58 protein-coding genes (1 of these 58 running past the window's edge) are annotated in these 57,671 nt (G+C 41.7%); 8 read left to right on the top strand and 50 right to left on the bottom strand.

What is annotated here, in order from left to right; all coding sequences use genetic code 11:
- Positions 1 to 390, bottom strand: partial view of a cytochrome c biogenesis heme-transporting ATPase CcmA gene (ccmA, locus tag CWC17_RS05865; protein WP_138540831.1) — the 5' portion only. 231 nt of this gene lie to the left of the window's left edge; 390 of the gene's 621 nt are visible here — the first part of the coding sequence; it begins with the start codon at positions 388 to 390; its stop codon lies off the left edge, out of view.
- Between the two features lie 113 nt (positions 391 to 503).
- On the opposite strand from ccmA, the gene fliK reads away from it, so the two are divergent.
- A complete protein-coding gene (gene fliK / locus CWC17_RS05860; RefSeq protein ID WP_138612333.1) occupies positions 504 to 2,816 on the top strand; it encodes a flagellar hook-length control protein FliK in 2,313 nt (770 codons plus the stop codon).
- Between the two features lies 1 nt (position 2,817).
- A complete protein-coding gene (locus CWC17_RS05855; RefSeq protein WP_138540829.1) occupies positions 2,818 to 3,138 on the top strand; it encodes an EscU/YscU/HrcU family type III secretion system export apparatus switch protein in 321 nt (106 codons plus the stop codon).
- A gap of 80 nt (positions 3,139 to 3,218) precedes the next feature.
- Here CWC17_RS05855 and CWC17_RS05850 read toward each other — a convergent pair whose 3' ends face one another.
- From CWC17_RS05850 to CWC17_RS05700, 31 genes are all read right to left on the bottom strand, one after another.
- Complete coding sequence (locus CWC17_RS05850) at positions 3,219 to 3,620, bottom strand: DUF2802 domain-containing protein (RefSeq protein WP_055018073.1); 402 nt, start codon at positions 3,618 to 3,620, stop codon at positions 3,219 to 3,221.
- A 17-nt stretch (positions 3,621 to 3,637) separates the two neighbouring features.
- Entirely contained in the window at positions 3,638 to 4,135 is a 498-nt protein-coding gene (locus CWC17_RS05845) for a chemotaxis protein CheW (RefSeq protein WP_055018072.1), read from the bottom strand.
- A 24-nt stretch (positions 4,136 to 4,159) separates the two neighbouring features.
- Positions 4,160 to 4,942: a chemotaxis protein CheW gene (locus CWC17_RS05840; protein WP_138540828.1), complete on the bottom strand. Its 783-nt coding sequence runs from the start codon at positions 4,940 to 4,942 to the stop codon at positions 4,160 to 4,162.
- A gap of 3 nt (positions 4,943 to 4,945) precedes the next feature.
- Positions 4,946 to 5,716 (bottom strand): ParA family protein, encoded by a 771-nt coding sequence (locus CWC17_RS05835; protein ID WP_004588314.1) that lies wholly within the window; start codon positions 5,714 to 5,716, stop codon positions 4,946 to 4,948.
- Between the two features lie 15 nt (positions 5,717 to 5,731).
- A complete protein-coding gene (locus tag CWC17_RS05830; protein ID WP_138540827.1) occupies positions 5,732 to 6,694 on the bottom strand; it encodes a flagellar motor protein MotB in 963 nt (320 codons plus the stop codon).
- Positions 6,695 to 6,699: 5 nt separating this feature from the next.
- Positions 6,700 to 7,464 carry a flagellar motor protein gene (locus CWC17_RS05825; protein WP_138612332.1) on the bottom strand — a complete coding sequence of 255 codons (765 nt, stop codon included), beginning with the start codon at positions 7,462 to 7,464 and terminating at the stop codon, positions 6,700 to 6,702.
- Positions 7,457 to 8,602, bottom strand: a complete 1,146-nt coding sequence (locus tag CWC17_RS05820; RefSeq protein WP_138612331.1) for a protein-glutamate methylesterase/protein-glutamine glutaminase — start codon at positions 8,600 to 8,602, stop codon at positions 7,457 to 7,459. Before CWC17_RS05820 ends, CWC17_RS05825 begins: the two co-directional genes overlap by 8 nt.
- Positions 8,603 to 8,652: 50 nt before the next feature.
- The gene (locus tag CWC17_RS05815; RefSeq protein WP_138612330.1) at positions 8,653 to 10,866 is read right to left on the bottom strand and encodes a chemotaxis protein CheA; all 2,214 of its coding nucleotides are present in this window, start codon (positions 10,864 to 10,866) and stop codon (positions 8,653 to 8,655) included.
- A gap of 15 nt (positions 10,867 to 10,881) precedes the next feature.
- Positions 10,882 to 11,649, bottom strand: coding sequence for a protein phosphatase CheZ (locus tag CWC17_RS05810; RefSeq protein WP_138612329.1), 768 nt, complete (start codon positions 11,647 to 11,649; stop codon positions 10,882 to 10,884).
- A 15-nt stretch (positions 11,650 to 11,664) separates the two neighbouring features.
- Positions 11,665 to 12,048 carry a chemotaxis response regulator CheY gene (cheY, locus tag CWC17_RS05805; RefSeq protein ID WP_008132609.1) on the bottom strand — a complete coding sequence of 128 codons (384 nt, stop codon included), beginning with the start codon at positions 12,046 to 12,048 and terminating at the stop codon, positions 11,665 to 11,667.
- Positions 12,049 to 12,089: 41 nt separating this feature from the next.
- The gene (locus CWC17_RS05800; protein WP_055018085.1) at positions 12,090 to 12,800 is read right to left on the bottom strand and encodes an RNA polymerase sigma factor FliA; all 711 of its coding nucleotides are present in this window, start codon (positions 12,798 to 12,800) and stop codon (positions 12,090 to 12,092) included.
- Between the two features lie 26 nt (positions 12,801 to 12,826).
- On the bottom strand, positions 12,827 to 13,687 hold the full coding sequence (locus tag CWC17_RS05795) for a MinD/ParA family ATP-binding protein (protein WP_054983003.1): 861 nt from the start codon (positions 13,685 to 13,687) through the stop codon (positions 12,827 to 12,829).
- On the bottom strand, positions 13,680 to 15,155 hold the full coding sequence (gene flhF, locus CWC17_RS05790; RefSeq protein WP_138612328.1) for a flagellar biosynthesis GTPase FlhF: 1,476 nt from the start codon (positions 15,153 to 15,155) through the stop codon (positions 13,680 to 13,682). Before flhF ends, CWC17_RS05795 begins: the two co-directional genes overlap by 8 nt.
- A gap of 22 nt (positions 15,156 to 15,177) precedes the next feature.
- Positions 15,178 to 17,289 (bottom strand): flagellar biosynthesis protein FlhA, encoded by a 2,112-nt coding sequence (flhA, locus tag CWC17_RS05785; protein WP_055015932.1) that lies wholly within the window; start codon positions 17,287 to 17,289, stop codon positions 15,178 to 15,180.
- 204 nt (positions 17,290 to 17,493) lie between these two features.
- Positions 17,494 to 18,627 carry a flagellar biosynthesis protein FlhB gene (flhB, locus tag CWC17_RS05780; RefSeq protein ID WP_138540822.1) on the bottom strand — a complete coding sequence of 378 codons (1,134 nt, stop codon included), beginning with the start codon at positions 18,625 to 18,627 and terminating at the stop codon, positions 17,494 to 17,496.
- Positions 18,628 to 18,635: 8 nt separating this feature from the next.
- Complete coding sequence (gene fliR, locus CWC17_RS05775; protein WP_138612327.1) at positions 18,636 to 19,415, bottom strand: flagellar biosynthetic protein FliR; 780 nt, start codon at positions 19,413 to 19,415, stop codon at positions 18,636 to 18,638.
- Between the two features lie 2 nt (positions 19,416 to 19,417).
- On the bottom strand, positions 19,418 to 19,687 hold the full coding sequence (gene fliQ, locus CWC17_RS05770) for a flagellar biosynthesis protein FliQ (protein WP_055015929.1): 270 nt from the start codon (positions 19,685 to 19,687) through the stop codon (positions 19,418 to 19,420).
- Between the two features lie 42 nt (positions 19,688 to 19,729).
- Positions 19,730 to 20,473, bottom strand: coding sequence for a flagellar type III secretion system pore protein FliP (gene fliP, locus CWC17_RS05765; protein WP_055015928.1), 744 nt, complete (start codon positions 20,471 to 20,473; stop codon positions 19,730 to 19,732).
- 4 nt (positions 20,474 to 20,477) lie between these two features.
- Positions 20,478 to 20,861 carry a flagellar biosynthetic protein FliO gene (fliO, locus tag CWC17_RS05760; RefSeq protein WP_138540821.1) on the bottom strand — a complete coding sequence of 128 codons (384 nt, stop codon included), beginning with the start codon at positions 20,859 to 20,861 and terminating at the stop codon, positions 20,478 to 20,480.
- A complete protein-coding gene (fliN, locus tag CWC17_RS05755; RefSeq protein WP_055015926.1) occupies positions 20,858 to 21,256 on the bottom strand; it encodes a flagellar motor switch protein FliN in 399 nt (132 codons plus the stop codon). Before fliN ends, fliO begins: the two co-directional genes overlap by 4 nt.
- Before the next feature lie 20 nt (positions 21,257 to 21,276).
- The gene (gene fliM, locus CWC17_RS05750) at positions 21,277 to 22,368 is read right to left on the bottom strand and encodes a flagellar motor switch protein FliM (protein WP_055015925.1); all 1,092 of its coding nucleotides are present in this window, start codon (positions 22,366 to 22,368) and stop codon (positions 21,277 to 21,279) included.
- 9 nt (positions 22,369 to 22,377) lie between these two features.
- The gene (gene fliL, locus CWC17_RS05745; RefSeq protein ID WP_055015924.1) at positions 22,378 to 22,911 is read right to left on the bottom strand and encodes a flagellar basal body-associated protein FliL; all 534 of its coding nucleotides are present in this window, start codon (positions 22,909 to 22,911) and stop codon (positions 22,378 to 22,380) included.
- 57 nt (positions 22,912 to 22,968) lie between these two features.
- The gene (locus CWC17_RS05740; protein ID WP_138612326.1) at positions 22,969 to 24,954 is read right to left on the bottom strand and encodes a flagellar hook-length control protein FliK; all 1,986 of its coding nucleotides are present in this window, start codon (positions 24,952 to 24,954) and stop codon (positions 22,969 to 22,971) included.
- A gap of 89 nt (positions 24,955 to 25,043) precedes the next feature.
- The gene (gene fliJ, locus CWC17_RS05735; RefSeq protein WP_029773801.1) at positions 25,044 to 25,490 is read right to left on the bottom strand and encodes a flagellar export protein FliJ; all 447 of its coding nucleotides are present in this window, start codon (positions 25,488 to 25,490) and stop codon (positions 25,044 to 25,046) included.
- Positions 25,490 to 26,824: a flagellar protein export ATPase FliI gene (gene fliI, locus CWC17_RS05730; RefSeq protein WP_096041360.1), complete on the bottom strand. Its 1,335-nt coding sequence runs from the start codon at positions 26,822 to 26,824 to the stop codon at positions 25,490 to 25,492. Before fliI ends, fliJ begins: the two co-directional genes overlap by 1 nt.
- 18 nt (positions 26,825 to 26,842) lie before the next feature.
- Complete coding sequence (fliH, locus tag CWC17_RS05725; protein WP_138612325.1) at positions 26,843 to 27,652, bottom strand: flagellar assembly protein FliH; 810 nt, start codon at positions 27,650 to 27,652, stop codon at positions 26,843 to 26,845.
- Positions 27,653 to 27,655: 3 nt separating this feature from the next.
- The gene (gene fliG / locus CWC17_RS05720) at positions 27,656 to 28,696 is read right to left on the bottom strand and encodes a flagellar motor switch protein FliG (RefSeq protein ID WP_004588291.1); all 1,041 of its coding nucleotides are present in this window, start codon (positions 28,694 to 28,696) and stop codon (positions 27,656 to 27,658) included.
- Positions 28,689 to 30,404, bottom strand: a complete 1,716-nt coding sequence (fliF, locus tag CWC17_RS05715; protein WP_138612324.1) for a flagellar basal-body MS-ring/collar protein FliF — start codon at positions 30,402 to 30,404, stop codon at positions 28,689 to 28,691. The genes fliG and fliF overlap by 8 nt, the downstream gene beginning before the upstream one ends.
- A gap of 20 nt (positions 30,405 to 30,424) precedes the next feature.
- Positions 30,425 to 30,757 (bottom strand): flagellar hook-basal body complex protein FliE, encoded by a 333-nt coding sequence (gene fliE, locus CWC17_RS05710; RefSeq protein WP_004588289.1) that lies wholly within the window; start codon positions 30,755 to 30,757, stop codon positions 30,425 to 30,427.
- 173 nt (positions 30,758 to 30,930) lie between these two features.
- The gene (locus tag CWC17_RS05705; protein ID WP_138612323.1) at positions 30,931 to 32,355 is read right to left on the bottom strand and encodes a sigma-54-dependent transcriptional regulator; all 1,425 of its coding nucleotides are present in this window, start codon (positions 32,353 to 32,355) and stop codon (positions 30,931 to 30,933) included.
- A complete protein-coding gene (locus tag CWC17_RS05700; protein ID WP_029773881.1) occupies positions 32,352 to 33,464 on the bottom strand; it encodes a sensor histidine kinase in 1,113 nt (370 codons plus the stop codon). The genes CWC17_RS05705 and CWC17_RS05700 overlap by 4 nt, the downstream gene beginning before the upstream one ends.
- A gap of 132 nt (positions 33,465 to 33,596) precedes the next feature.
- On the opposite strand from CWC17_RS05700, the gene CWC17_RS05695 reads away from it, so the two are divergent.
- Complete coding sequence (locus tag CWC17_RS05695; RefSeq protein WP_138612322.1) at positions 33,597 to 34,190, top strand: DNA-3-methyladenine glycosylase I; 594 nt, start codon at positions 33,597 to 33,599, stop codon at positions 34,188 to 34,190.
- A 296-nt stretch (positions 34,191 to 34,486) separates the two neighbouring features.
- On the opposite strand, the gene CWC17_RS05690 is transcribed toward CWC17_RS05695, so the two are convergent.
- Entirely contained in the window at positions 34,487 to 35,923 is a 1,437-nt protein-coding gene (locus CWC17_RS05690) for a sigma-54 dependent transcriptional regulator (RefSeq protein WP_138612321.1), read from the bottom strand.
- 356 nt (positions 35,924 to 36,279) lie between these two features.
- On the opposite strand from CWC17_RS05690, the gene fliS reads away from it, so the two are divergent.
- Together fliS and CWC17_RS05680 are read left to right on the top strand one after the other, a co-directional pair.
- A complete protein-coding gene (fliS, locus tag CWC17_RS05685) occupies positions 36,280 to 36,681 on the top strand; it encodes a flagellar export chaperone FliS (protein ID WP_055015914.1) in 402 nt (133 codons plus the stop codon).
- Between the two features lie 4 nt (positions 36,682 to 36,685).
- A complete protein-coding gene (locus tag CWC17_RS05680) occupies positions 36,686 to 36,982 on the top strand; it encodes a hypothetical protein (protein WP_138540813.1) in 297 nt (98 codons plus the stop codon).
- A gap of 106 nt (positions 36,983 to 37,088) precedes the next feature.
- Here the strand turns inward: CWC17_RS05680 and fliD are convergent, their stop codons facing one another.
- From fliD to CWC17_RS05595, 17 genes are all read right to left on the bottom strand, one after another.
- Complete coding sequence (fliD, locus tag CWC17_RS05675) at positions 37,089 to 38,495, bottom strand: flagellar filament capping protein FliD (RefSeq protein ID WP_138612320.1); 1,407 nt, start codon at positions 38,493 to 38,495, stop codon at positions 37,089 to 37,091.
- A 56-nt stretch (positions 38,496 to 38,551) separates the two neighbouring features.
- Complete coding sequence (locus tag CWC17_RS05670) at positions 38,552 to 38,986, bottom strand: flagellar protein FlaG (protein ID WP_138612319.1); 435 nt, start codon at positions 38,984 to 38,986, stop codon at positions 38,552 to 38,554.
- Between the two features lie 167 nt (positions 38,987 to 39,153).
- Positions 39,154 to 40,677, bottom strand: coding sequence for a flagellin (locus CWC17_RS05665; RefSeq protein ID WP_138540810.1), 1,524 nt, complete (start codon positions 40,675 to 40,677; stop codon positions 39,154 to 39,156).
- A gap of 307 nt (positions 40,678 to 40,984) precedes the next feature.
- Entirely contained in the window at positions 40,985 to 42,490 is a 1,506-nt protein-coding gene (locus tag CWC17_RS05660) for a flagellin (RefSeq protein WP_138540809.1), read from the bottom strand.
- A 275-nt stretch (positions 42,491 to 42,765) separates the two neighbouring features.
- Positions 42,766 to 44,034 (bottom strand): flagellar hook-associated protein FlgL, encoded by a 1,269-nt coding sequence (gene flgL / locus CWC17_RS05655; protein ID WP_138540808.1) that lies wholly within the window; start codon positions 44,032 to 44,034, stop codon positions 42,766 to 42,768.
- A 2-nt stretch (positions 44,035 to 44,036) separates the two neighbouring features.
- Positions 44,037 to 46,043, bottom strand: a complete 2,007-nt coding sequence (gene flgK, locus CWC17_RS05650; protein ID WP_138540807.1) for a flagellar hook-associated protein FlgK — start codon at positions 46,041 to 46,043, stop codon at positions 44,037 to 44,039.
- 1 nt (position 46,044) lies between these two features.
- Entirely contained in the window at positions 46,045 to 47,061 is a 1,017-nt protein-coding gene (gene flgJ / locus CWC17_RS05645; protein WP_138612318.1) for a flagellar assembly peptidoglycan hydrolase FlgJ, read from the bottom strand.
- A gap of 124 nt (positions 47,062 to 47,185) precedes the next feature.
- Positions 47,186 to 48,280 carry a flagellar basal body P-ring protein FlgI gene (locus CWC17_RS05640; RefSeq protein WP_055016790.1) on the bottom strand — a complete coding sequence of 365 codons (1,095 nt, stop codon included), beginning with the start codon at positions 48,278 to 48,280 and terminating at the stop codon, positions 47,186 to 47,188.
- 11 nt (positions 48,281 to 48,291) lie between these two features.
- Positions 48,292 to 48,975, bottom strand: a complete 684-nt coding sequence (gene flgH / locus CWC17_RS05635) for a flagellar basal body L-ring protein FlgH (RefSeq protein ID WP_055016789.1) — start codon at positions 48,973 to 48,975, stop codon at positions 48,292 to 48,294.
- 20 nt (positions 48,976 to 48,995) lie between these two features.
- Entirely contained in the window at positions 48,996 to 49,784 is a 789-nt protein-coding gene (gene flgG / locus CWC17_RS05630; RefSeq protein WP_004588020.1) for a flagellar basal-body rod protein FlgG, read from the bottom strand.
- A gap of 21 nt (positions 49,785 to 49,805) precedes the next feature.
- A complete protein-coding gene (locus CWC17_RS05625; RefSeq protein WP_055018049.1) occupies positions 49,806 to 50,549 on the bottom strand; it encodes a flagellar basal body rod protein FlgF in 744 nt (247 codons plus the stop codon).
- A gap of 176 nt (positions 50,550 to 50,725) precedes the next feature.
- Positions 50,726 to 52,096 (bottom strand): flagellar hook protein FlgE, encoded by a 1,371-nt coding sequence (flgE, locus tag CWC17_RS05620; RefSeq protein ID WP_138540805.1) that lies wholly within the window; start codon positions 52,094 to 52,096, stop codon positions 50,726 to 50,728.
- Between the two features lie 58 nt (positions 52,097 to 52,154).
- A complete protein-coding gene (locus tag CWC17_RS05615) occupies positions 52,155 to 52,835 on the bottom strand; it encodes a flagellar hook assembly protein FlgD (protein ID WP_055016786.1) in 681 nt (226 codons plus the stop codon).
- A gap of 13 nt (positions 52,836 to 52,848) precedes the next feature.
- Positions 52,849 to 53,280, bottom strand: coding sequence for a flagellar basal body rod protein FlgC (gene flgC, locus CWC17_RS05610; protein ID WP_004588016.1), 432 nt, complete (start codon positions 53,278 to 53,280; stop codon positions 52,849 to 52,851).
- A gap of 5 nt (positions 53,281 to 53,285) precedes the next feature.
- Positions 53,286 to 53,693 carry a flagellar basal body rod protein FlgB gene (gene flgB / locus CWC17_RS05605; protein ID WP_029773927.1) on the bottom strand — a complete coding sequence of 136 codons (408 nt, stop codon included), beginning with the start codon at positions 53,691 to 53,693 and terminating at the stop codon, positions 53,286 to 53,288.
- A 144-nt stretch (positions 53,694 to 53,837) separates the two neighbouring features.
- A complete protein-coding gene (locus CWC17_RS05600) occupies positions 53,838 to 54,668 on the bottom strand; it encodes a CheR family methyltransferase (protein WP_055016785.1) in 831 nt (276 codons plus the stop codon).
- 21 nt (positions 54,669 to 54,689) lie between these two features.
- Positions 54,690 to 55,622 (bottom strand): chemotaxis protein CheV, encoded by a 933-nt coding sequence (locus CWC17_RS05595; protein WP_004588013.1) that lies wholly within the window; start codon positions 55,620 to 55,622, stop codon positions 54,690 to 54,692.
- Between the two features lie 140 nt (positions 55,623 to 55,762).
- Between CWC17_RS05595 and flgA the strand changes: the two genes are divergently transcribed.
- The 3 genes from flgA (at position 55,763) to flgN (ending at position 57,294) form a co-directional block, all read left to right on the top strand.
- Complete coding sequence (gene flgA / locus CWC17_RS05590) at positions 55,763 to 56,470, top strand: flagellar basal body P-ring formation chaperone FlgA (RefSeq protein ID WP_138612317.1); 708 nt, start codon at positions 55,763 to 55,765, stop codon at positions 56,468 to 56,470.
- A 76-nt stretch (positions 56,471 to 56,546) separates the two neighbouring features.
- Complete coding sequence (gene flgM, locus CWC17_RS05585) at positions 56,547 to 56,870, top strand: flagellar biosynthesis anti-sigma factor FlgM (protein ID WP_055016783.1); 324 nt, start codon at positions 56,547 to 56,549, stop codon at positions 56,868 to 56,870.
- Positions 56,863 to 57,294: a flagellar protein FlgN gene (gene flgN / locus CWC17_RS05580; protein ID WP_055016782.1), complete on the top strand. Its 432-nt coding sequence runs from the start codon at positions 56,863 to 56,865 to the stop codon at positions 57,292 to 57,294. Before flgM ends, flgN begins: the two co-directional genes overlap by 8 nt.
- Positions 57,295 to 57,671 lie beyond the last annotated feature (377 nt).

Raw genomic sequence — 57,671 nt, 5'->3', positions numbered from 1 at the left:
GAGCATTCTTACTGGCACATCTTCAAGGCCCACTAAGCCAAGCTTAGCTAACATTGGATATAAGTCGGGCTCATTTGTATAGCCATTAATGTGTAACCAATGGCTTACGTTTTCCAGTGCGCTGAGCTGTGCATTAACACCGGTTTTGTGGCCTATAAATAGTAAGTCTCTGGCGTACTCTTCATAATGTTTGGTAATAGCTTGCTGTTTATAAAAAATAGCGCCTTCATCAGGCACACTAAAGCCTGCGACAATACGCAATAATGATGTTTTGCCAGCCCCGTTAGGACCCGCTAATTGCATGATTTGACCGCTATTTAGGCTAAAATTAAGATCCGCAAACAAACAACGTTCTTGCTTGATGCAGGTGACGGACTTAATGTGTAACAAGATGACGTTTCTCTATGCCAAAAATTAGGCGTTAGTCTACCATAATGATAGGGTAATACGAATATTGCTTTAAAATCGATTCACGAAAATTAGCGAAAACTTGATTTAAAATAATGAATAATCCAACGCAAATCACATTATCTAATTCATTGGTTAATAACCAAAGCGCCCCGAGCACTTCAGACGAATTAGTACAATTACCCGAGCAGGTACTTGCGGCTAAAAATATTCAGTTTTCAAAAGGTTCAATTACACTCGATGTATTAATTGATAAACACTGGCAAACACTACGTTTAGGCATTACCCATGCCTCTCAAAACACAGACAAAATAGCAAGTGCTAACATACAGCTCAGCGCTGATGGAAAGCAGCTAAATATAACTCCCAACAATACCAATATTACACTTAGCAACGCATCTCAACTGCAGCGTTTTTTAAATTATGTAAGTACCGGTAGTGAAATACAAAGCAAACCCTTGCCTGTTAATATTAAGCTTTCGCCGTCACCACAGCTTATAATACCTAGCCTTAATGCCAGTATTGCAATTAACAAAGAAACCGCACAACTATTAAATACCGAGCAGCCATTACAGGTACTTATTAATACCACTAATAAAGGCGCACAAATAAATGTTATTAACCGTTTTGCTGATTCCGTTCATACTCAAACTCTCAGCCAACATAAAATTACGCAGCTATTAACTAACTTACTGCCTAGCGCGAAACTACAAGCAACGCCTAAATTAGCTATTATTTCTCACCCTCAGCATAGCGGCTCGTTCACCACTCCAATCACTAATAAACAACTTAGTGAATTGCCCAGTAAACCCGTGGCAGTAAATATTACTCATCAAGCAGATAAGCTGCTCATTAAAACTAACTTACCCAATATGCAGGTCGCACTTAACAACTCATTTAGTAAACCCTTTACCGACTTGGTTTTATCACAGCAGCAAAATGCAACCAGCCCCCCCGCTGATAAAACAAGCCCGCAGTTAAGTGCACAGAGCCCTATAAAATCATGGTTACAAAGCAGCTTTAGTGATTTAAAAACGCGAATTAACGATGCCGTTAAATACTTTGAAAGCAAACCCTTTGCGAGTAAAACGTCACCTTTGCAGGCTCAACAAGCTAATCTTGATGTAAACAAAACGCCTACACAAATAAACCCGTTAGCAAACCCTAATTTAAGCAAGCTAAATATAACCGCTGAAGTTGCTAATCATTCTTATACTCCTAACAGCCCTTTAGCTAAACACTTTGCGCAGCTTCCTCCTTTAGTGCAAATAACCCAGCAACTAAAGGCCAGTGTGTCGTTATGGCAATCAGCAAACAACATGGCTCAGCCACAAGCAGTGAGCGCTCAACCAACATATATAAGTACGCAAGGCATTCCTTCTGGGCCGCTGAGTTTAAAAACATTAAATGCCACAACATCACAGGTAAATACTTCGAATCAACCCGGTTTACCTCACTCGCTTTTTAAAACCGCACCAAGTCAGCAATTACAACCGATTGAAGCCAAGCTTTTAACTTCGCTTTTAAATTTACCAACAGAGAGTGAGCGCCCAAATAGCGCTTCTAACCCTACAACATTGTTGAGTAGCCAAATTACTGACATAGCAAGTAAAGCGACTCAAAATACACCTGATCTAACACGTTTGGTAAATCAAGCTTTTAATAGAATGGTCTCTAGTAATAATGTTCACCCAGCAACCATACAGCGAGAGCTTTTAAGTACCTTACAGCCGCTTACTACGCCAAACGACACACTACAAAGTAGCTTTACAAAAGGACTTGAGCAGCTTGCGGTGACTATTTTAGCGGCGCCAATAATAAGCCAATCGAGTACTTCACTAACGTTTAACAACCACACCGGAGTGGATGCCCTACTTAACGTGCTTTTACCTACTTTTAAAGTAGGTAATGGCGCGGATAAACTATTAGAACAACTTCAACAAACACACATACAAGAACTTGCCCCAGAGCTACTACAGGTTAAAAATACCCTTAGCCAAGTGCAAGTAACTACACCAAACCAGCAAAACGACACAAACCCGCTAGCACAGTTTTTATTTCCAATGAAACTTCCGCCTGAAGCGGGACAAACAGAAATAACCTTAGGGCAATATAAAAAGGCCAGTGTAGATAAAACCGAAAAAAACGTGTGGTTTGTTAGATTAAATTTTGATTATGCACAGCAAGGGCAATTACAAATAGTGGCTGAGCTTATGGACAAAGCGCTCGATTGCCAGCTGCTAGCCTCTAGCCAAGAAGTAAGTGCAATTGCACATCCTCATTTAGATAGCCTCAGGGCTAAATTAGCTCAACATGGCTTGCAAGTAGGCGAGCTAAACTTAAAACGTGGAGATGCGAGTCATCAAGCGTTTTATCAATCGCATGCCATTATAAATATTAAGGTATAACATGACTGACTCCTCTAATTTTGCAGCAAATAATAAATCAGCTATTGGCCTCTTGTATGAAGCGGGAAGTACCCCAGCAGTAAGTGTAAAAGGGTTTGGCGAGTTGGCTGATGAAATAATCGCTGCTGCAAAACAAAAAGGCATTATGATCCACCAAGATGAAGCACTTGCTAAAACACTCTCACACTTAGAATTGGGAGAGGAAATACCCAAAGAGCTTTATTATGTTATTGCTGAATTGATTGCTTTTTCGTACGTGCTTCGTGGGCAGTTCCCACCTGGCTGGCAAGACTTTCAAGGTAAGCTAAATGTAAAGGCATAAACAGATGGGTGAATTTTATCTCCCTCTTATTAAGTATTACTGCACATTGATATTGTGTTTAGTTAAAAGCAAAAAAGACGCTAGGCGTCTTTTTGTTTATGTAACGAAAATAATAGTTCAGCCTCAGCCCTAGGAAGCTCGCACTCGCGTATCACCTCATCTAAATCTGCACCAAGCTCAACCATTTTAACAGCTCGAGAATATATTTTTGCGTCTGGGTCGTCATATTTTTGAGCAGCTTGTTGTTGCATCAACTCTTGATTTTGTTGCTCAACTTCAAGTACACGCTTACCAATACTTAAAAGCCCTGTTCTGAGCTCAGACACTTCACTACGTAATATATGTGTTTGCTCTGAGGTATCTTTTAATTGCTGTGATACTGCATTAAGCTCTGCCGACTGTTTATTTTTTAATGCAACAATTAGCGCCAGCGATATTAAACCAGCCCCTAGCGCTATTATTGCGATACTAAGTAACAACATAATTTTAGTGGTAAAGCTTAAATATCGCTTAACTCATCCCATTCGTCATCGCTAAGTAATTTATTTAAATCGACTAAAATAAGTAATTCGTTATCGCGGTTACACACGCCTTGAATAAATTTAGCGCTTTCTTCGGTACCAACATTTGGGGCGCTGTCGATTTCAGAGCTGCGTAAGTACACAACCTCAGATACACTATCAGCTAAAATACCAATTACTTGCTCTTCTGCTTCAATAATTAAAATGCGAGAGTTATCAGTCGCATCTGCAGCTGGTAAGCCAAAGCGAGCTCGAGTATCAATAACAGTAACTACGTTACCACGTAAGTTTATAATACCAATAACGTAAGAAGGCGCACCAGGTACTGGGGCTATTTCGGTATAACGTAAAATTTCTTGTACCTGCATTACGTTTACGCCGTAGGTTTCTTCTTCAAGCTTAAACGTTACCCACTGTAAAATTTCATCGTTGTTATCTGCGTTTTTATTCGCTGATAATAGTTTATCTTCGCTCATGCTGTTACCCCGTAATGGTCATTACTACTGACGGCTATCTAAGCCTTTTTCTAATAGTGCATTTAAATTATCTACATCTATTAAAGCACACATTTTTTCTTTAATAACACCAGCAAGCCAAGGACGTTTGCCGCTGTTTTTTCGCCATTTTACATCTTCTTTACTCAATGTAATGTTATTTATTAACTTTTCGGCCAATAACCCCCAGTTACTATCCCCCAGGGTGATTAAATACTGATAATTAAGAGAAGCCTCTAACTTTTCATCGTACTTTTCTGGCATTACCCAACGGGCGGTATCAACTACGTTTAGTTTTTCATCCCTATTAAGCATAACGCCTTTAAACCACTTTGGCTTACCAAATAAATGATTTACCTCACCTAATTGATGAATACCCCCAAGCGCTTTTAAAGGAACAGCCAATGTTAAGCCAGCCACTTCAAAAAATAGAGCCTGAAATTCTCCTTCAAAGTAATCTTCTTGGCTATGTAGTAAAGGCGCAGGCTCTGTACTTTGCAAGGTTTGCACCTCAGGTGTATTTACTGGCTCAGGCTCAATAGGCGCTGTTTGAGAGGGAACGGGCTCAACGTCACTAATAGCCTCTTTTACTTGCTCAGAATAAAGCTGCTCGGTCACGCTTAATTGCGCTTTGGGTTTTAAAAGTACCTCGTCGTTTTGTATGGCACTAGGTACTTGTTCAAGGAGTTTAGCTACAGGCTCAAGGTTTTCCTCAGGTTCGTCTTCGCATAAGAGCGCCCCTAAGTATTGAGTCATTACTTTTTCATTAGCAAATAATTGCTTACTCATTCATTAACCTTGTCCAATTAAATAATCTAATAACGCTTTATAAGCGTATACCCCACGCGAACGTGGGCAAAACTCTATGGGTACCTTTTGTGCAAGGCTTGCATCTCTAAACTTTGTATCAACGGGGATCACCCCTGGCCATACTTTATCTTTATATGTATTTTGCAACGTTTTGTAGGCTTCAAGCGACGCTTTTGTGCGCTTATCATACATAGTAGGGATTATAGTATATTGGTACTGTTTCGCTTGAGAGCTTTGCATTAATTCCATAGTGCGCATCATTCTATCAAGCCCTTTGAGCGCCAAAAACTCAGTTTGCACAGGCACTAAAATACGTTCGCTGGCAGCTAACGCATTCACCATTAGAACACCTAAAACAGGAGGGCAATCAAGCAACGCATAATCGTAATGTTCACTAATTTTTGCAAGTGTTTTTTTTAAAATTAAGCCCATCCCCGTTTTATTGCCCATACTTCTATCGAGAGTTGCTATAGCCATCGTTGCGGGCAATATATCTAGGTTTTCCATTGTAGAGGGGCACAAAGCTTGCAATATTTCTTCACTTTGCATTGAGGTGCCGCGAGCAAAAATATCGTACACACTGACTTCTAAATCTTCAGAATCAATACCAAAATAATACGTAAGTGAAGCGTGAGGGTCGGTATCAATAAGTAATACGCGTTTACCTTGCAATGCTAAAATACCCGCAAGACTAACAGCCGTTGTGGTTTTACCTACACCGCCCTTTTGATTTGCTACTGTCCAAATCTTCACATTAAGTCCTAATTACTATTCATTGCGCGTGGTGATCCTGATGCCACCATGAGGTAAACGAATTATTTTAATTGCGTTATCATCAGAAGGAAGTTCGACCTCTGGCTCAGGCGCTTCTTTTTGCGCTTGCTCATCAGGCTCAGCTTCATTTTCGGTGGTTTGCTGTACTAAGCCATACTTAGAAAGGGCAATAACAACTTTTCGATTCTCTGCACGACCCGCTGCGGTGTCGTTATCGGCAAAAGGTGAATATTGGCCATACCCTTCTATTGCCATTCTCGCTGGGTTAATTCCTAACGTTTCTAATTCAACTAAAATAGAGGTCGCACGTGCAACTGACAACTCCCAGTTAGAGCGAAACATTTCATTACGAATACTTTCGTTATCTGTGTAGCCTCTTACTCTTATGTAGTTATCTACTGGGGCAATAATATCTTTTACAATTTTTACGACTTGTTTAGCGCGCGCGTGGGCCACGGAACTGCCACTTGAGAACAACATTCCTGAGCTTAGCTCAATAATAAGCCAATCTTGGTTGAGCTCTAAACTTGCTTCTCCATCACGAATCTCATCTATAAGTGCTGAATGTAATTTAGTTAATAAGCTATCTAGCGGCTTACCTAAATGTTTTTGTTTTATATTACTGGTATCACTTTGTCCATCTAGCAACTCTGGGCCAGACTCCTGTTTTTGAATGCTCTCGCCATATAATAATTCGTGCTCCGGGGTCACACGGTCTGTAAGTAACCCTTCACCCGTAACACCCTCGCCTTGTTGCGATTGCTGCCTTGCTGATTTGTCAAAAACCTGTTCTAAAGAGTCGGAGAGGATTTGAAAACTTTCTTCTTTGTTTATGGCAATGGCATACATAACCACAAAAAAAGCAAACATAATGGTCATGTAATCGGCATAAGAGACCAACCAACGTTCTGTATGTTGATTTTTTTCTGCTGATTGACGTAGGCGCCGGCGTAACATAAAAGTTACTCTACCACGACATTAGGGCGCTCTGTGCGATAAGCTTCAAGCTTTAATTCTATGTTAATAGGACTTTCGCCAAGGCTTATCGCTATTACCCCTTCGGCCATCATTTCATGGTAAAGCATTTTTTGCTCTACGCGCTGTTTAAGTTTATTGGCCATAGGTAAAAATAATAAGTTAGCTAACCCCACCCCATATATTGTTGCAATAAAAGCGGTCGCAACCCCTGCACCTAGCTTTTGAGGGTCGGTAATAAATGACATAGCTTGAATAAGACCTAGTACGGCCCCTAAAATACCTATTGTTGGGCTATAACCCCCCATAGCTTCATACACTCTACTTGCTTCAAGTAAACGGTCACGTTCAAGCATTAAGTCTATTTCTAAAGTGTCGCGAAGCTTTTGCTCCGAACACCCATCGACAAGTAAACTAAGCCCTTTAGCTGCATAAGGGTCTGGATGACTAAGTGCCTCTTTTTCTAGTGCTAAGTAGCCTTCTTGGCGAGCTTTGTGCGACCACGTTTTAATTTGTTCTATGGCTTGTTCAATATTGTCTTGTGGTGCAAAAAACACCCAATGGCTTATACTTAGCGTTTTTTTAAAGGTACTTGTAGCCGTTTGTAACATAACGGCGCCTAAGGTGCCGCCAAGCACAATAATAAGTGCAGGGCCGTTAAATAACGCAGTGACAACGCCGCCCTCTAAAGCATAACCAATCGCTATGGCGCCCAGGGCGATGACTAATCCTAAAACAGAAAGCTTATCCACAGCCTGTCTCTCTTTTGATTCTTGCTGCTACATCGTTAAGGGCTAAATGTTCTGAGGCAAGCCCTGCGTTTGCAATAGCTTGCGGCATACCGTATACAACACAGCTTTTTTCATCTTGCGCCCAAATTGTTGCGCCAGCTTGCTTAAGCATTCGAGCGCCATCGCGCCCATCGGCTCCCATGCCTGTTAAAACAATTGCAAGTGCATCTCCTTGATAGCTTTTAGCAACACTTGCAAACGTCACATCAACACTAGGTTTGTAGCTTATACGCTCACTGTTATCTTCAAACACACGCAGTGTTTTATTACCACTTCGCCCCTCAACCATCATTTGCTGCCCGCCTGGTGCTAAATAAGCTGTGCCAGCTTCTAGTCTGTCACCTTGTTGTGCTTCTTTTACACGTATTTTGCAAAGGCTATTTAATCGTGCCGCAAACGCAGGCGTAAAGGCTGCAGGCATGTGTTGAATTAACAAAATAGGGTGGGCAAAATTAGCAGGTAGCTGGGTTAATATAGTTTGTAAAGCAACAGGCCCCCCGGTTGAGGTGCCAATAGCTACTATTTGATAATGTTTACCACTAGCACGCGTGGGCATACTGGATGTAGCTGTTGCTTGCACTGGGGCGGCACGTTGAAAGCTTCTATCGGGTTGTTTTACTGATGAACTTGTTGTCGCTAGTTTGCTCGTTGGTGAACCAGCTGGCTTACTTGATGTTAACGGCCTTATTGGACGAGGTGCACGCCTACGACCAATTTCCTTCACTTTAGTTTGCAATAGCTTGATTGCATCTTCGTTATTTCTGGCAATGTCCTCAAACTTTTTCGGTAAAAAATCCATTGCGCCGGCATCAAGTGCATCTAACGTTGCTGTAGCACCATCGCGAGTTAAGGAAGAAAACATAAGTATTGGCGTGGGGTTGCTTGCCATAATTTCTTTCACAGCGCTAATACCGTCAAGCACAGGCATCTCTACATCCATGGTGATCATATCCGGACGTAACTGTTCTGTTTTGTCTACGGCTTCTCTACCATTAACAGCAAAACCTATCACTTCAATACCGCTATCTTGTTCAAGAATTTCGCTTACACGGCGGCGAAAAAAACTGGAATCGTCAACAACTAAAACTTTTACGGCCATTGCGCTCTCTTATTAATTTATGTGTAGGCATAAACATGTATGCCTACATTTTATCCTGCGTAATGCTTAAGCATGTTAGGTACATCTAAAATCAGTGCAATACCACCGTCAGATGTAATTGTTGCACCAGCCATTCCTGGCGTACCTTGTAATAACGCATCAAGAGGCTTAATAACAACTTCTTCTTGGCCAATTAATGAATCAACCACAAAGCCAACCTGCTGTGTACCTATTTGTACAATCACCACATGACCTTGTGCTTTTCGCTGAGAGCAATCAGCATCTTTAACTAGCCAATGCTCTAAATAGAAAAGGGGTATCGCTTTTTTACGAACAATAATTGTAAGCTGACCGTCTACCACATTGGTTTTTGTTAGATCTAAGTGGAATATTTCACTCACACCAGCAAGCGGTAACGCAAATGTTTGCTCACCAACAATCACCATAAGTGTAGGCAAAATAGCTAACGTTAAGGGGACTTTTATCTCTAAAATTGTACCTACGCCCAATTCAGACTGGATATTAACAGAGCCATTAAGCTGGGTGATTTTAGTTTTTACTACATCCATGCCTACACCACGACCAGAAATATCAGATATTTCTTCTTTGGTCGAAAAACCAGGCGCAAAAATTAGGTTATATGCTTCAGTGTCTGATAAACGACTTGCCTGATCATGGTCAATAACGCCTTTACTAATCGCTATTTTTTTCAGCTTTTCAGCGTCCATCCCTGCACCATCATCTTTAATGGTTAACAAAATATGGTCGCCTTCTTGTGAAGCCGATAAAGTAACATTACCTGTTCTAGGTTTACCCGCAGCCTCACGCGCTGCGGGCATTTCAATACCATGATCTACCGAGTTGCGCACTAAATGCACTAACGGATCGGCTAATGCCTCAACTAAGTTTTTGTCTAAGTCGGTTTCTTCACCTACAAGCTGTAAGTTAATTTCTTTATTTAAGCTGCGTGCTAAATCACGCACAACGCGAGGAAAACGACCAAATACCTTTTTGATGGGCTGCATTCGCGTTTGCATTACTGCACCTTGAATATCAGCGGTGACTACATCAAGATTTGATATCGCCTTGCCCATCGCTTCACTGTCTGTATTGGTCGCTAAACTGACTAGCCTATTTCGTACTAATACCAGCTCGCCAACCATATTCATTATTTGATCTAAACGCTTAGTATCAACACGTACCGTGGTTTCAGCAGGCGGAGGCGTCGCTTTTTTAGGAGTTGCGCTGCTTGCTGGCTTATCAACCATTTTAGGGGCCGGTGCTGCTTTTGCCGCAGGTGCTTGCTTAGCAACTGGTGCTGGCTCTGGTTTTGCTGGCGTTTGTGCGACAGGTGCTGCCTTAGGTGGCTGCGGTGCAGGTGTCTCAGCTTCTTTTGATTCTGGTGCTCCGCCTTTGCCATGCAGTTCATCAAGCAATGCTTCAAATTCATCATCACTGATTTCATCATCGCCAGTATCATTTGTAACAGACACTGGAGGTGGTGTAGTATCTTTAACTTCCGGCTCTTTGCTTGAGGTATTGCCAGCAACAGGGCCAAAACTACCCACACCGTGTAATTCATCCAACAAACTGTCAAACTCATCATCAGTAATGTCTGAACTTGGGTCTGGCTCTGCACTTGCACTTGGTTGCGATACCGGGCTTTGGCCTTTACCATGAAGCTCATCTAATAAGCTTTCAAATTCATCTTCTGTAATTTCATCAATCTGCGTGCTATCTGCTGAAGGGCTTGAACCTGCTACATCAAATAATTCATCAAATGCAAATGGGTCTTCTTCATCAGGTGCATTAACAGGTGCTGCGGGTTCTTGTTCAACAACTTCAGGCACTGTTTCTGTAAGCTCGTCATCCGAAGGCGGTTGACCAAGTTTATGAAGGGTTTCTAGTAATTGAGGATCTGCTGGGTCTGGCTGTTCGCGGTTTTGAATAGTAGCAAACATTTCGTTAATGGTATCTAGTGCTTGTAAAATCACATCCATCAATTCTGAATTAACGGTTCTAACCCCTTGGCGCAAGAGGTCAAATACATTTTCAGCACCATGACAAGCGTCTACAAGCTCAGTCATAGCTAAAAAGCCAGCTCCCCCTTTTACGGTATGAAAGCCCCTAAAAATAGCATTTAGTAACTCAGTATCTTCTGGGTTATTTTCTAGCTCAACTAACTGTTCAGATAAAAGCTCAAGGATTTCTCCAGCCTCTACAAGAAAGTCTTGTAAAATATCTTCATCGACTTCAAAGCTCATGCAGTTACTCTCCTCTTAGAAGCCCAAACTTGATAATAGGTCGTCGACCTCGTCTTGATCAGATACAACATCACTTCGCGACTCTTTATCAATAATAGGGCCTTCAGGACCTGCTAATGTTTGTGCGGCAACCAGTTCTTCTGTTTCTTGTTGTTCTTTACTTTCAACAGTACTGTCATCTTGTGCGGCAAATGCTGTTAAAAGGTGGATTAAACTTTCTTCTACTTCTCTAACTAATTCAATTACACGGCGGATAACCTGGCCGGTTAAATCTTGAAAATCCTGCGCCATGAGTACATTGGTCATTAAAGTCTGCAGCTCATCAGTTTTGTGATGAGAGCTATTCATAAACTTATCGATGCTGTGGCATAAAGTTTTAAACTCGCCCAGCTCAATTTCACGGTTCATAAGCCTATCCCAAGTAGGCTTAATCTGTGCAATTTCATCTGCTAGCTGCTGCGCAATAGGGAGGCTTGCTTCGACCGCATCCATTGTCTTATTAGCTGCATTTTCTGTCATTTCCATGACATAGTTTAAGCGCTTTTTCGCATCCGGAATTGCATCAGTAGTTAAATCGGTTAAACGCGTATCAAGTTCAAAGCTTTTAAGAGCTTCGTGCAACTGACGCGTTAACTTACCTACTTCGGCAAAAAGCTGCGATTGCTCTTGAGAGGCAGTATCTAAAATTAATTGGTCAGCTTTATCTTGCTCACCGTTTTCTAAAAAAACAACGAGCTGACGAGCTTGTTCTAAAGTAATTTGAGGCGCAGCTGGTGCTGACATAAGCCTCTCCTCTCATTAACCTAAGCGTTCAAACACTTTTTCTAATTTAGTTTTCAAAGTACCTGCAGTAAATGGCTTAACAATGTAACCATTAACACCTGCTTGCGCTGCCGCTATTATTTGTTCTTTTTTAGCTTCTGCTGTCACCATTAAAACCGGAATATGTTTTAATTTATCATCAGCTCGAATAGCTCGTAGCAAGTCAATACCCTGCATCCCTGGCATATTCCAATCGGTTACTACAAAGTCAAAAACCTGATTTTGCAACATAGGTAATGCTGTAGAGCCATCATCAGCTTCTTGAACATTCGTGAACCCTAGGTCACGCAACAGATTTTTTATAATACGTCTCATTGTAGAAAAATCATCAACAACAAGAATTTTCATGTTTTTATCCAAAACATCCTCCGGTGAGGTCTTAACCTATAATTTACTTACTACTAGTTTATCCAGTCATTGATTTTTGCTTTGAGCTTAATCATCGCCTGACCATGTATCTGACTTACACGCGATTCACTTACATCGAGTATATGCCCAATTTCTTTTAAATTCATTTCATCGTTGTAATACAAAGAAAGCACCATCGCATCACGCTCTGGTAAAGACTTTATCGCCTCTAACAATGAATTATTAAACCGTTCATTTTTAACATTATTAAATGGTTTGTCTAGCGCTAAATCTTGACCTGCAGGGCTAATAACATCTTCATCTACCCCAAGGTCATCTATACCTAGCACTTTACTGGAATTAACATCATTTAAAATATGATGGTATTCTTCTAGCGAAATATCAAGTTTTTCAGCTACTTCAGTATCTTTTGGCTCTCTATTTAAGCTATTTTCTAATTCTGTGATGGTTTCGGCGACTAATCTGCTTTTACGGTGCACCGAGCGAGGAGCCCAGTCACCCCTGCGCATTTCATCGAGCATAGCGCCGCGAATGCGAATACCCGCAAACGTTTCAAAGCTTGCTCCTTTACTGGCATCAAAGTTTTTTGAGGCCTCAATAAGGCCTATCATTCCTGATTGAATTAAATCATCGAGCTGAACGCTAGGAGGAAGACGAGCTATCAAATGACACGCCACTTTTTTGACAAGCGACGCATGCTTTTCAACAATCACATTTAAATTTTGTGTTGATTGATATCCCATAGCTCTTTTCACCGAAGTTGTCATAATCAGCCGTTTACTAGCTTCTCAATGAAAAATTCTAAATGCCCTGAAGGTTGATTAGGTATAGGCCACTTTACTGCTTTTGTCGCTAATGTTTTAAACGCGACTGCTGCTGGTGAGTTAGGGAAAAGATCGACAATGACTTTTTGCTTACGCGTAGATTTACGCATATTTTCATCATATGGGATGGTCGCAACAAGTTCCATTGACACATCTAAAAAACGGTCAGTTACTTTTGACAGCTTGGCAAAAAGTTCTTGTCCCTCACGCATGCTGCGCACCATGTTAGCAACAATCTTAAATTTATAAACGCCATGCTCGCGGCTAAGTACTTTAATAAGCGCGTAAGCATCAGTAATAGAGGTCGGCTCGTCGCACACAACAACCATTACATCTTGGGCTGCACGAGAAAAGCTCAGCACCATGTCAGAAATACCGGCGGCGGTATCTACAATTAAAATATCAAATTCTGTATTAAGCTCACTAAAGGCACGAATTAAGCCCGCATGCTCAGAAGGGGTTAGCTCCACCATACTTTGCGAGCCGGATGTAGCAGGCACTATTTTAATGCCGCCTGGGCCTTCAACTAAAATCTCATCAAGTTCGCACTCACCCGAAAGGACATGAGATAAGTTTTTTTCAACACGTAGTCCTAGCATTACATCACAATTAGCTAGGCCTAAATCGGCATCTAATACTAATACACGATTACCCTGCTGTCCTAAAGCAATCGCAGTATTTAATGAGACGTTGGTTTTACCCACCCCGCCTTTACCGCCGGTGACAGCGATAACTTTTACGCCGTTGTTATTGTTTTGACTCATTTTGCGCAGGCCGCTTGCTTGATCTAATACTGTGTTAATCATACATCCCTACTGTGCTTGGCGCCACCGCTTGGTGCCTTGAATGTTGTGCTTTTGCTCTTTTTAAATACAATTGCTCAGCTTTTTTTACTAGTTTTTCAGCATTTGCAACGCGAATATCTTCTGGTACACGCTGACCATTAGTAAGATACCCTATCGGAAGACGATTTTGAATCGCTATACTAATAATCTCACCTAAACTTAATGATTCATCTAACTTAGTGAAAATACAACCGCTTAGCTGAACCTTTTTAAAATGTCTCACCGTTTCTTGTAGAACATTTATTTGTGCAGTAGCACTTAATACTAAATAACTACGTATATCTACTCGTTGGTTACGCATTAAGGTGTTTAGCTGTTCAGTTAAGCGTAAATCACGTTGACTCATACCCGCTGTATCAATTAATACTAGACGCTTATTACGTAAATGATATAAAACTTCAGCTAATTCATTGGCATCTTTTACTTGTTTAACACCACAACCAATAATACGGCCATACGTAGCAAGCTGCTCATAAGCACCTATTCTGTAAGTATCTGTCGTTATAAGGGCGACTTTGTCGGCGCCATATTTTTGTGCCCCTAATGCTGCAAGTTTAGCAACTGTGGTTGTTTTACCTACACCAGTAGGCCCTACAAGTGCGTACACACCACCTTGGCGAAGAATTTCATTATTGGTGGTCTGCATTTGATCTTCAACCATTTGTAATAATGCCTTCCAACCTTGCTGGCGCGATACGTCATCAGGAATAAAACACGCCATTTGCTCTGCAACGTCTTTATCTATCCCCATGGCAACTAACCGATCAATCATGCATGCACGTGTTGGGTCGCGACGCGCCATATCTTGCTGCATTAAACCCGATACTTGGTGCTCTAGTAACTGGCGAATTGCGTTCATTTCATCACGCATTGCGCTCATTTGAGCGCTTTCGTTATTATTAGCTTGGCTACGCGGTGCAACCGGCGTATCTAGCTCGTCAAAATCTTGATCTAGGTCATCAAAGCCTAAGCTGTCAGCTTGGGTTTGCATGCGTTTTGGCGCTTCATTTTCGCGTGCAAACATATTTGTAGTACGTGGCTGTGCAGGCTCTTGATAATGCTCAGATGTATCAATACCTGATTGCGAAAACATAGAAGCAAGCTCAGGAGAGCGAGGACGCGGCGACTGACGCTCCAATAATGCTTGTAAGCTATCGGCGACTGCCGCTTGTGGCTCAGGTTGCGCACGCTGCGGCTCTGGCTTTACAAAGTTATGAGCGTTTTGTTGAACAGCTCTTTGAGGAGCTGGCGCTGCCTGTGGTTGCGCTGCGGCTTTAGGGGCTGCTTTGTCATAATCTACTGCGGCAACAATTTCTACACCATTAGCGAGTTTTTTGTTCGACATAATAACGGCATCAACACCTAACTCATCTTTAACTTCTTTCAGTGCGGTGCGCATATCTTTAGCAAAAAAACGTTTAATCTTCATGGTTCAACCCCTGTTAAAATCTTTATTGTTGGCCTACTGAGCTGACAATCTTGATCTGTCTTTCATCTGGTACCTCTTGATAAGACATCACCCTTAAACCCGGTATGGTGTACTTAACAAAACGAGATAACACAGTGCGTAACATTCCTGACGTTAGCAATATTGAAGGTTCTCCGGCCATTTCTTGATTCTGATGCGCTTCGTTTAATGATGTTTGAAGTCGCTCAGCAAGGCTTGGTTCTATTCCGGCACCTTCGTCGCCTGCATTTTGTAATGACTGATGCAACATCTGTTCCAACTCAGGCGCCAAGGTTATGACAGGGATTTCTGATGACATGCCCACAGCGTCTTGTACGATTAAACGGCGCAGCGAAATACGCACTGCAGCGGTTAATACATCTGCATCTTGGCTACGTGGTCCGTACTCTACAAGGGTTTGAACAATAGAGCGCATATCACGAATAGCCACACCTTCGTTTAATAAATTCTGCAGCACTTTTACAACGGTTGTCAGGGGTAGCACTTCTGGCACTAGGCCTTCGACTAAACGTGGATGACTTTTAGCTAGCATATCAAGTAGGTTTTGAACCTCCTCATGGCCTAGCAATAATGCAGCACTGTTTGTTAGTAATTGACTAATGTGAGTGGCTACTACAGTGGCTGAGTCAACCACGGTATAACCAAGTGATTGTGCTTCGTCTTTTTGATCTGGCTTTATCCATACCGCATCTAAGCCAAACGCAGGATCTTTGGTTTCAACCCCTTTAATAGGACCAAAGACTTGTCCAGGATTGATGGCCAGTTCATCGCCATGTTTTAGTTCGCCTTCACCACTTGAAACACCCATCATGGTGATGCGGTATGCATTAGGGTCTAATTCTAGGTTATCGCGTATATGCACAGGTGGCACCAAAAAACCAAGCTCTTGAGATAACTTTTTACGCACCCCTTTAATGCGGTTGAGCAGCTCACCACCTTGAGATTGATCAACCAGTGGGATAAGTCTGTAACCAACTTCTAAACCTATTACATCTATTTGTTGTACATCGTCCCAGCCAAGCTCTTTTTGTTCTTGTTTATTCGCTACACCAGTACCAGGTGCAGCACCACTTTGTGCTTCTTGCTCTGCTAATGCGGCGGCTTTTAGTTTTTGCTGTTGCGTAAAGTAAGCTAAGTAGCCAAGTAATGCCCCTAAACTTAAAAAGGCAATGTGAGGCATACCCGGGACTAAACCCATAATGATCAAAATACCTGAGGCAATAAATAAAGATTTTTCGTTACCTAACTGGGTTTTAAATTGTTCACCCATGTTATGCGATTCGTTTTGGCGGGTAACAACAATAGCAGTACCAATAGAGAGCAGTAATGAAGGAAGCTGTGCAACAAGGCCGTCACCTATGGTAAGTAAAGTATACACCTCCATTGCGCGGCTAAAGCTCAAGTCATGCTGTATCATACCCACAAATAAACCGCCAACAATATTAATAATTAATATCACGATACCGGCAATGGCATCGCCTTTTACAAACTTGCTCGCCCCATCCATAGAGCCATAAAAGTCAGCTTCTCGGGTTACTTCGCTACGGCGCTCACGTGCTTGCTCTGCACTAATAAAGCCAGCGTTTAAGTCGGCATCTATCGCCATTTGTTTACCCGGCATAGCATCTAGCGTGAAACGAGCTGATACTTCCGAGATACGCCCAGCACCTTTGGTTATTACAACAAAGTTTATGATGATAAGGATTAAAAACACCACTAAACCAACCGCGTAGTTCCCGCCAATTACCACTGAGCCAAATGCTTCAATTACTTTACCAGCGGCATCCCCCCCGTTATGCCCCTCAAGAAGCACAACTCGCGTACTGGCAACGTTGAGGGCTAAACGCATTATAGTAGCGATTAACAATACCGCGGGAAACATGCCAAATTCGAGCGGTTTCATGGTGTAAACCGTCACCAGTAAAACAACCAAAGCAAGGGCAATATTAAATGAAAATAAGATATCAAGAAGAAATGGTGGCAGCGGTAAAATAACCATACCCAGCGCTGCAAGTACTAAAAGCGGTGTGCCTACGCCTTTGGCATACTCTTTTTTGTCTTTGTTAAGTTGTTGTAATACCGCTTTAAAATCCATAACTCTACAATTCAATAAATTGACACTGGCCTGAATTTGCAATAACTATTCCAAGTATAGAGCCCGCAATAGATTCATTGATTATTGATGCAAATTTTAAAGCTGGTTAGAGACAAGATTGTATTGGCATTTTGGTTTGAATTTGCAGTGGCGTGTTGGTATTTACCAAGGCGCCCCCTTAAAGTGTAGTTAGCTCAACACACTCTAATCGTATTTGAAGTCATCGGGTATAGGCAGTTTAGACTTAAGCGGAATAGGTCGTTTACCACGTCCTTTTTTAAAGCGTTTAAGCTGAAATACATAAGCTAAAACCTGTGCTACCGCCGTAAATAATTGATCAGGTATTTGCTGGCCTACTTCCGCGGTATGGTAAAGTGCCCGCGTAAGCATTGGGGATTCCACAATCGGTACTTCGTTACCTTTGGCTATTTTACGAATTTGCATAGCCATTTCATCTATCCCTTTGGCAAGTACAATCGGCGCACCTGCACGCTCAGTATCGTATTTTAGCGCTACAGAATAGTGGGTAGGGTTGGTTACAATTACGTCGGCATCGGGGACATCTTGCATCATTCTTCGCTGCGACATTTGCCTTTGTGTTTGTCTAATACGCGCTTTAATTTGCGGATCACCTTCTGAGTTTTTGTACTCGTCTTTGATCTCCTGCATGGTCATTTTAAGTTGTTTGTTGTGGTTATAACTTTGATAAGGGGCATCTATTGCGGCAATAATCACCAAAGTGCACGACAAGCCTAAAAACATCCACGAGAGTATTTCAAGGGCATGAATTATATTGCTCGGTGCACTTTCAATACTTAAATGTAAAATCTCATCAAAAAAAGTTTGGATTAAAAACACCGCAAAAATAGCCACCAGCGCAAACTTTAATATGGATTTTACCAGCTCTATGGCAGCTTGAGGGCCAAACATGCGTTTAAAGCCTTTCATTGGCGACATTTTACTAGGCTTAGGTGCTGCAGCTTCCCAGCTAAAATTAAAGCCGCCGAGTAAGGTATTACCAATAAAGGCCGCAATTACAATAATTAAAACAAACATCGCCATAGGAAACAGCAGCGCACTGGCCACCTCACTCCACACCGCAAACATTTTAGTGGTATCGTAAGTCTCAGTGCGGTTTAAAGACAGCATTCTCCCCATAATATTGTACAAACCTTTGCCTATTTCTGGGCCATACAACAATAACGAAATGGCAGAAAAAATAAGTACAAACATAGTACCTAGCTCTTTTGAACGCGCTATTTGCCCTTTCTTTTTAGCGTCTTCGAGCTTTTTGGAGGTGGGTTCTTCTGTTTTTTCTTGTCCTGAATCTTCAGCCATCGCCCCTCCTACACCGTACAGCCAACTAGGCTGCACATAAGCTCAATCATTTTTAACCACTGAAATTCAAACTGGGTAACAAAATTGCCTAAGGTGGCCCAAATAATCATCAAACCGGCAACTAATGTGAACGGGAAACCTATTGAGAAAATATTTAACTGCGGTGCTGCACGCGTCATAATACCAAATGAAATATTAATGATGAGCATGGCAGTAAGAGGCGCTAAAGCCAATACCAGTGCTGTGGTAAACATCCAGCTGCCCCACGTTACTATGTCCCAGTAATGATCTACAGCCCACCAGGTCCCGTCGATCGGTAATACTTTAAAGCTATGCACCACCATTTGAATCATCATTAAATGACCATTAAAAACAAAAAATAACAAGGTCGCTAAAATTAAATAAAACTGGCCAACTGCGGGCACACTTGCACCATTTGAGGGGTCAATAACGGAAGCAAAGCCCAAACCGGTTTGCATTGCTAGTATTTGTCCAGCAAGCACAAAAGTATTTAGCATAAGTGTAGAAGCGAACCCTATCGCAACACCTATCAACATTTGCTGAATGACCACCAGCACCATTTCAAAAGAAAATAAGTTAGTAAATGTTGCAGGGGGCAGCGCAGGCACAACTAAAAACGTAACCACTACCGCTAACCCCATCTTAATGCGTGTAGGTACGTTTTGTGCGCCTAAGCCCGCCATAATCATGATCATTGAGCTGATGCGAACTAGAGGCAGTAAGAAATCACTTAACCATTGAATAACAACAGAAAAAGGAAATTCCACAGTTAGCCTGCAATTTCAGGAATGAGTAATACTAGGCGGTTAAAAAAGTCCATTAGCTCTTGGGTTAGCCAGTGTCCGCCAACAATAAGTGCCCCTATGGTAATTAATAAACGCGGTAAAAAGCTTAAGGTTTGTTCGTTAATGGAGGTTGCCGCCTGAAACACCGCCACCACTAACCCTACAAGTAAACCAGGTACCACAATAGCTGAAACCAGTTTAATCACTAAAAACAGTGCATCACTGAGAATATCAACAAAAATTTCCGGTTCCATGTTGTACCCCTAATGTTTAAAAGTGCGAATGTAAAACATGGTTTATGTCCCTAAACCAAAGCTTTTAGCGAGCGTACCCATTACAAGGCTCCAGCCGTCAACCAGTACAAATAGCATTATTTTAAAAGGTAAAGACACAATCATGGGCGAGAGCATCATCATACCCATGGCCATTAATACTGAGGCAACCACCAAATCGACTATTAAAAAAGGGATAAAAAACATAAAACCAATAATAAACGCAGTTTGCAGTTCACTGGTCACAAACGCAGGTATTAACACAATTAGCGGCGTAGCCTCTGGCGAGTCAAGCTGCTCATAACCTGCTATTTTGGCAAACGTTTCTAAGTCTTTTAATCGCACCTGCGAGAGCATAAAGGCTTTCATTGGCTCTTTTGCAAGCTCTAATGCTTGTACCGAAGTAACTTGCTCATTTAAGTAGGGTTCTATAGCGCGCTCATTAACTTGCTGATAAATAGGCGCCATAATAAAAATACTTAAAAATAGCGACATCCCTAATAAAACTTGGTTTGAAGGTGTTGATTGTAAACCAATGGCTTGGCGCAAAATGGCCAGTACAACAATAATACGGGTAAACGAGGTCATCATAATTATGGCGGCAGGAATAAAGCTCAGCGCCGTCATAATAGCCAGTACTTGCAAGGTTACAGAGTAATCTTGCGTCCCGTCGGCATTGGTTGTAATAGTTAGTGCGTCTATGCCCTGTGCACTGCTTGCAGCAGGTACAAATAACATAGCTAAAATAATCAGCAGCCACTTTATCATAGGGTTAATTCTTTTTATTTTGATTCGTTTGCGGGTTAAGTAGTTTGCTAAATCGTTTAGCAAGTTCTGGCAATTCTTTTTCACTTAACGGCGTTTCAAGTTTATGTAAGTAGTTAATGCTGTGTGGGGTCACCCCTAATAAATGCTGTGCATTATCTATTTCAACCACCATTAACCGCTCTCGCGAGCCAAGTGGTAAACTTCGCACTACTTTAAACTCGTCGCTATTGGCTAAGTTTGGATTGAGCTTTTTAACAAAAAATGCCAGCACCACAATCAGTACTAGCACCATTATCAACGACAGCACCATAGACAAAATATCGGCCGTAGGCGTTACGGCGTCTGCTTTGGTAAATACTGAGCTGGTTAAAGCTACAAGTGTATTCATCGTAATTTTTTGATCCGCTCTACCTGGCTAATAACGTCCGTTAAACGAATACCAAACTTATCGTTTACTACAACCACTTCCCCATGGGCAATGAGCGTACCATTTACCAGTACATCTAATGGTTCACCTGCTACGCGGTCAAGCTCAACAACAGAGCCTTGGTTTAGCTGCAATAAATTACGGATATTTATTTTAGAACGCCCTACTTCCATAGAAATTGTTACAGGAATATCTAAAATTGTATCGAGTTTGCGTTTTTCGTCGCCGCTAAGTTCATGTTTATCATCACTTAACTCATCAAGCTCGGCAACTTGCGCCTCTGCGCCATCATCACCGCCTTCGGCTTCAGCTAGGGCTGCTGCCCATTCGTCCATTGTGTCTTGATCATCGCTCATACTTTTAACCTTTTAATCAATTACCAGTCTAAGTCTACACCGTCAGAAAGGTGTAGATCATCTTCTAGTTCTGCTAATTCTGCATCTGAATCAATTTTCTTGCCGCCTTTGGTAAATACATGCAGCTCAGATTTAACTGAATCAGGACGTTTAATTTTTTCACTAATTTGCAGCGCAACGTTATCGCGAGAGCGACCCATTTTAGCTCTAAATGTAGGTAACTCTTCAACAAATACCGTAATATGCTCTGGCATTTCTACCGGAATAATATCGCCCGCTTTAAGTTCCATTATCTGCTTGAGCGACAAGTCAACCTCAAGAAGCTGTGTTGACAAATCAACTTCAACATCCATAATTTCATCGCGTAACGCTTTGCTCCAACGCAAGTCGGTATCTTCTGTATCCGATTGCACACCCGCATCAAGCAGCTCTCTAATTGGCTCAAGCATTGAGTAGGGTAGTGCAATGTGAAAATCGCCACCACCGCCATCTAATTCAATATGGAAAGAGCTAATAACCACAACCTCAGTAGGGCTCACAATATTAGCCATTGCTGGGTTCACTTCAGAATCGAGGTATTCAAACGATACGTCCATAACTGGCGCCCATGCTTCTTTGTAATCTTCAAAGATAATTTTTAGTAGCATTTGCACAATTCGGCGTTCGGTAGGGGTAAATTCGCGGCCTTCAATTTTTGCATGGTAACGTCCATCACCACCAAAAAAGTTATCTACCAAAATAAACACAAGTCGTGCTTCCATGGTAATGAGGCCAGTGCCTTTTAGCGGTCTAAAACGCACCATATTTAAACTTGTTGGCACAAATAAGGTATGAATATATTCGCCAAATTTAATCATTTGTACGCCATTAATCGACACCTCTGCGGTGCGGCGCATCATGTTAAATAAGCTTATTCGCATATGACGAGCAAACCGCTCGTTAACAATTTCCAGGGTCGGCATGCGACCACGCACGATCCGATCTTGCGAAGAAAAGTCGTACTGTAGTGTACTGCCTTCGCTGTCTTCACCTTCGTGTATATCTTCCTCTTCGACTTCATCAACGCCGTGTAAGAGTGCATCAATTTCGTCTTGGGATAATAAATCGCTCACGCTAGCCCCTTATTGCATCACAAAGCCGGTAAATAATACCCGCTCAATTACTTTCGTGCCTTCAACATCATTCAATGCGGCTTGCACTTTTTCGAGCGCTGTAAAGCGCAGTGTTTCTTTGCCGGCACTTGTGCTGAGCTCATCAGCGGTGGTGGTTGAAAACACGCTTAATAAGGTGCCTTCAATTAAAGGGATGTGCTTTTTAGCGGTTTCTTCATTTACATCGCCACGCACAAGTAACTGCACTTTAATTTGTACAATTCTATCTCTGCTTGACCCAGGTACATTAAATACGAAGGGTCTTGGCATAGCAACATACAAAGCACTGCCCATTTCAGCTGAAGAGCCTGAAGGAGCGGCCGAGTCGCTTTGCGCTGCGGTTGTTGTCTCTTCATCTAATGTTTCAACGGGTGCATCATCGCCCGCCATAAAAAAATAGCCAGCACCACCGCCAACAACAAGCAGCACTGCCACTATGATTATGATCAGCTTTTTTTTGCTTTTACCGGTTTCTTCTATTTCTAAACTTGTTTCTTCGGCCATTGTGATTCCTTTTTTAGCAAAGGTACTTGCTTGTTTTAGTTATTATAATAGCAGTACTTAGGCATAGTAATCTATTGATGATGAAGTTTGTTGTCGAGAACTTTGTGGGTTACCCCCATCTTGCTCATCATTTTTATCGTGCTGTGTATTTTTATTAGCCGATTGACCTTGCGAGTGCCCCTCGCCTTCATCGCTTTGCTCATTACCTGATTGCCCATAAGAAATAGAGCTTTCCCCTAAATCAATGCCCTGCTCGGCTAACATTTCACGTAAACGCGGCATTGATTGTTCGAGTGCTTCTTTAGCTTGCTGATTTTGCACCACAAAATTTATTTGTGCTTGCTCTGCATCACTTCTGATACGAATTTGCATACTACCCATTTCTGGTGGATCTAAGCGAATTTCAGCTTCTTTATTGCTAATACTTAGCATTGAAGATACACGCTCTTGAAGCATTTTAGCTGCATCACTTTTAACAATATTAATAGCCTGCATCATACTTGCATCTATATTCACCTGCTTAACCTGCGCGGTACTACTTTGTAATTGCTGCGACTGTATAGCTTGGCTCTCTAAAATAGACTGCTCATAACGAGCGCTGTCGTACTGAGCATTTATTTGTGCCTGCGTGTTATTCATTCCATCGGTTATCAGCGTAAACACCTGGGCTACACGGGGCAAACCAGTACTTGTTTTAGCCTCTTTAAGTAAGCCTTCCTGCTCGGCTTCTAAGGTGTTTAACTCTTTTGGAATTACAGCGCCTTGTTCAATACTAGAAGGGGGTTCAGCATTAATCATGGCTTTATTTTGCGGTGTACTCGCACTCATTGCAGCATTACTAGCTTGCTGTGCATTTAAAGCCGCATTTGCAGAGCTTGAGACACTTTGCGCTTTGCTCTCACTAAGCTGCGTATCAAGCATAGTTTGTAAGTTGCTTATTGTTTCATTTACTTTTTTGAGCGTCTCACCTGTCGGTTGCTCGTTACTCACATAGCTTTTTAATTGACTAAGTAGTGCCTGCTTTTCATCGCTATTTAAGCTTTTTAACTGAGATTGAATTAGCTCACTGCGCGTGCTTGTCTGTTTTTCGTTTTGTACGACAAACTCTGTAAGTAATTGTTTAATAGTGCTTGCGCGATCATCACCTTCACTTGGCGTGGTTTCAGTAAATGAGTTTTTAACTTGCTCGTTTAACTGTGCACGTTGCGCTTCGCTTAATGAGTTCAGTACTTTAGATGTCGTTGATAGCTCTGATTGCGTAGATGTACGAGTCAGTTCTTTGGCTAATTGCTCTATGTCTGCATCGCTTATAGGTAGCGCACCTTCAGCATTTGGCGCAGTGCCCGGCGCTTTTGTATTTTCAGCACCTTCACCGTCACTATTTACAAGAGCCGCATTGCTATTAGTTTTATTGATTTGTGTTTGCACTGCTTCTGCTATTGGGTTTTTAGCGGCACTACTTGCTAGGCTCTCATTTTTTAACGAAGGGGCTAAATTTTCTATAGCGCTTTGCTTAGTCGCTTTAGGTTCAAGCTCAGCGTTTGTAAACGCGCCTTTTTTGCCGTTGCTACTATTATCAGTTAAAAGAGTATCATCGGCTTTAGTCGTTATGGCATCGGCTTCATTAGTTTCACCTAATTGCGAAGCTAAAAAGCTAACACTTTTATCACTCTTTTGTGCACTTAATTCGCTAAAGTCACTATCGCTGCTGCCGTGTTTTTTTACACTTACGTCAATCACTTGCGAGGAGTTTATTTGTGCTAAAACGCTGTCGCCAGATAATAGCGTATCTTGTGTGTCATCACTCGATGAATCTGTCGGTTTTTTGCCATTGGCTAGCTGCTTATCATCAGATGGCAATAAAGAACCTGTTTGGTTAGTAGCCTCAGAATTAGCAGGCAACACAAAGGGTTTGTCTGCATCTTGTAGCTGGCTTAAAAAAGCATCACCAGATTCGTTACCTGCAGGTAAGTTATTGTCTTTAAATGCTAAAAAAGAGTCTTTTTCAGCTGTTGCCAACATTGAAATATCGTTTATTGCCATAATTCACCTACACAGCACTGCGGCAAGTTACCACCGCACTTTGCCAAAATTAATTACCACCTACCAATAAAGCAATAAACGCGCCAGAGTTATAAACTTTTACGGCGCTGAAAAAATTGATTAGCAGAAAACTCGTCCAGCATTTTTTGCTCACTTTTTGCCATTAACGCCGCCGCTTTTAGGTTTTGTTTTTCAATTAGTTTTGCCACGGCTTTTGCTTTTACCTGCTGCTTTAACCACAAAGCTTTACGCTGTGATACAACTTGCTTAGCAGTATTTACCGTACTGGCTTGCTGGCGAATTGCTTCTTCAATTTTTGCTATAAAGGCATGGTACTGGCCAAAGCCCGCGCTTGATAAACCGGACTTTCCTTTCACATGTAATTGCTGAGAGTATTCTAATCTAAAGTTATTTAACCCTTGCAGCTTTTGTTGGTTAGCTTGTAAATTTTGATTGGCTTGTAAGTAGCTCATGCGCAGATTTTCTTCTTTGTCGTTTTCGAGCTTAAGCAGTAAATCGAGCTTATTTTTTGCCATTATGCTTGTCCTAGTAATTGAGCTAGGCCGTGTAAACCATCGTCGTAGCTTATTACATCACGCATGCCTTGCTGTAAAAATGCATTAACGCGCGGCATCATATTAATAGCTTGGTCAAGCATTTGATCAGCCCCTTTTTGATACGCACCTAAGGTGATCATATCTTTATTTTGCTGATACATTGAATACACTTGTTTTAATACGCGGGCCTGCTGCATATGAGGCTCAGATACCACTTGTGGCATAACACGAGAAATTGATTTTTCGATGTCTATTGCAGGGTAGTGACCGCTATCGGCTAAGTCACGCGAAAGTACAATATGCCCATCTAAAATAGCACGTGCTGCATCGGCTATAGGGTCTTGCATATCATCGCCTTCACTGAGCACTGTAAAAAACGCAGTGATAGACCCTTGCCCTTCGCCGCCATTTCCCGCTCGTTCCACCAGCGCCGGTAATTTGGCAAATACAGAAGGCGGATAGCCTTTTGTCGCAGGGGGCTCGCCAACCGCAAGCGCTATTTCACGTTGCGCCATGGCGTACCGGGTTACAGAATCGAGCAATAACAATACATTTAAACCTTGATCACGAAAATACTCAGCAATGGTGACTGCACTTTCACAACCTTTTAAGCGCATGAGAGGCGACGCATCAGCAGGAGCGGCTACCACAACAGAGCGTTTGCGCCCTTCTACACCTAATATTTCTTCAATAAACTCTTTTACCTCCCGGCCACGCTCTCCCACTAGGCCAACCACAATAACATCGGCTTCACTGCCGCGGGTCATCATACCTAAGAGTACTGACTTACCAACACCAGAGCCTGCAAACAAACCCATACGCTGGCCTTGCCCTACAGTAATCACTGAGTTTATAGCCCTTACACCTACGTCCATAGGTTGGCTGATTGGTCTTCTAGCGAGGGGGTTTATGGGGTTTTGTGCAAACTTTAAATAGTGTTCGGCGTTAATTTTTCCCAGGCCGTCAAGCGGGCGACCTAAGCCATCCACAACGCGGCCCAGTAGGCTCATACCAACGGGCAAGCCGGTATCATTTACTTGTGGAATAACACGCGCACCAGGCAACACACCGGAAATGTGGTCATTAGGCATTAAATATAGAGTTTGCTCACTAAAGCCCACCACCTCGGCATCTACAAACCCTGACATAGTTTCTATTTTGCATTGGCTGCCTACAGGCGCACGTAGCCCTTTCGCCTCAAGGGTTAAACCGACTACTCGGGTTAAAATACCTGCTACAGCAGGTTTAAACGCTGCGATATGGTGTTGGTATTGATTTAAGCGTTCGCTTAGAGGTGCACGTTGAGCTGCCATAACACGCCACAAAAAAGATTAGATACCGCTATTATGCAAAAAGCTATCCAACGTTTCTTTGACACGGGTTTTTAGGGTCATATCTAAAGATGATTGTGGCGTTTTAACTTCGCAACCGCCGCGCTCAAGGGTTGGCTCTGCAATGAGCTGCCAATTATTCTCTGCTATGATTTGTTCACCGTAGCTTTGCTTTACCAGCTCTAAATCGTCCGGATTTAAATGCACGCGAACTTTTTCTTGCTCAGTATTTAATGCATCTATGCTTTTTTTAAGTGTATGTAATATAACATCGGGCGATGTTTTTATTTCTTGGTAGGTGATAGCTTCTGCCAACATAACCGCTAATTGCACTAAGTGCTTTTCTGCCACTTCGTCCACTTTATCAAGCGGAGCGCTGAGATTATCGATAATACTACGCAAGCTGGTTAACTGCTCTTCTATTAAGGGCTTAACATCTTCTTGGCCTTGTGTTTTACCAAGCTCTACACCTTCTTTGTAACCTGCTTCTTTGCCTTCACCAACGCCTTTTTCAAAGCCATCTATGTAACCTTGTTCGTGCCCTTGCTTTAAGCCTTCTTCATAAGCATCTTGCCTAATGCGCTCAAGCTCCGCCATAGTTAGCGAAGGCAGCTCAGGCTCCTGCGGCTGCTCATCCTCTATGGCTTCTTCTTCGACTTCTTTTTTATACAAATCAGAAAGCGGTGTACCAAAAGCCGTTGAACGATTGCCAAAACTACGCTCATCAGGCGCAACATCAGGTATTGGCCAGTTTTTTAAAAGCTCATCAGCTTCATCTGCATGTAAAGGGCGACCTTTTAATTTAGACATAGCTTACAGGAACTCCTCGCCACCGCCGCCGCCTAACTGAATCTCACCCGAGTCAGATAGACGCCTTGCTGTTGAAAGCACTTCTTTTTGGGCAGCTTCTACTTCACTTATTCTAACCGGTGCCATTGCTTCTAAGTCATCGGCAAGCATTTCGGCAGCACGTTTAGACATATTACCCAAAATTTTATCTTTAAGCGCTTCGTCAGTCCCTTTAATTGCTTTCATTAGTACGTCTTGCTGTACTTCACGCAATATGGCTTGAATGCCGCGGTCATCCACATCCATAAGGTTTTCAAACACAAACATAAGATCTTGAATTTGCTGAGACATTTCTTCATCGTGTTCACGAATAGAGTCCATCAACTGCCCTTCTACATTTGTATCTAGGTAGTTCATGATATCTGCCGCGGCTTTTAAGCCACCCATTTTAGCGGCTTGTGCGCCTGCTTGGCCGGCAAATTGTTTTTCCATAATCTCGTTAAGTTCTTGTAATGCTGCAGGTTGCACTTCTTCAAGATTAGCAATACGCATAGTTAAATCTAGGCGCACTTTTTCAGGAAATTGCGCTAGGATTTCTGCCGATTGCTCAGGCTCTAAATACGATAAAACAATAGTTTGAATTTGCGGGTGCTCATTACGAATAATATTGGCAACTTGCTTTGAGTCCATCCATTTAAGTGAATCTAAGCCTTTAGCGCCCGAGCCCATTACAATTTGGTCTATTAAACTAGCTGCTTTATCTTCACCTAATGCGGCGGTGAGCGCCTTTTTAATAAAGTCTTCTGACTGGAAGCCAATAGTACTAAAGCTTTGTATTTGCTCTATAAATAAATTATGAACTGCGCTAATTTTAGATTGCGACAAGTCATCCAGCGCAGCCATAGCCATGCCTACTTTTTGCACTTGCTTAGGCTCTAAGTGCTTTAGGATTTGCGCTGCGTCTTCTTCAGATAAGCTCAATAAAAGAATCGCGGCTTTATCTACGCCATCTAACTTGTCAACATCAAATGCTGGCGGGAGTTGTTTTTGTTCTTGATCAGTCATCTTCTGTTAACCACGCTTTCACTACTTGTGATGAGAGTTCCGGTTCGTTCGCTACAAGTGCTCTTACCGCTTTAAGTAAATCTTCGTCGCCATGTAAGTCTGGCAGCTGCAGTGTACCATCACTTGAGAAACCAACAGCAGCAGAATCAAAGTCTTTATTTAGCATATCTAGCGTGCTATCGCCAATATCAACCCCTGAGCTTAATGCATCTTCGTCGTACTCTTCAAGCGTATCATCTGGGTAGATCAAGCGCTTAAGCATAGGCTTAACAACCGCCATAATTAATACAATAATAACTAAGGCGCCAAGCACAAGACGGATGATTTTCATAAACCAATCTTGTTCCCACAGCGGTACTTCTAAGTCTAAATCAACTGCTTCACGCACAAATGGTACGGTTACCACTTCTAATGCATCGCCACGTTGCATATCAAAACCCACCCCACCTTGTAATAGGCGACGTATATTTGACAAAGCTTCTACTGAGCGCGGTGCCATGGTTGTTTCGCCGTTTTCACCTACTTTGGGCACATAATCAACAGCTACCGATACGCTAATTCTGCGAATAACGCCTGTTTGTTGACGCTTATGCGAAATGGTGGTGTCTAGCTCAAAGTTACGCGTGGCCTCTTTATGTACTCGACTTGGGTTGGTTGCCGTACCTGCATTACTTTGGCCTGCCACTTCTGGAATAGTTGAATTCATAGGGGGCTGATTAGTCAGTGCCCCAGGAATACCTACCGCTAAGCCACCTATGTTGTTTTCTTCAAATGTGGTTTCGCTTCTAACTGCTGGTAAGTCTGGGTTGTAACGTTTTTGTGTTTCCTCTACTGAGCTAAAGTCCATATTTAAATCAACTTGCGCCGTGTAGTTACCCAAGCCGACCACAGGAATAAGAATACTGTCTATTTTTTCTAGATACTCTTGCTCACGTTTTCTTTCAATGTCGTATTCTTTACGAGAACGTGCTGCTAATGAGTCTTGTGAGCCAGAATTAAGTAAGCGGCCATTTTGATCTGTTACCGTAACACGTGAAGGTTCAAGCCCTTGTACTGCAGAGGCAATCATATCAACGACTGAATCAATCTCTTCACCATCAAGCGTACGGCCACGTTTAAGAGTCAATACCACTGTGGCTGATGGTTTTTTCTCTCTGCGTGCGAATACGTTTTCTTTTGGGATGGCTAATAAAACTTTAGCGCGAGTAACGTTGTTTAGTTCTTCTATAGTGCGGGCAAGTTGTTGCTCGCGACCGTGCTTTAAGCGCTCACGCTCGAGCCGTTGGCTCACACCAAAACCCATATCTTGCATTATGATATCGGTGCCTGAGGTAGGGCCTTGCTCTAAGCCTTCACGCGCCATCAATAATTTAATGTTTTGATACTCGCTTTCATCAACCGAAATAACGTTGCCGTCTAGCTCGTAGTCAATTTTTTGTGCATCTAAAAAATCAAGTGTTTGGATCAGCTCTTCTGTAGGCATTTTGCCAAGCGGACGCATATCGGGTTGGCGCGCCCAAATAATCACAAATATGGCAATAGCTAAACAAATAGCCAGCGCAATAATTAGGGTAACTTGGCGAAGCACATCAACCCCATTTAAGGCGCTTAAGTAGCCCGACTTTTGTTCTTGTTGCTCGTTGCCTTCACTTTGGTCAATACCGCCGCCAGCAAGAGCAAGATCTGTTGATTGATTAGATTGCGCCACAATAATTCTCCACTACCTACTTAAACAGGCATGTTCATAATTTCTTGGTATGACTCAACAAGTTTATTTCTTACTTGTACTGTAGCCTCAAATGCCACTGATGATTTTTGCGAAGCAATCATTGCCTCAGCAAGCGATACACTTCTGTCACCCATTTCAACAGCCACGACTTTTTGTTTAGCATCTTGTTGTAGGCCATTAACCGTATTTAATGCATCGCTTAGTAAGTCACCAAATTGAGCCGATGACGTTGGCTGAGCTTGCGTGGGTAGCTTATTAATTTGATTTGTATGGCCTGCTTCTAAGGCCATTGATTGCATTTCTTGGAATAACGCGCTGTTTTGAATTTTCATAATTTTCTCTGGCAAATGCAGTTAACGTTCATAAAGGGATTAAAGCACAAAGCGTGCCACAAAAATAAACCTTTAATAACATACAGTTAACTATTATTTTTAAGAGTCAGAGATTTGACAACCCTAAACTAAGCGTGGTTAGTTTAGGGTTATGTACAGAAGGGAGAGTTAGTTTATGCGGGTAGTGAAATACCTAAATCGCGCATTTGTGCGAGTTTATAACGTAAAGTACGCGGGCTGATGCCAAGTGTTTGTGCAACATCTTTACGTTTGCCTTGGCAGCGCGCGAGGGTTTCTAAAATTATTTTATGCTCTTTATCTTTTAGCTCATCTTTATAGCTGCCAGTATCTACGCTCGGCAGTGAGCTACTCGCCTCTACAGGCGTTATTTTGTCATCATAATATGCGTCACTGGGAGTACTCTCTTGCTCAGGCGCTATAACCTGAGTAGGCGCAGTGGTGCTTGACGCTTGCATTAAATTTTCAATAAAAATAGCCTGCTCGCCAATTACATTGCCCGTTCGCAAAATAAGCGCACGTTGAATTACATTATCAAGTTCGCGTACATTACCTGGCCATGTATGGCTCAATAGTTTTTGCTCGGCATCACTATCAAGCGTTGCTAACGGCTCTTTATTTTTAACTAAATGGCGCTCTATTAAATGCTTAGCCAATACAATTATATCGCCTGGGCGCTCACTAAGTGGTCGCCACATTAATGGGAATACATTTAAGCGATAATATAAGTCTTCTCTAAACTTATTATCTGCAACAGCTTCTTTAAGATCGCGGTTACTGGTTGCGAGCACTCTCACATCGAGTGAAATTGTTTTGCGCGCACCTAAGCGCTCAACTTCACGCTCTTGTAATACTCTTAATAGTTTAGCTTGCAGCCCTAAGTCCATTTCTGTTATTTCATCAAGCAATATAGTACCACCTTGGGCTTGCTCAAATTTACCTGGGCACGCTTGTATTGCACCAGTAAAGGCGCCTTTTTCGTAGCCAAACAAGGTGGCTTCAAGCATATTTTCGGGAATAGCCGCGCAATTAATTGCCACAAAAGGCGCATCGCATCGGTTTGATTTATCGTGAATATATCGCGCTAATACCTCTTTACCTGAGCCGCTAGGGCCAAGCACCATTACACTTGCATCTGAGCGAGCCACTTTACTTGCAAGTTCTAATAGTTGAATACTGCTGGGGTCGGCTACAATTGGGCCATCAGTGTCTTTTGGTTTTTCGGGTAAATAGCGGCTAACCATATTTAAAAGCACCTCAGGGGCAAATGGTTTAGCCATATAATCAATTGCACCTAAGCGCATTGCCTCTACGGCATCATCAATCGTTGCGTAAGCTGTCATCATTAATACGGGAAGTTCTGGGTAGTTAAGCTTAATGCTCCTGAGCAAATCTAGGCCGCTCATCGCGCCCATTTGCACATCACTTACAACCAACGAAAACTCAGATTTCTTTAATTGGATCATGGCTTGCTCAGCACTTTGCGCTGCAACGCAGGCAATACCTGACATTTCTAACGTGTCTATGAGTGCTTCTCTTAAGCCTGCATCATCTTCAACTACCAGTATTGTATTGCTCATGCTGTTTTCTCCTGCATTGAGGTCGTGCATATGGGCAGCAATAAACTAAAACATGCACCACCATTGGCATTATTAACCACTTCAACACGTCCTTGATGCGCGTTTGCCACAGAACTTACTACAGCAAGCCCAAGCCCCGTACCTTGGCTTTTAGTGGTATAAAACGGTTCAAAAATTTTCTCTATTTGGCTCAGCTCTACCCCAGGGCCGTTATCGCATACGCTAATACGTACGGTGTCAGGTTCGCTACTATCTCGCTGTGCTTTTAAGGTCACTTTTGCCTGGCTGCCAATAATTTGAATACTATTATGAATAAGATTTTGAATAGCGCTGGCCAGCGCAGTTTTATTACCGGTGATTTCTATATCTGGCTCTGGTAACTCAACAGCAAGTTCGCTGTTATTTAAAGCCACCATAGCATCGGCACCAAGTTTTACTTCGTTTAAAAGTTGCTGCATAGAGACTTGCTCAACCACTTGTTGCTCGCCACTTTTAGCAAAAAGTAGCATGTCATTAACTTGGGTTTCTAAATCTTTTAAACGTGACATAAGCTTGGTTTGAAAGTTATCGCGTGATGTTTCAGGTAGCTTTTTAGAGCCCAAATTGGCCGCGTATAACATAGCTGCAGAAAGCGGTGTACGCACTTGGTGCGCAAGCGATGCCACCATTTTACCAAGCGCACTCAAACGTTGCATATGTGCAACACGCTTTTGCAAACGACGGGTTTCTGTTAAATCGGTCATTAATATAAGCTGACCAGGCTCTGGCGCAAGTGCAGTAATATCAAGTTTTATAAGTCGGCCATCTTTGAGCGACACTTCATGTCCATCATCTTGGTGGGGACGAAAAGAGCGTTGAATAATGTTAAACCATTTCTCTCCTTCGAGCGGCTCGCCTAACATATCAATCGCGATTTGATTGGCTTTTGCAATAAGGCCTTTGCCATCAAGTACAACGACTCCAGCTGGCATGGTATCAACCAAGTGCGACAACCAACTTGCTTGTTGTCTTAAATCACTTAACTCACCAATATACTCTTCTTGGAGTAAACATGGGTTATACTGATTTGCAGTAATAAACTGTGGTTTAAGTACACTCGCAAGGGCCATAATCAAATCTCTTAATGATGTAGATACAGGGCTTAATGCAGAATTTATACCAAAATTATTTTATATATTTTTCATTTAGTTAGCTTACAATAACGCGTAACAAAAAAATGACGCACAAAAAAAGGAATAATAATGAGTGAGCAAAATAAATGCCGTTGTGCGTGGCTCGACACCACAAAACCAGACTATGTGAAATACCATGATGAAGAATGGGGGGTGCCCCTTTATGACGACACACTATTATTTGAATTTATTACGCTAGAATCAGCACAAGCGGGACTCAGTTGGTACACTATTTTAAAAAAGCGTGCAGGGTATAAAAAAGCATTTGCCAACTTTGATGTGCAAAAAGTGGCTAACTTTACAGCCGATGATATAGAGCGGTTAATGCAAGATAAGAACATAGTACGTAACCGATTAAAAATAGCTGCCACCATTAATAATGCTCAACGGTTTATCGAAATTCAAAAAGAGTTTGGCAGCTTTAGTCATTATCAATGGCGATTTGTGGACAATAAACCAATTATTAATAATGTAAATAGTGATGAAGACGCTCCTGCAATGACCGAAGAGTCAAAAGCATTTGCAAAGGATTTAAAAAAACGTGGCTTTAAATTTTTAGGGCCTACAACGGTTTATGCACATATGCAGGCCTGCGGCATGGTTAACGACCACAGTAACGATTGCTTTAGAAAAGAAGAAATTATTAAGGCTTTTGGTGAATAAGTGATTTATAACCATAAAAGTGATCTGTTCACAAAGAGGATAAAAGTCGCTGCGCTTTAAAGAAGTAACGTATAAGTTAATTGTGGTTTCTCATTTGCCATCGTTTTTAAGATGCGCGTTTAAGTAATTAAAAGCTGCGCTTTTTACGCGAGCAAGCGGTGCGTCTACCGCCAAAGTTTAAGTTTTGCGTTTAGCTTGTAGACGCGAAGCGTGCTTACGTGACGGGCAAAGCCCGTAAATTAATAGCTCAAAAAATAATAATAAATAACGAAAAACCTATCAGCATTTGCATACTGCTAATCTCGTGAAAGATTATACTTTTTCATTTTTTCGACGAGTGTTGTGCGCCTTACACCTAATATTTCTGCAGCGCGTGCCACAACATAATCAAAGCGTTCAAGTGCTTGGGTAATTAAGCTTATTTCAAGTTCGGCTAAATAATCTTTAAGTTCAATGCCCTCTTCGGGTAATACGCCAGATCCCGGTTGGCTAAATTCAGGCTCAGGGTCATTATCATAATCGCTAAAACCTGAGCTAAAAATATCGTTAAAGGCATCTTTTTCAAGTAGCTCTTCAGGGTATTCAGGCTCGTAGGCATCTACCTCGATGTAGCGGTATTTATTAGGTAAATCGGGTACATCCACTACTTTTTCAGGGAACATAATCACCATGCGCTCCACTAAATTAGCAAGCTCACGGATATTACCAGGCCAAGCATGTTCTTTGAGACTCTCAACTGCGCGCTCTGTAAATTTAGCCGACGTACCACTTTGCTCATTAACACGGCGCATTAGCTCTTTAAGTAATAAAGGTATGTCGTCAGCACGCTCATTAAGTGACGGGTTTTCAATAGGAAATACATTTAAACGGTAATATAAATCTTCCCTAAAGCTGCCCTTTTCAATCATTTCCTCAAGGTTGCGGTGGGTAGCGGCAATAACACGTACATCTGCTTGAATCGCTTTTGTGCCACCTACACGCTCGTAGCTACGCTCTTGTAATACGCGAAGTAGCTTAACTTGCATTTGCAGTGGCATATCGCCAATTTCATCTAAAAACAGCGTACCGCCTTGCGCTAATTCAAACCGCCCTTTACGTGCAGAAATAGCGCCGGTAAACGCCCCTTTTTCATGACCGAATAACTCACTTTCAAGAAGCTCTCCTGGAATAGCACCACAGTTTACTGGTACAAATGGCCCCGTATTGCGTTTAGATAATAAATGTACATTACGCGCAACCACTTCTTTACCCGTACCCGACTCACCTAAAATAAGCACGTTTGCATCGGTTTTAGCCACTTGCTCTATCAAAAAGCGTACGTTTTTAACCGCGTCAGTTTCCCCTACTAAACCATCAAATGTTTTATGTGGCTTATGATGCTTGTGACTTCCAGGAAGCATACGTTGGTACTGTTGGCAGTCGTGTAATAACTGTGTGGTTACTTCGTGATTAAACGGCTCACAAATTAGTCCCACTACATTAGCAATGCTTAATAATGGCTTGAGTGTTTCACCAATGAGTAAAAAAGGCAGGGTTGGGTAGCGTTTAATTAAGCCTTCATGATCTAAGCTTTGTAATGCGCCTAAAATAACAATGCATTCTTGCTGTTGATACTTACTACATACTTCTTCAAAGTCATTTTCATCAAGCAACTGCACAGCTTCCCCAATAAAGGTAAGTGATGCATGTAATCCTATTGCACGGTTATTATTATTATCTAAAATCAAGATCATAGTTAGCGAGCCATAATTTCACTAATTTATTTTATTAGCTAAATTGTAAGCGAGATCTGTATGGATGCAAGTAATAGCGGCGGTTTTTTGACATAAACGCCAAAAAATAGACATCGCTATAAAACAATAATACTTAATAATTAAAACTTAAGTATTGTTTTGTTGTTTAATACTTAAAGCTAATGCTATGTCTTGTTTTTTACTTAGTGCATAAATCTACGTAGGTCAAAAATATAAACTATAATTAACTTAAGTTGAAAGCAACAATGCCGATAACTAAATAAATGCAATATGCTTGGCATTAATATTGCTTTTGTTACGTACAGACGATTTCACATATTTATTTAGGATTTTCCATGGCTCATGTTTCATTAAAAAAATATTCTCAAGTGCGCGCCAGCAACATCGCAGAAATGGCGCCCTATGAGCAAATTAACCTTATTTTTAGTAACATAATTGGCCGCTTGGCCGCTACTAAAGGGTTTATTGAGCGCAAAGAAATAGAAAAAAAAGGCGAAAACATCTCTGCCTGTATTTTACTCTTAGGTGCATTACAAGACGCGCTTAATTTAGAAGTGGAACAAGATCCGAGTATTTCAAATAATTTATTAGCACTTTATGACTACTGCCAAAGACGCCTTGTGCAAGCAAATGTTGACAATGATATTGAGATTATTTCTGAAGTAGCTGGCATTATTAAAGAAATTAAAGAAGGGTGGGATAGCATTCCTGTCGATCAGCGTAATCCTGCGGTATAAGCGAATGGCTTTAGAGGAAACAAGTAAAGCTGAGCATATTAATCAATTGCTCAGCAGAATCGAATTATTAGTGCAAAGCAATAACGCTGATGAAGCTCCCCCTATTATGGATACTTTAAATAGTGAGCTTAAGCGCTGGTGCGAAAGCGATAACCCGCCTACCGCCGAGCAACTTGTGGCTGTGCAAACCAATATCAACAACATTAGCAAGCAGGCAAATGCTGTAAAAAATGAATCATCTAAAGCCATAATTAAGCAAAAAAAAACAGGTAAAGCAATCTCGGCTTATAAGTCGGTATAGCTACTTCTAGCAGTTTTAAAACTTACTAGGCATCTTAAAGGCAATATTTAGACATAAAAAAACCGTTTTTAAACGGTTTTTTTATGTTCATAATTAATATGGAAAATTAAGAATTATTACTCACCACACCAGGCATATTTTCAAGCTGCGCTTGCACGTAACTACTTGTCGAGTTTAAGCTCGCTACCAATAAATCCATGGCGTTGTATTGAGCGTATAGCCTGTCAGATAACGATTCCATTTTATTTGTTAGGCTTTCGCGCTGTTCATCAATATCTTCTAATTGATTTGTTTTACTGTCGATACGGTTTTGGATGATGCCGTCGGTGTCGGTGTAAAAGCTCATTAGCTCATCAAACGATTGGGCAAAGCCGCCTTCGTCTTCATCTGTGCCTACAAAAAACTGCTGCACTAAGTCGACATCTTCATCAATTTTTTCATTTAAAGTCTCGGTATTAAGCGTCAATACTCCATAACGATCGGCTTCAACACCTAATTGCGAAAGTGATAATGAGTTGCCATTGCCTAAATCTACAGAGTCGGTAATCTGCTCTCGCAATTTAGACATTACACCGCGTAGTAACGAATCACCGGCCATTACACCAGCACCATCTTCGCTTGATGCCCCTAAGTTATTACTAAGTTCAAGTAATTCATTGTAACTAGAAATAAAATTGTTTAAGCCCGATTGGATATTGTTATTATTTTCGGTTACCGATATATCACTTAAATCATCATCAGTACCCTGAGCTTTTTTAGCGGTGATTGTTATACCGTCTATAACATCAGTAAACGTATTTGAAGAACTACTAACTGTGAGTGAGCCATCAATGGTAATGGATGCATCGGTTGCAGCAATAATTTCAGATGCATTTTGTACACCTGCAGAGTCAAAAGCTAAACGAGATAGTCCGTTGGTATCTGTGTTATTACCGTCAGTATCCGTTACTTCTACTTTAATCTCGTTTTCTAAGCCACTCTCTTTAGCTGAAAGAACTAAATGCTGGCCTGTATCATCCGTTATGATTGTTGCGTTTATGCTATCGTTATCGGTGCTGTCGTTAATCGCGTCTCTGATTTCGCTTAGAGTTGCGGTGTCTGATACTTCAATATCAAAGCTATTCTCGCCGGAGCTGAGTGTCATAGTACCTTCACCCACAGCGGCGTCAGCATCAAATGCTTCTGATAGTATTTTATGCTCTGTAGCAAGGTTATTAACCTTTACAGAATAGCCACCTGGCTGGGCGTCTTCATCAGCACTGATAGAGACAAAATCATCATTGCCTGATGCACTACGTTTTTGATAGTTATCAGCGTCACCTAGCGCTTCCATTGCTGTTTGTACTTGCTGTAGCGCAGACTTTAAAGCACCTACAGCAGAAATATCAGTAGTTAGCGTACTTTCTTGAGTGTTTAAACGAGCCTCAGCTGGAGCCTGCTCAGCATTAACTAGCGCATCAACTATATCTGATACCGCTAAACCAGAGCCTAAACCATTAAACGAAATAGACATACTTCACCTCTTTAAACCCAAAAAACTTAACTAATAATATATCAACACTACGGCGATTATACTGTTTGGTCGATTAAAATACCTGCAGATTCAGAAAGCTTTGATACTAAACTTAATACCTCTTCCGAAGGGTATTGCTTAATTACATCACCACTGGTTTTATCAAGTATTTTAATAACGTCACGGCCTGAGTCTTCATCAACTTGAAATTGCAGACTACGGTTCATTTCACCCATAAAGTCCTGCAATTGTTGCGCCACTTTTTCAAGCTGTTCACGCTCAAGCTGTTGGTTTTGCGAACTATTAGTCTCAGTTCCTTGTTGTGCGTATTGGTTGCTTAACTGATTTTGTGGGCCTTGTTCATCCGTTTTATTTACGTCATCAACAGCTCGCTGAGTCAATACTGAGCCAGCCTGCCCTATTTGTTTATCTTCACCAGTTAAAGATGTTGATGCTATAGTAACTTCTGCGTTTGAAGTAATGGTGTTCATAACGCCTCCTAAAATTGCCGAACTTGTATAGTTATTAGACTAACAATAGCTTAATTTATACCCTTAAACCACAAAAGGAGGTAGCTAAAGCCACCTCCTTGTTTTTTAAAACTAATACTGACTTTTTGTACTAGCTAGCTACCCATTAAGCTATAACGTTTTAATTATTAACCTAATAAGCTTAGAGCTGTTTGTGGTAACTGATTCGCTTGCGATAAGATTGACGTACCAGCTTGTTGCAAGATTTGGTTTTTAGTCATCTCTGCTGTTTCAGTCGCAAAGTCTGTGTCTTGAATACGGCTACGTGAAGCAGATACGTTTTCAGAGATGTTTGATAAGTTGCTAATAGTGTGGTCAAAACGGTTTTGAACCGCACCTAAACCAGCTCGTTGAGCATCGATGTTAGCAATTGCGTTATCAATGATAGCTAGTGCATCCTGCGACCCTTTTTGGTCAGTAATATCGACATCCGCTACATTGTTTAATTTACTTGTAACTTCATTTGTTGTAGAAGCTAAAGAAGTATCGCTCGCCTCAACTGTAAAAACTTCAGAAGAGTTAAGTTGTATACCACCTGTAATTCTTGTTGAATCATTAGTAGTTCCAGCAACTGGGCCACTAGTTAATACTGTTGGGGTAGTATTATCCTCGGCAGTACCATTATAACTTAATGCAGAAACTGTTAGAGTTGCAGCTACGTCGGCACCTGCAGCATCCGTAGTTGCGAAATCTTCGATAGTAACATCTTCGCCTTGATTGTTCGAAATGCTAAGTACGCCATTATCTATTGTAGCTGTAACCCCGTGCTCATCAGTACCAGCATTGATAGCTTCAGCCATAGCTAGCTCATCACTTACAGTGTTAGCTGTTGCTACGAAAGAAACTTTTTCATCATTTAGTTTAAAACTTACTGTTTCGCCTGCTACTGTAGCCGTACCACCAATATCTAAAGTCGCCTCTGTTCTTGCCTGGGCTGTTACTCCTGTGGTATTAGTAGCTTGATTAATAGAAGCTGCAGCTTCTTTTGCTGAAGCGCCTGCAGCTATGTTGATTGTAGCATCACCTCTACCAGAAATGTCGTAAGTACCACCTGCAACTGCACTAGCTGGCGCAGTAGTGCCCGCTGCAACTGTAGTACCAAAACCTGTATTGGCTGCACCTTGAAGGTTTGTTTGGTTAGACCCTATTTTTTCTGCAGCTACACTTGATAACGAAACATTAATAGTTTCATTTGAGTTAGCACCAATTTGGAAAGATTTAGAACCAAAACTACCATCTAGAAGCTGTTGACCACCAAATGATGTTGTATCTGCGATACGTGTTAATTCAACTTGCAATGCAGACACTTCCTTTTGAAGTGACTCACGGTCTTCTGTCGAGTTTGAGCCGTTTGCTGATTGCAGTGCTAGCTCACGCATACGTTGTAAAATGCTTGTAGACTCGCTCATTGCACCTTCAGCGGTTTGTGCCATTGAGATACCGTCGTTAGCGTTACGTTGTGCTACTGCTAAACCATTTACTTGTGATGTTAAACGGTTTGAAATTTGTAGGCCTGCCGCATCATCTTTTGCGCTGTTGATACGCATACCTGATGATAAACGCTCCATTGACGTTGCAAGGTCAGAGCCTGAAGTAGAAAGGTTACGCTGAGCGTTTAATGAAGATACATTTGTATTTACTGAAATCATAATAAAACTCCTGATTACTTTCGTAATGTGACTGTTTAGATTTAACCAAGAGCTGTCACAATTGTATGTTCAAGCTCTGTACTGGTTAAGTTAACGGCAGGAGAAAATTTATCTTTAGCGTTATTTTGATTTATTTTTAAAGTTATTAATAAAATAAATATAAACAACTAATTTTAAAGGAAATAATAAATTCACTTCCCCCTAAAAAAGTTTTTTATTCACGTACAGCGTGCTATTTTTGGACAAAAAACAAAAAAAGCACACCTATCAAGATGTGCTTTTTTATAAGTTTTATTAATAGCGTTTATTACTAACCACCTAACAAGCTAATCGCAGCCTGTGGTACTTGGTTTGCCTGCGAAAGGATTGATGTACCTGCCTGCTGTAGTATTTGGTTTTTAGTCATCTCTGCTGTTTCCGTAGCAAAATCGGTGTCTTGAATACGGCTACGCGATGCGGTTACATTTTCTTCAATGTTTGCAAGGTTGTTAATTGTAAAGCTAAAGCGGTTTTGCACAGCACCTAATCCCGCACGCTGCTCATCAATATTGGCTATTGCATTATCAATGATTGAAAGCGCATCTTGGGAGCCTTTTTGAGTAGTCACATCAATATCAGCTGCATTTTCAAGCTTACTGGTGGTCTCATTAATAGTCGCAGCTAAAGAAGTATCATCTGCAGTAGCAGTAAACACCTCTGCAGAATTAAGCTGAATACTTCCCATTACTCGTGTTGAGTCTGTACCAGTACCACTGGTAAGTGTTACTGCGGTATCTGGGTTACCATTATATGAAGCCGCGGTAACATCTAAAGTAGCAGCAACCGCTGTACCTGTAGCGTCAGTCGTTTCAAAATCTTCGATTACGACGTCTTCACCTTGGTTGTTAGAGATAGTTAGCACGCCATTTTCAATTACAGCTGTAACACCATGCTCATCTGTACGCGCATTTATCGCTTCAGCCATTGCTTGCTCATCACTGTCTACATTAGCAGTGGCCACAAACGATACTTTTTCGCCATTTAGCTCAAAGCTTACTATTTCATCAGCAACGGTAGCTGCACCACCAATATCAAGAACAGCCTCAGTACGCGCTTGCGCAGTAACGCCGGTAGTTCCTGTCATTTGGTTAATTTTAGCTGCAGCATCTTTTGCTGTGGTACCTGCTTCAATATTAATTATTGAGTCATCACGTCCTGAAATCGTATATGTACCCGCAGCTACTGAGTTTGCAGGTGCAGTAGCGCCAGCCGCTACGGCAGTACCAAAGCCTGTATTTGCAACACCTTGTAAATTTAATTGGTTTGACCCAATTTTTTCAGCTGCAACGCTTGAAAGTGATACATTAATGGTTTCGTTAGCATTAGCGCCTACTTGGAAAGTTTTACTACCGTAACTACCGTCTAGTAACTGTTGACCACCGAATGAGGTGGTTTCTGCAATACGGGTTAGCTCAACCTGAAGTGCTGATACTTCTTTTTGCAGTGCTTCTCTATCTTCTGCTGAGTTTGAACCATTAGCCGCTTGCAGCGCAAGTTCACGCATTCGCTGAAGTATGTTGGTCGACTCACTCATCGCACCTTCAGCGGTTTGCGCCATTGAAATACCATCATTGGCATTACGTTGAGCCACTGACAAACCATTTATTTGAGAGGTTAAGCGGTTTGAAATTTGTAAGCCCGCCGCATCATCTTTTGCGCTATTAATACGCATACCTGATGATAAACGCTCCATTGAAGTTGCTAGGCCTTCGCCAGATTTTGTTAAGTTACGTTGTGCGTTCAATGACGACACATTAGTATTTACTGTTAATGCCATTTGACCATCTCCTAGGTTTAAACAGAGTGTGGTTCAACACGTTTTAACAGGAACCACTATTCGATAATTTCTTATCATTAGAAAAGCATTTACTGTGCCAACTTTAAAAAACATTTAAGCGGTTGTTTTTAAGTAACTTTTTTAAAAGTGTTGGAGAGTTAACGAAGCGTTAAATGTTTAGGTATTAAAGTGACAAATTATTGCCACGCTAATGAGGGAGGTTTTTGCCGCTTTATGCTAACTAAAGCGGCAAGGTATTTCTGCTTATAATTTATTTACAAGTAATCAAATAATGAAAGGTTAGTTAAACGGCCAAATGTGGCTTGCGAGGCTTGCAGTGCGGTTTCTTGTTTAGTGAGGTCACTAATAGCTTCTGCCATATCTACTTCTACTAGATCAGAAAGGTTGCTTTTGTTTTGAATATCTTGCGCAAGGTTTGAGTCGCTTACACTTTCAACCGCATTCATACGCCCGCCTAAGCTCGCTTGCGTATACACGACTTGCTCACTTGCATTTTGAAGCTGTACTACACCATCAGCTAGCACTTGCTGAAAATCATTGTTATCCAGTGTGCCATCATTTAGCCCTGTAATGAGTGATTGTAATGTATTAAGCACATTTTCTTTGTGCGGCTTTTCGAGGGTAAAATCAAGCTGGCCTGGTGCTGCGCCTTCAAATTCGATTTTCATTCCAGCAAAATCGATTGGCTCATCCGTTACCTCGCCAACTTGTGCAGGGCTTAGCGACACACCGTCACGCAAAATTTCATAAGTATCGGGGTCATTAGCGGTAGCGCCTGGCGTTATTATAACATTATACGTGTTCGCTGTTGCCGCAGCGGTTGGGTCAGCATTGTAATTATCTTGATGGAAACGGTCGAACTCTGTTTGACCATCTACATAAACCGTGCCCGCTGTAATATTATTTGCAGGGGTAGTTACCGGGATAGCAGCTTGATTATCTGTAACATCTAACCTTGCATCGCTTTTTTCAAATGTATCAAAGCCGTTATCGCTTGATTTAATACTCACCCCTTCAGCAATGGTTATAACATGCTGGCCTTGATCCCCATTATAAGTGTACTCACCTGTTGTAGAGTCAAACTGATAGGGTTGAGTGCTGTCTTGGTAGCCTGAAAATATAAACTTACCGTCTTCTGAGCGGGTATTCATTAAATTGACGAGTGTTTTTTGTATTTCACTCAGCTCAGCCGCGATTGACTCTAAATCATCTTGAGTATATACACCATTACCTGCTTGAATCGCTAGCTCTTGCGCTTGTTGGATATTGGTATTTATACTTTGTAAGATGGTTTCTTCAGTCTCAAGACGGCCAGTTAATTGGTCAATATTTTTAGTATATTGCTCATTTGTTTGTATTTTATTTGAATACAGCATTCCTTGCGAGATAGCGGCAGGTGCTTCTGAGGTAGTTAAGTATTTTTTACCTGTTGTTACTTGCTCTTGTGCATTAGCAACACTTTGTTGGTTATCGAGTATTTTATTAATGTTGTTTTGATACATTAAGTTATTTGATAAACGCATAATTACCTCGCCGCACTTAATAAGGTGTCAAAAACTTCTTGGGCCGCAGCTAGTACTTGAGCTGATGCCGAATATGATTGTTGGAAACGTAGTAAATTGGCTGCTTCTTCATCAAGGTTTACACCCGAGAGTGATTCATACCAGGCTTCAGATTGCTGGGCTAATGCATCAAATGCACTAGCACTGGTAATGGCTTGACCAGTGACTACACCAATATCACTCACTAACCCCGAATAGGCTTGGTTAAATGTGTCGTGATTGTCGGCAGTGGCTGTTGTCACTACATTTTTACGCACTAATTCGCCATTCTGTAAATCAGCGAGTTTTAAACCATTACGATTATCATCAAAGCCGCCTTCGTTAAATTCAAGGGTGAAAGTGTCTCCGGTGGCTGGCGTGCCTTCAATGTCAAAGTCAAAGCCATAGTTGCTATAAGGTGCACCAGCCTGAGCCAGTATACCCTCTGCCGGTGGCGTTATAGTAAAGGTTGTGGTGCCATTTGCATCTGTAATTTGGTATTCATTTGCAGCGCCCGTTTTAACAAGAGTGATATCACCATTGGCTAAACTAGGGGCGGTGGTAAAGCCACCCGATGTAACGCTTGTTACTTCTCCAGCTGAAATAGTAGCAGTGCCTACATTATCTATGCTGTTAGCTGTACGAATAGGCGATGCCAGAGCTAAGTCTTCACCGCGGCTTGTCGCAAGGGAAATACTGGTCGCCGCCTCAGAGTTAAGTTTAATTTGAAACTGATCGCCAGTATTACCTGTACCCGTTACATTAATTTGTAAACCAAACGACTCCCCACTTGTAATGTCGTCTGAGTCAATAACTCCAGATGGCGGTATCGTCGCTAAAGAGGCGCTGCCTATCGGCTCCCCTTTATTATCAACGGGCTGAATGCTCACTTCATTTGCATTAGCGGTATAAGTAACAATAAAGTCGCTGGCAGGCAGTTCACTGCCTTTACCGGCCTCAAGCGTGGCAGTTAAACTGGCGCCGCCGGTATTAGCTTGGTATGCATAAGCACCCACAGTAGGTATGGTAAATATATCACCGCCTAGCTCGCCGTTAGCATCCATACCCAATTTATTTTGCTCGTTGAACGCATCTGCAATTGCCAATCCCATTTGGCCAATCTGGTTTTGTGCAGGCACAAGTATGTCGTCTCTAAATGCGAGTAAGCCGCCAATTTTGCCTTTTAATTTGCTTGCATCTATCTCTAGCGGCACGGCTTTGCCGCCATTAACATCAAGCGTCAATTCTTTAAAATTAGGATCGGGGTCGCCCGACAAAGAAAATAAGTTAAATGTACCGTTTTCCATAACTAAAGACTCACCGCTGCCCATAAATACGAGTTTTTCGCCATTAGGGCCATCGAGTGTTTCTATATCTACAAGTTCTGATAATTCACGAATAGCTAAGTCGCGCTGGTTATAAATAGAACTCGCGTCTGATGCGTTATTAGTACCATTTACGACTGCAATTTCTTGGTTTAACGTATTTATATTTTGTATGAGCGAGTTGGCTTCTTCAGAAAAAATCTCAAGTTGCTCATTCACTATACCTTGTTGCTCAAGCACAATGCCTGAGAGCCTGTCCATTTGATCAACTAAACTTTGCGCATCGGTCATTACGAGTGAACGAGCAACTGATGAAGACGGCTGATTTAGCGCCTCTTGCACGTTATTAAATAATGAATTAATGCCGGTTGATAAGTTGTTAGACTCTTCCGAAAAAATAGTATCAACACGGTTGGCTTCTGTTACGAATTGATCAAAAAACGATTTATTTGACGTATCGCGGTTTAACTGCGACTGGGCAAATTCGTTCAATAACCGATATGTTTCGCCGCGCCCTACTTGGTTATCTACCATAGTGGTAAATTCAGTGCGCTCACGTACGTAGCCTTCGGTGTTTACATTGGTGATGTTTTTACTGGTCGTTTGCAACAGTTCAGAGCTTGAACGCACCCCTGAACTGGCAATATTTAATAAACTAAACGACATATTACTTCACTCCTTGGGTAAACGCGCTTGTTGCAATATTTTTAAGCTCACTACTATTTAGCACTTTTTTTATTTTGCTCGCGTAATTAGGGTCCGTTGCATAGCCTGCTTTTTGTAGCGAATCTAAAAATTCGTTTGGCTGTGCTGTTTTTTGTAATGCTTCTTCGTAACGTGGGTTTTGCGTTAAAAAATCGACAAAGTCGTTTACGCTTTCTTTTATAGAATCATAAGCTCTAAAACTTGCTTGCTTTTTAACAGGCGTGCCTTGCTCAAATTCAAGCGTTACTTTACTTGCTTTGTCGCCTTCCCAGCTTTTATCTGATTTAATATTAAACAGGTTATTTGAGCTATTACCGTCACTTTTATTAATAATATGCTTGCCCCAACCAGTCTCAAGGGCCGCCTGAGCGACCATCACTGCAGGGTTTAAACCTATTTTTTCGGCCGCTGTTTTGGCATGCTCCCACACTGCACTCACAAACTCTCCAGCATTATTAAATGACGGTTGCTGTACAGGCTGTGTTGGGGTTTTAGTGTCTGTTGCTTCGCTGCTGAGGGCTAAGTCGTCTTTATTTACTTGCTCAACACTATTCAGTTTTTCGTGGGGTAGTTCAGAGCCTGCGCGTTTATCACTGATAAAGTCGTTAGTAGTTCTTAACACTGAGCCAGGCATAAAGTTTTCAGCCTCTGGAGAGAGCTGCTGCACAATTAAATCAGCCAAGCCTAAAGACCCATTTGATGAAAGCTCAGAAGAGAGCTGCTGATCGTGCATTTCTTCAAAAAACTTTACGCCGCTAGAATTAAATGGGCTGTCTTCATCTTCAAATGCTTCGTTAGCTTTACGCATGCCTTTTAGAAGCATCTGCGTAAAAATAGCTTCAAATTGTGCCGCTGCTTTTTTAAGCGCCGCTTTAGAGGCATCAGTAGATGCATCACCGCTGTTTAAGGCGTCTTGACGTAAAGTATTAAGATTACTTAAATCAAAAAAGTTTTGCTTATCGAGGTGATTTGTTTCCATCAGCTTTTTGACACAAAAATGAATAATACTTCGTTAAATGCAAAAATTAAGCCAAAGGCATTTTAAAGGCAGGTTTTATTAAAAAAGCTCGGCTACATTGTTGTAACACCGAGCTTTTAATAATTTAAATAACAACAAGCTGTCCGTTAATTGCACCCGCTTCTTTAAGGGCTTCTAAAATAGCCATTAAATCGCCAGGTGCTGCACCTACTTCATTTATAGCACGCACTAAGTCATCTAAGCTGACGCCTGGGTTAAATACAAACGCACGGGAATCATCTTGGTTAACGTCAATAATACTTTGCTGTGTAACGACGGTTTCGCCTTCTGCTAAAGGATTAGGCTGCGTTACATTTTGCTGTTCAGCAATCGTAACTGTTAGGCCGCCGTGGGTTATTGCCGCAGGCTGTAACTTCACATTTTTGCCAATGACAATTGTGCCTGTGCGTGAGTTAACAATGATTTTTGCAGAGGTGTCAGCAGGCTTAAACTCTAGGTTTTCAAGCGTTGATAAATAAGACACCCTTTGCGATGCATCACGCGGGGCAATAACGCGTACTGAGGCTGCATCAATCGCCTGTGCACTATTAGGACCAACTAAATCATTGATTGTTTTTTCTAGACGTTTTGCAGTAGTAAAGTCTGGACGATTTAAGTTAAACGTAATGTAGTCGCCTTGCATAAAAGGACTTTTAACTTCGCGCTCAACAGTAGCTCCGTTTGGTACGCGGCCGACGGTTGGGGTATTAATTACTACTTTGCTACCATCAAGCCCTTGTGCACCTAACCCCCCTACTATTAAGCTGCCTTGTGCTATGGCGTATACGTTACCATCAACCCCTTTCAAGAAAGTTTGTAGTAATGTGCCGCCACGTAAACTCCCTGCACTGCCAATAGAGGAAACCGTAATATCAATTGTTTGCCCTGGCTTTCTGAACGGCGGCAGCTCAGCATGAACTGCCACTGCTGCTACGTTTTTAATTTTAGGGCTTTGCGTTGAAGGTAAGGTAATACCAAAACTGTTTAACATGCCCCTAAAACTTTGTTGCGTGTAAGAGTTTTGCTCCCCTGTGCCAGGTAGCCCCACCACTAAACCATAGCCTACCAATTGGTTGGCACGGACCCCTTCAACCATAGAAACATCTTTTATTCGTTCCGCGCTGGCAGAAAATTGCCAGCCTAGCAGTATGATCAAAATAAACGCTTTAATGTTTTTCATACTACTATCCTTTAAAATGGAAACAACGAGCTACTGAAGAAACGTGTTAACCACCCTGGGCTTTGCGCCTCTTGTGTTTGCCCTTTTCCTGAATACTGGATGCGGGCATTCGCAATTCTATTCGACTCAACCGTGTTATCGGCGCTTACATCTTGCGGGCGAACTAGCCCTTCGAGCCTAATAAACTCTTCGCCAGTGTTAAGTGTTAGCCATTTTTCGCCACGGATAACTAAGTTACCATTGGGTAAAACACGCATAACATTTACAGAAATATCACCCACTAAACTGTTCGACTGATTTGATTTAGAGTCACCGGTAAATGATGAATCACTACCAATACCAAACTGAATACTGTCGCCACCTATATTGACAGGTAAGCCACCTAATCCAATAATGGGGTCCAAACTGGCGTCGGTTTCTTTGTCAGTTTCAGTTTTTGCGGCTTTTGTAGCTTGTGTTGACTCTTCAAGCTTAACGGTAATTATATCGCCTGTTCTAAGCGCTTTTTTATCTGAATACAGGTCATTAAATGTGTTGGTATTAAATAGCGAACCTGTTGCAACAACAGGCTCTGCTACGGGCTCTGGGTACATGGGTGCGTAGTATGGGTCGTCTTGAACCACTTCACTATTTTGCGTAGAAACACAGCCACTTAAAAATAAGGTGCCTGCAGCAAATAAAATAACTTTACGCATAACTATCCCCTTGTGCACGATTATAACTGTTGATTGATGTAGCTCATCATTTCGTCAACGGCTGAGATTACTTTTGAATTCATTTCGTAAACACGTTGTGTTTCGATAAGGTTTACCAGTTCTTCTGTTACATTAACGTTTGATGTTTCAAGCGAACCCTGAATAATAGTACCCAACCCTTCTACGCCTGGATTACCTTGCACAGGCGCACCACTAACAGCCGTTTCGGTGTAAAGGTTTTGACCAATTGGCTCAAGACCAGATGGATTAATAAAGTCGCTAATTGTTAGCTGACCAATCACCACATTATCGGCTTGCCCTGCAACACGTACAGATACTTCACCATCTTGAGAAACCGTAATTGATTGCGCATCATCGGGAACATTCATTTCGGGCTGAACAACAAAGCCAGCGCCTGAAGTAACAATGCGGCCGTCTTCATCGGTAGTAAATTGTCCATTACGCGAATAGGCAATATTGCCATCAGGTTGCAACACTTCAAAAAAGCCTTCGCCTGAGATCATCCAATCAAGTGAGTTTTCAGTGGTAAGCATATTGCCTTGCGTAAACTCTTTTTGGTTAGCAACCACTTTTGCACCGGCACCAAGCATTAGGCCTGATGGTAACTCAGTATCTTGTGATGATCGCCCGCCAGGTTGGTTGATGTTTTGATACAGTAAATCTTCAAAAATAGCGCGGCTCTTTTTGTAACCTACGGTACTGGCATTCGCCAAATTATTTGAAATAACTGAAATATCAGTTTGTTGAGCGTCTAGCCCTGTTTTACTTATCCACAATGCAGGATTCATAAGTATGCCCTCATTTTAAAGTTAAACTATGCGCATCAACTGATCTTGACGTTCGTCAATCTCTTCAGCTGTTTTCATTAGTTTTACTTGTAACTCAAATTGACGTTGGTGGTTGATCATATCGACCATTTCGTGAACTGGATTAACGTTAGACATTTCCAGTGCACCACTTAATACTTTTACATTTTCAGAGGTATCAACGGTTTGCCCAGGTACTGGTCTAAATAAACCATCGTTACCTTTTTCAAGCTGCCTGCTGTTTCCTTCAACAACACGTAGCGTGTCTACTTCTTCTAAAAAATTGGCTGGTGCGCCTTGCGGGCGAACCTGAATGGCGCCATCTGCACTAAAGCTTATTTTTTCAATAGGGACAGGTAGAATTACGGGGCCACCTTCGCCAATAACTTGACGACCATGGCTCGTTACTAACATGCCTTGTGCAGTAATGTTCAGCGTACCGACTTTAGTGTAGGCTTCATTCCCTGACTCATCTTGAACAGCGAGCCAGGCGTTATCGCTCATGGCAATGTCTAAATCTCGCCCTGTTTCTATTATGCCGCCAGAGGTCATGTTAGAACCAGGTCGCTCTTGCATAGAAAACACTCGGGTCGGCAAGCCCTCGCCGAATGCTTGCATAGAACGCGCTTGCGCGAAGTCAGCTTTAAAACCTGTGGTATTTGCGTTTGCCAAATTATTGGCTTTAAGTGCAAGCCCCTGTAGGCTTTGCTTAGCGCCAGAGGCCGCAATGTAGACCATTTTGTCCATAACATCGACTCACATAAAAAATCTCTGAGTTGATAAATGCAAAATAGATGCCAGATTAAATTTGACGCAATATAAGAAAGGTATTGAACGGTTCAGCTAGGCTATTTTTGTGGTATTAGGTATAAAAAAGGCTGCAAAAATGCAGCCTTAAAATCTTAACCAAAAATAAGGTTAACTTATCGAATCTGCAAAATACTTTGCTGAATTGTTGAGTTAACTTCAAGCGCTCGAGAGTTTGCTTGGTAGTTACGTTGAGCGGTAATCAAATCAACTAATTCGTTTGTTAAGTTGGTATTTGATTGCTCAAGTGCAGATGAATTAATACTACCAAAAGTACCCGAGCCTGCTTCACCGGCTACCGGCTCGCCAGAGTCAATACTTTGCTTCCAGCTGGTATCGCCTACTTGCGATAAACCTTGTGAGTTTGGAAAACGTACCATAGCCACTTGCCCTAAGTAGGTTGAATCACCATTACTGTACGAGGCCACAATTTTACCGTCTGTACCAATATCAATACCCGCTAAACGACCGACTGTAGAGCCATCTTGGTCAAGGGCTTTTACTTCAAAACCACTTGAGTACTGAGTGGGAATACGTCCTGCTGTGTTATTTTCATCGCGCCAATTTAACTCAATACCCGTGCTTGGAAATGTCGCGCCGTTATCAAGCATTGACGATAAACCAGTGCCTGCACCTGCCGGTAAATTAATTTCGTCAAATGTTGTAGCGTTAGTATTTGCTATACCGTTGGTTGTTGCAGGTAAACCACTAGAGTCGAAGCCAAGTGTAGCTATCGGTGTATAAGGTGTAGTTGTTTGTTCTGCACCTGATGTACCATCTACAACTTTCCCATCTAAGGTGGCGTATACCTCCCAGCTGTTATCAGTACCACCTGCAGCAGCGTCTTCTTCTTTAACAAAAAAGTACTGAAGAATATGCGGCTCACCTAATGAGTCGTAAACGGTTGTAGACGTTGACGAGTTATACGTACCATTTGATGTAGGGTCAAAAGCAAGGCCTGTAGCATCTGCTGTTGCATCTAAATTAAATGACAAAAATACGTTTTCCGTAGCACGAGGCGAACCAGATGAATCAGGAATTTGAATTGGGTTAGTTGTACTTAGACTTACCGATGTGGTGTCCCCACTTGATGCATCAACCGGAAAAGCTTGTAAGTAATTACCTTTGGCGTCAACCATAAAATTGTCTTGATTTAGCTTAAATGCACCTGCACGAGTATAGGTTAAATCTTGCGACGAAATATCATCGGTCATTGCAAAGTAACCTTCGCCGGTAATCGCTAAGTCTAACGAGTTGTTAGTAAATTGCAGTGAGCCTTGATGAAATTGCTGTGCAACCATAGTTGTTTGCACACCATCACCATTTTTGGTTTTACCTGCGCTAAACACAGATGCAGCATATACATCAGCAAATTCAGCCCGCGATTCTTTAAAACCAGTGGTATTTACGTTAGCAATATTATTTGCTGTTACGTCTAAGTCTTTTTGAGCGGCAGCTAGGCCTGTAAGTGCGATATTAAAGCTCATAATTCACCTCTAACTTTTAATCTAATAGCCTGCTAGCAGGCGAAATACTTTTAAATGGTTATGCGATCTCTGCGACATCTGTCAACCTAACCGCACCCTCTTTGGTGTTAATAATAATGCCACTAGAGCCGTTGATATTAACGCTTTCAATATTTTTGAATGTGGCTACCGGTAAGCTTGAAAACTCGCCGTTGGTACTGCCCTCTGCAGTAATCGTGTATTCGCCCTCTGGTAGGCGTTCGCCAGATTCATTATTCCCATCCCAACTAAAGCGCACAGCACCCGCTGCTTGCGAACCCATATCGATAGTTCTAACCAGTTGCCCAGAGGCATCTGTGACTTTAATTTTTAAATTATCAACGGCTTCTTCAGCAACTGCCGACCCTTTTGCCTCGCCACTTTCACCAAGTTCAAGCGTATTAGATTCTAAAAGCGCCTGTTTACCAACCAGGGTTGATGCTTGTAGAGCAGAGTTTGAAGTCATTGAAGAGGCAAGCGACTCAAAATTTGTGTTTAAATCTGTGATACCTTGCGCCATGGTAAAATTAGTCATTTGCGCAATCATTTGATCGTTATCAGCCGGATTACTCGGATCCTGATACGATAGCTGCTGAGTTAGCAACGAGAAAAAATCTTCCTGTGTTAACGCATCGCTCTCTTCAGTGGAAGTCGCTACTTGAGTCTCTTGCCAAGTAATCGAGTCCATAAAAGATGAACTAGTACTAATATCGTTACTCATAACCTACCCTCGGTTATCGCTGCCCAAGTAACAGCGTTTTGCTTAACATTTGCTTAGCTGCATCGGCAACTTGCACGTTTGTTTGATATGAGCGAGAGGCAGAGATCATATTTGCCATCTCCTCAACAACATTAACGTTGGGTTTATAGATATAGCCATTTTCATCCGCACTTGGGTGATTAGGGTTATATTCAATTTGTAGTGGTTTGTTACTCTCAACAATTCCCAACACTTTAACACCAACAGCGGAGCCCTGAGGGTTGCTGGCTGAGGCAGACGCTTTAGTCAGCTCGGCAGCAAATACAGGTTGGCGAGCTCGGTATGTTTTGTCTTGGGATGAACTTATTGTATTAGCATTCGAAATATTACTCGCGGTAGTATTTAGGCGCACATTTTGCGCACTCATACCACTGCCTGAAATATCAAAAACATTATATAAACTCATAATTATTACCCTTGACTACCGAGCGCTTTATTCAGGCCCTTAAATTTACTACTTAAAAATTGCAGGCTTGCCTGATACTCCATCGCATTCTGTGTATACAAGTTTCGTTCCACCTGTATATCAACTGAGTTACCATCGCCTGTATCTCCTTGATTTGGAGTGCGAAATAACTCAGAACCACCTACGCTGCGAGTGCCGCCAGCAATGTGTTTTTCATTGGTTGTGACCATGCTATTGCCGCTTTGCTGAGTTGACCTTGCCGCTTTTAATGCAGAGGCAAAGTCAATATCTTTTGCTTTATAGCCAGGCGTATCAGCATTCGCTATATTTGTGGCAAGCACTTCTGCCCGCTGTGAGCGGATCAACATCGCATGCGGATGGACACCTAATGCTTTATCAAAACTGATAGCCATAACATTCTCCAAAAAATTGACTTAACTAAGTTAAAGCAATTAATAAGCCAGTAGTTTTGAATAAGGTTACTTTTTTATAGGAGTTTGTTATTAAAGAAAAAAACGACGCACAAAGCGTCGTTTTTTAATGGGAAGGAAGAGGCGTTATTTTTTTTGGTAGATGATTCCGGGGTTACAACGAACCATGTCGAACTCGTTACTTAAGCCAGTCATTGACTCTGATGCACCTAAAAACAAGTACCCTTTTGGGTTTAGTGCTTGGGCAAACTGGCTAATAATTTTTGCTTTAACCTCTGGTGAAAAATAAATAAGTACGTTGCGGCAAAAAATAATATCGAACTTGCCCATTAAGGCATAAGAGTCGAGCAAGTTTAAATGTCTAAAGCTCACCTGCTTTCTGACTGAATCGACAACTTTTGCCATTCCATTGCCGCTATCCATAAAGTACTTTTTACGGCGTTCTGCTGAGAGCCCTCGCGCTAATGCCAGCGCATCATATTCAGCGTTTTTACACATATCGAGCATTGTATTGGAAATATCAGTACCAATAATTTGTGCGCCCATACGCAGCACACCCGGCTGCTGCGCTTGAAACTCAGCAACCGACATGGCAATAGAATATGGCTCTTGACCTGAAGAGCTGGCCGCTGACCAAATTTTTACTGGCCGGCGAGTGTCTTTGAACTCAGGAAAGAGTTTATTTTTTAACAGCTCAAATGGGTATTGATCCCTAAACCACAATGTTTCATTTGTGGTCATGGCGTCAACCACTGCGGCTCTAAGTTGCCGCTCATGGGGGGCAAGCGTTTTACTCACTAACTGTGATAAAGATTCAACATTAAAACGAGCCATAAGCGGAGCAAGCCGACTTTTTACTAAATATTGCTTGTTTTCGCCTAGCACAATACCACATTGCTGCTCTAAAAAAGAGCGGAACTGATCGTAGTCACTTTGCTGCAAATCTTTATTATTCAAATTATTAACACCTATTGTTGCTTAATCACAATGAACCCATTTTTTAACTGCTGTTGCCAATTCATCTGGGTTAAATTTTGCTATAAAGTCATCCGCGCCGACTTTTTCGATCATCGCCTGATTAAATACACCACTCAAAGAAGTGTGTAAAATAACATGTAGGGGAGCTAATTTAGGGTCAGCTTTAATTTCTGCTGTTAATGTATAGCCGTCCATTTCAGGCATTTCAACATCAGAGATAAGTAAACCTACACGCTCAGTAATATCATTTTTACAATCAAGCTCGGCGATTTCTTTAAGCCTAACTAAAGCCTCTTTACCATTTTTTGCAAGCTCGGTTTGCACGCCAAGCGGCTCGAGTGCTCTTTTTACTTGGTTACGAGCCACGGCTGAATCGTCGGCAATAAATACAATACGCTCGCCTAAGTCTTTTTGTATAGCACTATCGGCCGCCAGATCTGCACTAACCTCTGTATTTACCGGGCAAATTTCGTTTAAGATTTTTTCTACATCGAGAATTTCGACTAATTCGTTTTCAATTTCGGTAACAGCCGTTAGATAAGAATAACGCCCTGCACCCGACGGGGGTGGCATTATTTTTTCCCAGTTCATGTTAACAATTCGCTCAACGCCGCCGACTAAAAAGCCCTGCACAGAACGATTGTATTCTGCAATTATAATGAAGCTGTCTTTTACATTTTCAATCGGGCGGCCGCCTACGGCCATAGATAAGTCGATAACTGAAATAGTTTGACCACGAATATGCGCAACTCCCCGAATGTATGCATTTGATTTTGGCATACTCGTTAAAGGGGGACATTGCAGTACTTCTCTTACTTTAAATACATTGATCCCAAAACGCTGACGCCCTCTGAGCTTAAATAATAGTAATTCTAGGCGGTTCTGCCCAACCAACTGGGTGCGCTGGTTTACTGAGTCTAAAATGCCTGCCATTCAAATCTCCTAAAGAAAACAAGTAATGCGGAACGATAATTGCTTTCTGTTTATAAAGCTACATAACATCGCGGGAGCGTCTAAAGTTTGACGCAAAATATTTATACCCTGTTTGAAACCATAAGCATAGTCGAAACATTATGAGTTTGTTAAAAAAAGTCAGAAGATACAGTGTTTTTTATTTTCTTGCTAGCCTCTGCTTAGCAACACCTTTGCATGCAAAAGTGTTTAGTAAAGATTTATTACAACAAATTGCAATTTCTCATATTGCTGAACAAGTTACCGTACCTCTTGAGAAAAATGTGGAGATCACCGCGCTTGCGCTTGATAGCCGTATTCCTGATAGAGTGTGCGAAAATGACCCAGAGTTGGTTGTGCCAAATGAGCCGCCATTTACACGTCAGGTGACTGTACAAATAAAGTGTAACGATGCGCAAAGCTGGACTCAGTATGTTCATGTAAGAATAGTAAAAATGGCACCCGTTGTGGTTGCCACGGCAAACCTGGCCCGTGGGGAGGTTATTACTGAGTCTCATTTAAGTGTACAAATGAAGCCTTCACAATTTGTTAGAGTTCAATATTTAGATGACCCTTTAATGCTTATTGGCAGCCGCAGTAAACGAAATATACGCAGCGGTATGCCCGTTTTACTTAATCAAATTTGCATGGTTTGTAAGGGCGATGCCGTAAATATTTATGCGAGTATTAAAGGACTTAGGATAAAAACAACAGGTATAGCACTTGAAGATGGCACTTTAGGTGAACAAGTTCAGATTAAGAATAAAAAGTCCGGTAAAATTTTGAATGCACGCGTAGATGGTGTAGAGTCTGTGCAAGTTAATATTTAATTTCGATTTATACTAAAGTATCCTATGTATATGCCGATAACTTGGCATAAGTTGGGTAATATACAGGTTTATTATTATGGTTAATCAAGTTAATGGCAGTAATCAACAAGCTAATGCGCTTACAAACGCTAAACAGCAACAAGTTGATATTAAAAAAGATAATGCTGCAAGTACACAAACAGCACCCACCCCTTCGCCGAAAGCTGCGAGTGACTCAGTGAGTCTAACACCACAAGCACAGCAGTTAAAAACACTGCAAGATAAAGCGCAGCAGTCTTCTGGCTTTGACAGTGAAAAAGTTGCTGAGCTTAAAAAAGCGATTACCGAAGGTAAATACCAAATCGATGCTGAAAAGCTGACCAAAAACTTAGCGGATTTTGAGTTTAACGTATATGGCTGATCACAATAGTTTAATTAGCGTTAAATTAAATGAACAAGTGAATTGCTTAGATTCGTTACATGCGCTGTTAAACGAAGAGCTTAGTATTATTGCCTCTCGTAGAGGTGAAGGTTTAAAAGAACTTGCCCAACAAAAAATGTCTTTTTTAACTAAGCTTACGCAGCTTGATAAAGAGTTGAATAAACTTTTTGCTGCAAATGATGAAAATGCCCCTGAAGTAACTGAGCGAGTAGCGCAAGTTAAGGCGCAGTTAGCGCAGTGCCAAAAACAAAATAAAGTAAACTCGCACGCTGCCCGCCAAGCGCACTTAAGTGTAAAACAGCTTAAAGATATTTTAATAGGCGCCCCAACTAGTATGACTTACGACCAAGGCGGTAGCGTGGTTAATACCGACAGTAAGCTGGTACGTAATCTAAAAGCTTAACTGCTTTTACTTTATCCAAATTTATTGAAAAAGCCCTTACTGAAGTCTCAATAAGGGCTTTTTTAGGTTTACTATTTAACCCAAACAATACCAGTTGTCTTAAATATTTAGCCTTTATAACGTGCTAAATAAAACGCTAACAGCATTATAAGTTTCTCAGGTAAAACAAACCACCTTTTAATAAAATGAGTATTAGTGCCCCACTTCAGTCATTTAACTGAAGTGGTTACTCCATTTATACCAATCCGCTTAATTAAGTGATCTCCTTTGAGGCTGGAAAAACGTGTTGTTAGCTAGGTAAAAAATTCGCTATTTAGTTGTTCTAAATGAGAATTTTTAACGCTGATAACGACACGTTTAGCCCCACAAAATGATTT

The organism is Pseudoalteromonas sp. S3785 (assembly GCF_005887365.1).
Classification (GTDB): domain Bacteria; phylum Pseudomonadota; class Gammaproteobacteria; order Enterobacterales; family Alteromonadaceae; genus Pseudoalteromonas.
Note: the sequence above shows the minus strand (reverse complement) of the source record. Positions and strands in the feature narration are given on the sequence as shown.

Excerpts from the sequence above, each read along its gene's own strand:
- fliD (WP_138612320.1), bottom strand. The coding sequence starts at position 38,495 with ATGTCTATTTCGTTTAATGGTTTAGGCTCTGGTTTAGCGGTATCAGAT.
- flgA (WP_138612317.1), top strand. The coding sequence starts at position 55,763 with ATGAGTTTGTTAAAAAAAGTCAGAAGATACAGTGTTTTTTATTTTCTT.
- fliL (WP_055015924.1), bottom strand. The coding sequence starts at position 22,911 with ATGGCCGAAGAAACAAGTTTAGAAATAGAAGAAACCGGTAAAAGCAAA.
- CWC17_RS05800 (WP_055018085.1), bottom strand. The coding sequence starts at position 12,800 with ATGGGATATCAATCAACACAAAATTTAAATGTGATTGTTGAAAAGCAT.
- CWC17_RS05815 (WP_138612330.1), bottom strand. The coding sequence starts at position 10,866 with ATGAGCTTTGAAGTCGATGAAGATATTTTACAAGACTTTCTTGTAGAG.
- CWC17_RS05740 (WP_138612326.1), bottom strand. The coding sequence starts at position 24,954 with ATGGCAATAAACGATATTTCAATGTTGGCAACAGCTGAAAAAGACTCT.
- fliI (WP_096041360.1), bottom strand. The coding sequence starts at position 26,824 with ATGGCAGCTCAACGTGCACCTCTAAGCGAACGCTTAAATCAATACCAA.
- flgH (WP_055016789.1), bottom strand. The coding sequence starts at position 48,975 with ATGCGTAAAGTTATTTTATTTGCTGCAGGCACCTTATTTTTAAGTGGC.
- flgC (WP_004588016.1), bottom strand. The coding sequence starts at position 53,280 with ATGAGTTTATATAATGTTTTTGATATTTCAGGCAGTGGTATGAGTGCG.
- CWC17_RS05615 (WP_055016786.1), bottom strand. The coding sequence starts at position 52,835 with ATGAGTAACGATATTAGTACTAGTTCATCTTTTATGGACTCGATTACT.
- fliE (WP_004588289.1), bottom strand. The coding sequence starts at position 30,757 with ATGAAAATTCAAAACAGCGCGTTATTCCAAGAAATGCAATCAATGGCC.
- flgB (WP_029773927.1), bottom strand. The coding sequence starts at position 53,693 with ATGGCTATCAGTTTTGATAAAGCATTAGGTGTCCATCCGCATGCGATG.
- CWC17_RS05660 (WP_138540809.1), bottom strand. The coding sequence starts at position 42,490 with ATGGCATTAACAGTAAATACTAATGTGTCGTCATTGAACGCACAACGT.
- CWC17_RS05595 (WP_004588013.1), bottom strand. The coding sequence starts at position 55,622 with ATGGCAGGCATTTTAGACTCAGTAAACCAGCGCACCCAGTTGGTTGGG.
- fliQ (WP_055015929.1), bottom strand. The coding sequence starts at position 19,687 with ATGGAACCGGAAATTTTTGTTGATATTCTCAGTGATGCACTGTTTTTA.
- flgG (WP_004588020.1), bottom strand. The coding sequence starts at position 49,784 with ATGAATCCTGCATTGTGGATAAGTAAAACAGGGCTAGACGCTCAACAA.
- CWC17_RS05850 (WP_055018073.1), bottom strand. The coding sequence starts at position 3,620 with ATGTTGTTACTTAGTATCGCAATAATAGCGCTAGGGGCTGGTTTAATA.
- flgM (WP_055016783.1), top strand. The coding sequence starts at position 56,547 with ATGGTTAATCAAGTTAATGGCAGTAATCAACAAGCTAATGCGCTTACA.
- flgL (WP_138540808.1), bottom strand. The coding sequence starts at position 44,034 with ATGCGTTTATCAAATAACTTAATGTATCAAAACAACATTAATAAAATA.
- CWC17_RS05670 (WP_138612319.1), bottom strand. The coding sequence starts at position 38,986 with ATGAACACCATTACTTCAAACGCAGAAGTTACTATAGCATCAACATCT.
- fliO (WP_138540821.1), bottom strand. The coding sequence starts at position 20,861 with ATGAATACACTTGTAGCTTTAACCAGCTCAGTATTTACCAAAGCAGAC.
- CWC17_RS05625 (WP_055018049.1), bottom strand. The coding sequence starts at position 50,549 with ATGGACAAAATGGTCTACATTGCGGCCTCTGGCGCTAAGCAAAGCCTA.
- fliG (WP_004588291.1), bottom strand. The coding sequence starts at position 28,696 with ATGACTGATCAAGAACAAAAACAACTCCCGCCAGCATTTGATGTTGAC.
- flgE (WP_138540805.1), bottom strand. The coding sequence starts at position 52,096 with ATGAGCTTTAATATCGCACTTACAGGCCTAGCTGCCGCTCAAAAAGAC.
- fliS (WP_055015914.1), top strand. The coding sequence starts at position 36,280 with ATGGCTCATGTTTCATTAAAAAAATATTCTCAAGTGCGCGCCAGCAAC.
- flgK (WP_138540807.1), bottom strand. The coding sequence starts at position 46,043 with ATGTCGTTTAGTTTATTAAATATTGCCAGTTCAGGGGTGCGTTCAAGC.
- CWC17_RS05690 (WP_138612321.1), bottom strand. The coding sequence starts at position 35,923 with ATGATCTTGATTTTAGATAATAATAATAACCGTGCAATAGGATTACAT.
- CWC17_RS05840 (WP_138540828.1), bottom strand. The coding sequence starts at position 4,942 with ATGAGTAAGCAATTATTTGCTAATGAAAAAGTAATGACTCAATACTTA.
- CWC17_RS05820 (WP_138612331.1), bottom strand. The coding sequence starts at position 8,602 with ATGGCCGTAAAAGTTTTAGTTGTTGACGATTCCAGTTTTTTTCGCCGC.
- CWC17_RS05810 (WP_138612329.1), bottom strand. The coding sequence starts at position 11,649 with ATGTCAGCACCAGCTGCGCCTCAAATTACTTTAGAACAAGCTCGTCAG.
- fliP (WP_055015928.1), bottom strand. The coding sequence starts at position 20,473 with ATGATAAAGTGGCTGCTGATTATTTTAGCTATGTTATTTGTACCTGCT.
- flhB (WP_138540822.1), bottom strand. The coding sequence starts at position 18,627 with ATGGCTGAAGATTCAGGACAAGAAAAAACAGAAGAACCCACCTCCAAA.
- flhF (WP_138612328.1), bottom strand. The coding sequence starts at position 15,155 with ATGAAGATTAAACGTTTTTTTGCTAAAGATATGCGCACCGCACTGAAA.
- fliJ (WP_029773801.1), bottom strand. The coding sequence starts at position 25,490 with ATGGCAAAAAATAAGCTCGATTTACTGCTTAAGCTCGAAAACGACAAA.
- flgJ (WP_138612318.1), bottom strand. The coding sequence starts at position 47,061 with ATGGAAACAAATCACCTCGATAAGCAAAACTTTTTTGATTTAAGTAAT.
- CWC17_RS05700 (WP_029773881.1), bottom strand. The coding sequence starts at position 33,464 with ATGGCCCTTGCGAGTGTACTTAAACCACAGTTTATTACTGCAAATCAG.
- CWC17_RS05640 (WP_055016790.1), bottom strand. The coding sequence starts at position 48,280 with ATGAAAAACATTAAAGCGTTTATTTTGATCATACTGCTAGGCTGGCAA.
- CWC17_RS05695 (WP_138612322.1), top strand. The coding sequence starts at position 33,597 with ATGAGTGAGCAAAATAAATGCCGTTGTGCGTGGCTCGACACCACAAAA.
- CWC17_RS05830 (WP_138540827.1), bottom strand. The coding sequence starts at position 6,694 with ATGTTACGCCGGCGCCTACGTCAATCAGCAGAAAAAAATCAACATACA.
- flhA (WP_055015932.1), bottom strand. The coding sequence starts at position 17,289 with ATGGATTTTAAAGCGGTATTACAACAACTTAACAAAGACAAAAAAGAG.
- CWC17_RS05845 (WP_055018072.1), bottom strand. The coding sequence starts at position 4,135 with ATGAGCGAAGATAAACTATTATCAGCGAATAAAAACGCAGATAACAAC.
- flgN (WP_055016782.1), top strand. The coding sequence starts at position 56,863 with ATGGCTGATCACAATAGTTTAATTAGCGTTAAATTAAATGAACAAGTG.
- CWC17_RS05705 (WP_138612323.1), bottom strand. The coding sequence starts at position 32,355 with ATGAGCAATACAATACTGGTAGTTGAAGATGATGCAGGCTTAAGAGAA.
- CWC17_RS05680 (WP_138540813.1), top strand. The coding sequence starts at position 36,686 with ATGGCTTTAGAGGAAACAAGTAAAGCTGAGCATATTAATCAATTGCTC.
- CWC17_RS05795 (WP_054983003.1), bottom strand. The coding sequence starts at position 13,687 with ATGATTAACACAGTATTAGATCAAGCAAGCGGCCTGCGCAAAATGAGT.
- fliH (WP_138612325.1), bottom strand. The coding sequence starts at position 27,652 with ATGTCTAAATTAAAAGGTCGCCCTTTACATGCAGATGAAGCTGATGAG.
- CWC17_RS05855 (WP_138540829.1), top strand. The coding sequence starts at position 2,818 with ATGACTGACTCCTCTAATTTTGCAGCAAATAATAAATCAGCTATTGGC.
- fliK (WP_138612333.1), top strand. The coding sequence starts at position 504 with ATGAATAATCCAACGCAAATCACATTATCTAATTCATTGGTTAATAAC.
- fliN (WP_055015926.1), bottom strand. The coding sequence starts at position 21,256 with ATGAGCGATGATCAAGACACAATGGACGAATGGGCAGCAGCCCTAGCT.